This window comes from Okeania sp. SIO2B3 (assembly GCF_010672525.1).
In the GTDB taxonomy this organism is placed as follows: domain Bacteria; phylum Cyanobacteriota; class Cyanobacteriia; order Cyanobacteriales; family Microcoleaceae; genus Okeania.
Genome location: NZ_JAAHGH010000038.1, coordinates 12,599 through 64,187, shown reverse-complemented (window position 1 = coordinate 64,187; position 51,589 = coordinate 12,599). Strand labels below are relative to the sequence as shown.

29 protein-coding genes and 1 pseudogene are annotated in these 51,589 nt (G+C 36.1%); 13 read left to right on the top strand and 17 right to left on the bottom strand.

The features are described 5' to 3' along the window. Nucleotides 1-326: 326 nt before the first annotated feature. The 7 genes from F6K15_RS21890 to rpsT all read right to left on the bottom strand — a co-directional run bounded on the left by F6K15_RS21890 (nt 327) and on the right by rpsT (nt 13,927). Nucleotides 327-4,568, bottom strand: a complete 4,242-nt coding sequence (locus F6K15_RS21890) for a DNA-directed RNA polymerase subunit beta' (RefSeq protein WP_293064256.1) — start codon at nt 4,566-4,568, stop codon at nt 327-329. A 306-nt stretch (nt 4,569-4,874) separates the two neighbouring features. Then, nucleotides 4,875-5,087: a hypothetical protein gene (locus tag F6K15_RS21885; RefSeq protein WP_293064254.1), complete on the bottom strand. Its 213-nt coding sequence runs from the start codon at nt 5,085-5,087 to the stop codon at nt 4,875-4,877. Next, nucleotides 5,077-7,095, bottom strand: coding sequence for a DNA-directed RNA polymerase subunit gamma (locus F6K15_RS21880; RefSeq protein WP_293064252.1), 2,019 nt, complete (start codon nt 7,093-7,095; stop codon nt 5,077-5,079). The genes F6K15_RS21885 and F6K15_RS21880 overlap by 11 nt, the downstream gene beginning before the upstream one ends. 111 nt (nt 7,096-7,206) lie before the next feature. Continuing rightward, nucleotides 7,207-7,719 (bottom strand): hypothetical protein, encoded by a 513-nt coding sequence (locus F6K15_RS21875; protein ID WP_293064251.1) that lies wholly within the window; start codon nt 7,717-7,719, stop codon nt 7,207-7,209. Nucleotides 7,720-8,181: 462 nt separating this feature from the next. After that, a complete protein-coding gene (rpoB, locus tag F6K15_RS21870; RefSeq protein ID WP_293064250.1) occupies nt 8,182-11,490 on the bottom strand; it encodes a DNA-directed RNA polymerase subunit beta in 3,309 nt (1,102 codons plus the stop codon). Between the two features lie 652 nt (nt 11,491-12,142). Beyond that, complete coding sequence (locus F6K15_RS21865) at nt 12,143-12,937, bottom strand: TatD family hydrolase (RefSeq protein ID WP_293064249.1); 795 nt, start codon at nt 12,935-12,937, stop codon at nt 12,143-12,145. A gap of 651 nt (nt 12,938-13,588) precedes the next feature. Next, nucleotides 13,589-13,927, bottom strand: coding sequence for a 30S ribosomal protein S20 (gene rpsT, locus F6K15_RS21860; RefSeq protein WP_293064248.1), 339 nt, complete (start codon nt 13,925-13,927; stop codon nt 13,589-13,591). Between the two features lie 761 nt (nt 13,928-14,688). Between rpsT and hisD the strand changes: the two genes are divergently transcribed. The 3 genes from hisD (at nt 14,689) to F6K15_RS21845 (ending at nt 18,307) form a co-directional block, all read left to right on the top strand. Then, complete coding sequence (gene hisD / locus F6K15_RS21855) at nt 14,689-16,053, top strand: histidinol dehydrogenase (RefSeq protein ID WP_293064261.1); 1,365 nt, start codon at nt 14,689-14,691, stop codon at nt 16,051-16,053. 829 nt (nt 16,054-16,882) lie between these two features. Next, nucleotides 16,883-17,314, top strand: a complete 432-nt coding sequence (locus F6K15_RS21850) for a universal stress protein (RefSeq protein WP_293064247.1) — start codon at nt 16,883-16,885, stop codon at nt 17,312-17,314. A 411-nt stretch (nt 17,315-17,725) separates the two neighbouring features. Next, nucleotides 17,726-18,307 (top strand): DUF3747 domain-containing protein, encoded by a 582-nt coding sequence (locus F6K15_RS21845; RefSeq protein WP_293064246.1) that lies wholly within the window; start codon nt 17,726-17,728, stop codon nt 18,305-18,307. 450 nt (nt 18,308-18,757) lie between these two features. Here F6K15_RS21845 and F6K15_RS21840 read toward each other — a convergent pair whose 3' ends face one another. The 4 genes and pseudogenes from F6K15_RS21840 to F6K15_RS21825 form a co-directional block, all read right to left on the bottom strand. Next, the gene (locus F6K15_RS21840) at nt 18,758-19,705 is read right to left on the bottom strand and encodes an alpha/beta fold hydrolase (RefSeq protein WP_293064244.1); all 948 of its coding nucleotides are present in this window, start codon (nt 19,703-19,705) and stop codon (nt 18,758-18,760) included. Nucleotides 19,706-20,602: 897 nt separating this feature from the next. Next, nucleotides 20,603-21,294 (bottom strand): annotated as a pseudogene (locus tag F6K15_RS21835) (Uma2 family endonuclease). A gap of 579 nt (nt 21,295-21,873) precedes the next feature. Continuing rightward, nucleotides 21,874-22,833, bottom strand: a complete 960-nt coding sequence (locus tag F6K15_RS21830) for a GDP-mannose 4,6-dehydratase (RefSeq protein ID WP_293064242.1) — start codon at nt 22,831-22,833, stop codon at nt 21,874-21,876. A gap of 1,419 nt (nt 22,834-24,252) precedes the next feature. Continuing rightward, nucleotides 24,253-26,844 (bottom strand): FkbM family methyltransferase, encoded by a 2,592-nt coding sequence (locus F6K15_RS21825; RefSeq protein WP_293064241.1) that lies wholly within the window; start codon nt 26,842-26,844, stop codon nt 24,253-24,255. Between the two features lie 860 nt (nt 26,845-27,704). Here F6K15_RS21825 and F6K15_RS21820 point away from each other — a divergent pair. Then, nucleotides 27,705-28,724, top strand: coding sequence for a tetratricopeptide repeat protein (locus tag F6K15_RS21820; protein ID WP_293064239.1), 1,020 nt, complete (start codon nt 27,705-27,707; stop codon nt 28,722-28,724). A 689-nt stretch (nt 28,725-29,413) separates the two neighbouring features. On the opposite strand, the gene F6K15_RS21815 is transcribed toward F6K15_RS21820, so the two are convergent. Beyond that, nucleotides 29,414-30,550 (bottom strand): glycosyltransferase, encoded by a 1,137-nt coding sequence (locus F6K15_RS21815; protein ID WP_293064237.1) that lies wholly within the window; start codon nt 30,548-30,550, stop codon nt 29,414-29,416. A 1,341-nt stretch (nt 30,551-31,891) separates the two neighbouring features. On the opposite strand from F6K15_RS21815, the gene F6K15_RS21810 reads away from it, so the two are divergent. Both F6K15_RS21810 and F6K15_RS21805 read left to right on the top strand, forming a co-directional pair. Then, nucleotides 31,892-33,937 (top strand): tetratricopeptide repeat protein, encoded by a 2,046-nt coding sequence (locus F6K15_RS21810; protein ID WP_293064235.1) that lies wholly within the window; start codon nt 31,892-31,894, stop codon nt 33,935-33,937. Nucleotides 33,938-34,481: 544 nt separating this feature from the next. Continuing rightward, nucleotides 34,482-34,610, top strand: coding sequence for a hypothetical protein (locus F6K15_RS21805; RefSeq protein WP_293064233.1), 129 nt, complete (start codon nt 34,482-34,484; stop codon nt 34,608-34,610). Between the two features lie 832 nt (nt 34,611-35,442). On the opposite strand, the gene F6K15_RS21800 is transcribed toward F6K15_RS21805, so the two are convergent. Continuing rightward, nucleotides 35,443-36,411 carry an acetamidase/formamidase family protein gene (locus F6K15_RS21800; RefSeq protein ID WP_293064231.1) on the bottom strand — a complete coding sequence of 323 codons (969 nt, stop codon included), beginning with the start codon at nt 36,409-36,411 and terminating at the stop codon, nt 35,443-35,445. A 556-nt stretch (nt 36,412-36,967) separates the two neighbouring features. Between F6K15_RS21800 and F6K15_RS21795 the strand changes: the two genes are divergently transcribed. Together F6K15_RS21795 and lysS are read left to right on the top strand one after the other, a co-directional pair. Further along, nucleotides 36,968-37,543, top strand: coding sequence for a hypothetical protein (locus tag F6K15_RS21795; RefSeq protein ID WP_293064229.1), 576 nt, complete (start codon nt 36,968-36,970; stop codon nt 37,541-37,543). Between the two features lie 133 nt (nt 37,544-37,676). Then, nucleotides 37,677-38,819 carry a homocitrate synthase gene (gene lysS, locus F6K15_RS21790; RefSeq protein WP_293064228.1) on the top strand — a complete coding sequence of 381 codons (1,143 nt, stop codon included), beginning with the start codon at nt 37,677-37,679 and terminating at the stop codon, nt 38,817-38,819. 816 nt (nt 38,820-39,635) lie between these two features. Here lysS and F6K15_RS21785 read toward each other — a convergent pair. The 4 genes from F6K15_RS21785 to fmt all read right to left on the bottom strand — a co-directional run bounded on the left by F6K15_RS21785 (nt 39,636) and on the right by fmt (nt 44,998). Beyond that, nucleotides 39,636-40,376 carry a sulfite exporter TauE/SafE family protein gene (locus tag F6K15_RS21785; protein WP_293064227.1) on the bottom strand — a complete coding sequence of 247 codons (741 nt, stop codon included), beginning with the start codon at nt 40,374-40,376 and terminating at the stop codon, nt 39,636-39,638. Nucleotides 40,377-40,852: 476 nt separating this feature from the next. Next, the gene (locus F6K15_RS21780; protein WP_293064226.1) at nt 40,853-41,323 is read right to left on the bottom strand and encodes a cupin domain-containing protein; all 471 of its coding nucleotides are present in this window, start codon (nt 41,321-41,323) and stop codon (nt 40,853-40,855) included. A gap of 538 nt (nt 41,324-41,861) precedes the next feature. Beyond that, a complete protein-coding gene (locus F6K15_RS21775; RefSeq protein WP_293064225.1) occupies nt 41,862-43,517 on the bottom strand; it encodes a mechanosensitive ion channel family protein in 1,656 nt (551 codons plus the stop codon). Nucleotides 43,518-43,999: 482 nt separating this feature from the next. Then, entirely contained in the window at nt 44,000-44,998 is a 999-nt protein-coding gene (fmt, locus tag F6K15_RS21770; protein WP_293064223.1) for a methionyl-tRNA formyltransferase, read from the bottom strand. Nucleotides 44,999-45,578: 580 nt separating this feature from the next. On the opposite strand from fmt, the gene recF reads away from it, so the two are divergent. The 5 genes from recF to F6K15_RS21745 form a co-directional block, all read left to right on the top strand. Then, entirely contained in the window at nt 45,579-46,751 is a 1,173-nt protein-coding gene (recF, locus tag F6K15_RS21765; protein ID WP_293064222.1) for a DNA replication/repair protein RecF, read from the top strand. Between the two features lie 159 nt (nt 46,752-46,910). Continuing rightward, nucleotides 46,911-47,309, top strand: coding sequence for a photosystem II protein Psb27 (psb27, locus tag F6K15_RS21760; RefSeq protein ID WP_293064219.1), 399 nt, complete (start codon nt 46,911-46,913; stop codon nt 47,307-47,309). A 1,144-nt stretch (nt 47,310-48,453) separates the two neighbouring features. Next, nucleotides 48,454-49,989 carry a hypothetical protein gene (locus F6K15_RS21755; RefSeq protein ID WP_293064217.1) on the top strand — a complete coding sequence of 512 codons (1,536 nt, stop codon included), beginning with the start codon at nt 48,454-48,456 and terminating at the stop codon, nt 49,987-49,989. 443 nt (nt 49,990-50,432) lie between these two features. Then, complete coding sequence (locus F6K15_RS21750) at nt 50,433-50,909, top strand: hypothetical protein (protein WP_293064215.1); 477 nt, start codon at nt 50,433-50,435, stop codon at nt 50,907-50,909. A 295-nt stretch (nt 50,910-51,204) separates the two neighbouring features. After that, a partial coding sequence (locus tag F6K15_RS21745) for a hypothetical protein (RefSeq protein WP_293064212.1) occupies nt 51,205-51,589 on the top strand: 385 nt, incomplete at its 3' end.

Here is a 51,589-nt window from a genome sequence, read left to right as displayed (position 1 = left end):
TTATGTTTAAGCCCTCGCGCATCCCCCAATTCTGGGGGACTTTTAGAGCTTTATTCCACCCAATTTTGGGGAGCTAGGGGGGCAAAATTGAAGTATGAATGCGCGATTTTTTGGTGATGTTTAAGCCCCCGCGCATCCCCCAATTCTGGGGGACTTTTAGAGCTTTATTCCACCCAATTTTGGGGAGCTAGGGGGGCTTGCATCATACCCATAATCAGCTCAAGCCCCAGCGCATCCCCCAACTTTGGGAGACTTTTAGAGTCTTATTCCCCCCAAAATTGGGGGGCTAGGGGGGCAAAAGGAGATACTGATAACTGAAATGACTCTTAGATTAAATCTGGCGTGTTTTCATCAAAATCATCAAAACCATCATCACTATCATCATCATCATCATCTATTAAGTCATCTTCTAGGTCACTAGGAAAATCCGAATCAAAAGGATCTGGCACAAAATCAGAATCATCTAAAACTGATTCACTATTACTTAGAATGCCAGGAAAATCAGGCATACTATCATCTATCAATTGATTTGGCTCTTTAGATATACCTTGAGAATCTCCAAAATTATTATTCATAGGTGAATTCATAGGTGATAAATTCAGATTACTTTCCAATTCTAACGATCGTGCTGTTTGATCGTCCAAGACCACACTTTGTAAATTCTCCTCCTCAATAATATCCATATCCTCATCCCAATTTTGTTCCAAACGACTAATCTCTGCACTCAGGGCATCTTCATAAGCATTAAAACCAGTACCAGCAGGAATCAAACGCCCAATAATCACGTTTTCCTTCAATCCCCTTAACCAATCTGACTTACCTTCAATAGCCGCCTCCGTTAACACCCTTGTAGTCTCTTGGAAACTCGCTGCCGAAATAAAGCTATCTGTATTCAAAGATGCTTTTGTAATCCCTAACAACATTGGCGTATACTGAGCTGTTGCTCCACCAGTAATAGACATAGCCTCATTAACCTGTTCCACTTGTCGTAATTCTATCAACTCTCCAGGCAACATAGTAGTATCACCACCATCATCAATCCTGACTTTAGCAGTCATCTGACGCACAATTACTTCAATATGTTTATCAGAAATATCTATACCCTGAGATTGATAAACCGCCTGCACTTGATCTACCAAAAACTTCTGACAAGCCTCAAAACTCCTCAAACAAGCCTCATAAATGCTTTCATGGTCGCGGTAATAGTTAAAGAAAATCTCCAGAATTTCATGGGGGTTTCGGGGTCCATCTGTGAGTGATTCACCCACATTTACATTTTGTCCATCAGAAACAATCACATTCTGCCCAGGACCGATTGGATAATCTGTAATTGTTCCGTCAGGCGAAACCACGCTAGCCTCCACATGATCGTCATTAGCCTTAACCTGAGCTTGACCCGGATACTTCACTAAAATGCAAGACTCTTTTGGTTTACGAGCCTCCAACAATTCCTCAATTCGAGGTAAACCCTGAATAATATCCCCAGTCTTAGCCCGCTCAAATACTAACAGTACTAAATTATCCCCTCGTTGTACCAAATCCCCATCCATGGTCAGCAGTATAGCTCCTGCAGAAACACGATAAGGTCGGCCTTGACGCAAGATAACTTGATAGCTTTCTTCACCATGATCTGCAACTGTTTTCTGAATTTTAGAAACCAGACCCGAGTGTTCAAGAAATACTCCAGGGGCAATTTCCGTACCAGCAACTAATAAATCCCCTTGAGCTACAGATGGCAAAGTATTAACTGGTATTTTAATTAAGTCAGCATCTCTGACTATCAAAATACGACGAATAGCTTCCGAACCTTCTTTAATACCGCGTACCTCACCAGCTTCCTTAGATAAAATTTCCGTGCGAGCAACCACTGCTCCAGCTTCAATTACATCCCGATCTTTCACCAAAAGTTCGGTACTTGTACTACCATGAGTTGTATCTGCCGTTACATCACGACGAATTACCAAAGATTCTAGAATTACCAACTGCAAACGCATTACTCCCTCTTCCTTTGGATCTGGTGATAACTCGATATCAGCAGCTAATTGAGGAGCTTCTTCTCCAATCTCTAATACTAACTGGGTTCGTAGTAATTCTACACCTTCTACAGATTTAACTCGTTCTCCATCTTTAAAAGAAATGCGTTGTACTGCCCTTAACTCAATGGAAGAATTAATTGATTTCTGAGAAGGAACCCCAGGATCGTCAGGCACATGAAATTCTGTCACAGGCCGTAATAATAATCCAGGATTTTCTGGAGTTTCTACATATTCAATATACTTTAACTCAGAGACTGCTAATCCTGGCACCACTTCTTTTCCTGGCATTGCGATCTGACCATTTATTAGAGTCAAATCCCCTAAATCTGCTTCATAATCTCCACTATGTAGTTCACCTGGTTTAATTACCACTTCCCTGAGAATATCATTTTTTTGGTGTACTTCTACAACTCCATTAGACAGACAGAAAATATCCTTAACTATCTCTGTACCTGCTTCTACATATTGACCATCTTCTACCAATAGCAAAGATATATCTTTATTGACTTCGTGGCATTCTTCAGGAATCCATAGCAATGTACCACCTTTTGTCACTTCGTAGCCTTGTTTAGCTTTACCACGTTTGAGAACTTCTACTCCGGCATATTTAATGATGCCACCTGTATTCGTTTTATAATTGTCTTCTAAAAGTTCAGCAATAACTTCGTGGTTGCCAACTTTACTACCAGGAGTAACTTTCAAAGCAAATCGTTGATTATTTTGGGCTTCAATGATATACTGGTCTCGGTTAGCAATGGTTTCCATCCTAACTTTTGCCTGGTCTAGTCGCACACTGGCAGTAATGACTTCAATCTCACGAGGTAGATTATCTTGTGCTTTCGTATGCACTGGCAGTTGGGTAGGAATGTTAGTAGTAGTCACTGACTCTTCAGACTCATCAGTTGTTGGCTGTTGAGTTCCTGCACTCAAAATATTTTGAGTTTTTTCCGTAGAAGGAATTCGTACCACACCACCATGCTCTGTTACTAGCTTAGTCTCAGCAATTACACTATTAACACTAATTGTAGTAGCATTTTTGATTACTGCTTCTGCACCTGGTGGCAGATTATAAACTTCTCCTGATAAGATCCAGATCAGACCTCCTCTTTGAGCAATGCGCGTTGTCGTTCCTTGTCTGTCTACCTTTTCTTCCTGCACCAACTTAGCAAATAGAACTTCCCCTGCTAAATCTGAGGCTACTTCTTTTGTAACTTTCTCAGTTGTTTTTCTGACCTGACCTGCCTTTGGTACTTCTGCTAAAATGTCTCCTGCTAAAACTTGTTGGTTATTTTGCACCATCAAAATAGAACCTTGAGCAATGAATATATTTTCTTGACCGCCATTAGTTCCTACTATTGTTAGGTCAAAATTATTTTCTGCAATCATTGCTTCGTCCCCATGACGAGTCCGGAATGACCTGGTACGCACAGTTGATGGATACTTTACTACACCTGCAAAAGGAGATGTGAACTGACGTGCTACTTCCCCTGTAAATACACCACCAGTATGGAATGTCCGCATTGTTAATTGAGTACCTGGTTCGCCGATAGACTGAGCAGCAATAATCCCAATAGCTTCTCCCATATCTACTATCTGACCATGAGCTAAACTCCACCCATAGCACTGTTGACAGACAGAACGAGGTGATTCACAAGTCAATGGCGATCGCACAAATACTTTTTCTACACCTGCTTTACCTATTGCTTTAGCTAAGTCTTCTGTAAATACTTGATTTCTGACTGCTTGAACGCCACCACTACTAATAATTTCTCCTGTTTCTGGATGTTTAACATCTTCTCCTGATACTCTACCTAATAATCTGTCTTGTACGGGAATTAACACGCGATCGCCATCTTTCATGCTTGTCACGGTTACTCCCCGCTTTGTGCCACAGTCTGCTTCCCGAACTATTACATCCTGAGAAACATCAACTAAACGACGAGTCAAATAACCGGAGTCTGCAGTCCTCAATGCTGTATCAACCAAACCTTTGCGCGCACCATAGGAGGAGATAATATACTCCGTTACAGTTAAACCTTCCCGGAAATTCGTCTTAATTGGCAAGTCAATAATTTCCCCTTGTGGATCTGCCATCAGACCACGCATTCCCACTAACTGACGCACCTGAGAAATATTACCCCGCGCTCCAGAAAATGCCATCATATAAACTGAGTTCAGAGGGTCACTTGCCTTAAAGTTACGAACTACCTCATCTTTAAGATTTTCACTGGTAACATTCCAGGTATCAATTACTTTTTGAAAGCGTTCTACTTCAGTAATTTTTCCTTTTGTATAGCGGTCAGTTGTATCGCGAATTTCTTCTTCTGCTGCATCTAAAAGTTGTCGTTTAGAAGCAGGTATTCGTAAGTCATCAACACTAATAGAAACTCCTGCTTTTGTGGCATAACGAAATCCTAAATCTTTCAGTTTATCTGCCATGTGTGCAGTTCTAGCTGTACCATAATTATTAAAAGACCAAGAAATTAACTTTTTCAGTTGACCTTTATTAACAACTCTATTCCGAAAAATCATGTTATTCTCTACCTTTGTTTATTAGTTTACTATAGCGCTGTGCGCAGGCAACAGGCAACAGGCAACAGCTCATCTGGGGGAATAAAAAACCGTTTGCGCAGCATCTCCGAAGGAATAATATAAGACTTTTAGCTATTGGACAGTTCTTGTAATTTGTAAATATGCCAGCGCACATTGCTATAATTTAGATAAAAAGACTGTTATTCTAAGGAAAGACAAAATAGTTTTGTGGAATGGGCATCTTGCCCGTTCCTGATATTTTCCCGTTCCTGATATTTTCGGGACAGGCAGGATGCCTGCCGCCACTTACCACTTATATTCATCCCGCCCCTCAGCAATACCAGATGTATGTTGGGGCGTTAACGATAGTTCTGCGAAGCAAATGGCATTGGCTAATGCCAAGCTCCGAATTGCACCCTCGCTTGATTTATTGTCCTTGCGTAAGTCCTGCTTTTCTTCCCTTCTGCCTTCTGCCTCCTGCCTTCTGCCTTCCTGACTCCTGACTCCTTTACAAAACACTTTCAATTGTTTGATTGAGAATTATGCGACCAGGTGTTGTTACCACAAACTGTGTCGCTGCTTCTCCATTTATCTCCCGCACCTGGCGAGATTTAATATGAACCTGTTTAATTTTTCCCTGTTGAGTATAATGAACCCGATACAAGTGATAACGCTTCACTACCTCTCCATTTTCTAGAGTTTTCTCTGACTTCAACTCTCCCAAAGTATCAGGTAATATCTTACTATCCAATGGCATCCAATAAATTTTAATCGCAACTTCTTCTGATATCTGTTGGATATCAGGAGGCATTTCTTCTGACTTATCTGTTTCGACCGTCACATCAGCAGGCAACCTCAAATATACATAAGTATGTAACCCTACCTTAGACTGTTCATAAGCTAAAATTACATCGTTAAAGCTAGCAAAATATAGTTCTTTTCCACCTTGTTCTCTATGGTTTTCTGCTGTCAGATAATAACAACCTAATACCATATCTTGAGAAGGCGTAATAATCGGACGACCAGTTGCAGGAGACAAAATATTATTCGATGCCAACATCAATAACCTTGCCTCTGCTTGCGACTCTAGAGAAAGTGGCACATGAACCGCCATTTGGTCGCCATCAAAGTCAGCATTAAATGCCGGACAAACTAAAGGATGTAACTGAATTGCGCGACCATCTACTAAAATAGGTTCAAAAGCTTGAATACCTAATCTGTGTAAAGTTGGTGCCCGGTTCAACATCACTGGATGACCTTCTATTACTTCCTCTAACACATCCCAAACATTCGGGTCTCCCCTTTGTATCAGTTTTTTTGCAGCTTTAATATTATTAACTAACCCCTGACGTATTAACCGATGAATGACAAATGGTTGAAACAATTCAATTGCCATTTCTCGCGGTAAACCACACTGATTAATTGCCAATTTCGGTCCGACAACAATTACCGAACGTCCTGAATAATCAACCCGTTTACCTAACAAGTTTTGCCGGAAACGACCTTGTTTTCCTTCAATAATATCACTCAAAGATTTCAGAGGTCTGTTGTTTGCACCTACCACAGTACGACCGCGACGACCATTATCAATCAAAGCATCAACTGCTTCTTGCAACATTCGTTTTTCATTACGAATAATAATCTCTGGTGCTAAGATTTCTTGCAGTCTTGCCAAGCGATTATTTCGGTTAATCACTCGTCGATATAAGTCATTCAAATCGCTAGTTGCAAAGCGACCACCATCCAACTGTACCATCGGACGTAAATCGGGAGGAATGACTGGAATAGCATCTAAAACCATCCATTCTGGTCTTGAACCCGTAGCGACAAAATTATCAATTACTCGCAAACGTTTGATTAATTTGGCGCGTTTTTGACCTTTAGAATTAGCAATTTCTTCCCTTAGTTTTTCTGCTTCCTCCTCTAGAGCAAGATTTTGTAATAAGACTTGTAGAGCTTCAGCACCAATACCAACTTCCACCCCAACTATTGTTGAATCTTCGCTATAAATTTGATCTTCAATTTCTAGCCAAACATCCTCTGTTAAAAGTTGCTTATAACTTAAACTTTCGTGATTCCCTGGATCTAGTACCACATAAGCATTGAAGTAAACAATTTGTTCTACATCTCGCAATGGCATATCTAACAAAATTGCCATATAACTCGGAATACCCTTGAGGTACCAAACATGAGTAACTGGTGCTGCTAATTTTATATATCCCATACGGTGACGGCGCACCCGAGACTCAGTTACTTCTACTCCACATCTTTCACAAACAATACCTCTATGTCGGACTCGCTTATACTTCCCACAATGACATTCCCAATCTTTCGCCGGACCAAAGATGCGTTCGCAAAACAACCCATCCATCTCTGGTTTGAGAGTCCGGTAATTAATAGTTTCTGGCTTAGTAACTTCTCCTACAACTGTACCATTTGGTAGAGTTCTTTCTCCCCAGAGACGAATTCTTTCTGGAGAAGCTAGAGCAATTTTGACATAATCAAATCTTTGTTCAAGTTTTGGCATCTTTACAATCAAGAATAAAAAGAATTAAAGAGTTAAGACTACAAAATTAACACCTTCTTGAAAACTAGACACGCGCTAGACATTTGCCATCGGTGAGTGCAAATGATTTTATTACTTACCCGTTTCAATGTGTACTTGCTGTGAAAGTTGATGTTCCGCCCATAAATCATGGGTTAGGATACCCTCAACGGCTTTCCTCCACTGAAAAAGTTGAGTCCTCCGGATACGATATTGATGACAAAATTTATTTCGGGCTTGTATATGTGGAAAACATTTTTTTGTTGCTAATTTTAATGTTTTTTCTAGTTTAATGATGAGTTTTTTTGCAGCAGCTGTTTTGGCACTTAATTGGAACTCTAATTTAGTAATATAGTTGTTTTTAGCTGTTTTTAATTGGTTTAAACATGTTCGTGCTTCAGTGGCAATTGAATCAGCATAAGCCCACTGAATATTAAACTTTTTCATTAGACGCTTTTCTACCTCTGATTCTGATAGCTTTTCAGTTTGCATCCAGTTAACAGCAGAGCGTTTCCAGGATTCATACAATGCTCCTAGTTCCTCAAATACGGCATGATATTCAATTTTGGCTTCTATCCCTGTCAAGGCACCGTTAAATTTGGCCATTACTACATTATATTACTAACATTTAATCACTTTATTCTCTGTTTCATATCCTAGACATTTTGTACATATTTATCTAGGATAGTCTATATTTTTTTTGGGCTTTAGCATAAAACAGACATTGCATATTAAGCGAACGATTTTAAATTAGGGAATTGAGGAATTGTTGGTAATGATGAATATTCGGTTTTTTTGAGTAACACTCCAAACCCATTTTTGGCAGTATCATTTTCACAAGTTAGTAAATTGGGCGTTGCATAAATGCGCTTGGGATTTTAATAGTTTTGTGGAATGGGCATTTTGCCCGTTCCTAATATTTTCGGCCAGGCAGGACACTCACCCCACTTATATTAATCCTGCTCCTCAGCAATACCGTAAATTGCAGTAGGCATCAGGTTATGAGAAGAAATATGATCTATCTAATTCACCTACCACCTACCACCTAAAACCTACCATCTAATTTACCTACTGCTGGTTTTCCTCATGAGACAACGACTCATATACTGGACGAGAAGGCGCTCGCTTTCCTGGTATATCTGCCATCAAATCAACTTCCACATCCTGAGTAGTACCATCATCCATAGTTTCTACCTTGTGAGCTGCAATATCTAAACATAGAGACTGTAACTCTCGCATTAATACCTTGAAAGATTCAGGAGTACCAGGTCGTGGAATTGCTTTTCCTTTAACTATTGCATTCAAAGCCTCATTTCGACCTTGCATATCATCAGATTTCACAGTCAACAACTCTTGCAAAGTATAAGCAGCACCAAAAGCTTCTAAGGCCCATACTTCCATTTCTCCAAAACGCTGACCACCTTGTTGTGCTTTACCACCCAAAGGCTGCTGAGTCACCAGAGAATAAGGTCCTGTGGAACGAGCATGAATCTTATCATCAACTAAGTGAACCAGTTTCAACATATAAGCAATTCCCACAGTCACTGGACGGTCAAACTTTTCTCCAGTTCGTCCATCATAAACACAAATTTTCCCGGCATGATTTTCATTAAATACCCAATCTTTACCAGAACGTTCCCTGGCCAATTCCAACATTCGATGTACCGTTTCCCTTGATTTTTCACGACCGTGCATCTCATCAAAAGGTACACACTTAAATCGCACGTTCAAAACCTCACCTGCCCATCCTAGCAAGCACTCAAAAATCTGCCCCACATTCATCCTCGAAGGTACACCCAAAGGATTTAACACTACATCTAATGGAGTACCATCGGGCAAATAAGGCATATCTTCAATCGGTAAAATTCGTGAAACAATACCCTTATTTCCATGTCGCCCCGCTACTTTATCTCCTACCTGAATCTTCCGCTTTTGAGCCACATAAACCCTAACCACCATATTTGCTCCAGGTGGCAATTCATCTCCTTTTTCCCTGGTAAATACTCGCACATCAACAATACGACCTTTTTCACCATTCGGCACTCGTAGAGAATTATCTCGTACATCCCGTGCTTTTTCTCCAAAAATTGCCCGCAACAACTTTTCTTCAGGTGGTTGGTCAGACTCTCCCTTGGGTGTGACTTTACCTACAAGAATATCCCCAGATTCTACCCAGGCACCAACTCGAATTATTCCTTGTTCGTCTAAGTTCCGCAGACCGTCTTCCCCTACATTAGGAATTTCTCTGGTAATTTCTTCTGGTCCTAACTTTGTTTGTCGGGCCTCAATCTCAAACTTTTCAATATGAATAGATGTATAAACATCGTCATATACTAAACGTTGACTAATCAGAATTGCATCTTCGTAGTTATAACCTTCCCAAGGCATATAAGCTACCAAAATATTCTGCCCTAAAGCCAACTCAGCACCTTCAGTGGAGGAGCCATCAGCTAATACTTGACCAGCTACTACTTGGTCTCCCTCATACACCAAAGGTCTTTGATTTAAGCAAGTATCTTGGTTAGACCTTTGATATTTACACAATGGGTAATCTATTTCATTACCCTCTGGATCGACCACAGATATTTTAGTTGAGTCTATAAAGCTAACTTCTCCATCTGTGCGGGTAATCACTACCATACCAGAGTCCCTAGCAGCTTGAGCTTCTAAACCTGTTCCAACTAAAGGTCTTTCTGGACGCAACAATGGAACTGCTTGTCGTTGCATATTGGAACCCATCAATGCCCGGTTAGCATCATCATGTTCTAAAAATGGAATTAATGACGTAGCAACTGAAACTACTTGTACTGGGGAAATTGCTACATAGTCTACTTGTTGGGGACTGGTAGTGGTAAAGTCTTGTCGATAACGTACTGGTACAACTTCCCCCAAAATATTGCCTTCTGCATCGGTCATAATGTCCCCTGGTGCTACCCGGGAATCATCTTCTGCGTCTGCAGTCATGTATATTGGCTTGCCCTCGCGCAAAACTCGACCATTTTCTACAGGATAATATGGTGTTTCGATGAATCCGTAGCCATTGACTTTAGCATGGTTTGCAAGGGAACCAATTAAACCAGCATTTGGACCTTCTGGTGTTTCGATCGGACAAATTCGCCCGTAATGGGAAGGGTGGATATCTCGTACAGCAAATCCTGCTCTTTCTCTAGTTAGTCCTCCAGGTCCTAAAGCTGATATTCGTCTTTTGTGAGTCAGCTCTGCCAATGGGTTTGTTTGGTCCATGAATTGGGACAGCTGAGAGGAGCCGAAGAATTCTTTGATGGCTGCTACCAATGGTTTTGGGTTAACCAGTGATGCTGGTGTTAATGAGTCTGCCTCAGATACAGTCATCCGTTCTCGGATAATTCGCTCTAAACGGTTTAAACCTACTCTGACTTGGTTTTGCAGGAGTTCCCCTACACTTCTCACCCGTCGGTTTCCTAAATGGTCAATATCATCTGTTTGACCAATGTCATATTCTAGATTTATGAGATAATCAACTACGGCTAATATGTCTTCTTTGGTTAATACTCGTACTGTGTTTGGTAAGTTTAACCTGAGCTTTTTATTGAGCTTATATCTTCCTACCTTTCCTAAGTCATACCTTTTTTGGTCAAAGAATCGACTGTGGAGTAGTTGTTCCCCACCTGCAATAGTTGGTGGTTCTCCAGGGCGTAATTTCCGATACAGTTCTAATAGTGCCTCTTCTTCTCCAAATTGTCCTTCTTTTTCGATTGTTTTTTGGAAATAATCAGGATGTCTCAAAGAGTCAAAAATTTCACTGTCCCCTAATCCTAAAGCTTTTAGTAATACTTGAGCTGAAAGTTTGCGGGTTTTATCTATTCTGACCCAAACTAGGTCATTTTTATCTGTTTCAAATTTCAGCCATGCACCTCGGTTAGGAATTAAGCTGGCATTATATGTGCGTCGTCCACTTTTATCTGTTTCAGATTTATAATAAACTCCAGGAGAACGAACTATTTGATTAACGATTACCCTTTCAGCTCCATTGATAATAAATGTCCCTCTGTCTGTCATTAGGGGGAGATCGCCAATAAATACTTCTTGTTCTTTTATTTCTCCAGTTTCTTTGTTGATTAAGCGGGTGGGAACATACATTTGCACTGCGTAGGTGCTGTCTCTACGTTTTGCTTCTTCTACAACATATTTGGGTTGTTTTAGTTTGTAGTTTTTGGCAATAAAGTGAAGTTCTAGTTTTCCTGTATAATCTGTAATTGGAGAATAGCTTTCTAGTTCTTCTATTAGGCCATATTCTAGAAACCATCGAAAGCTTGCCCTCTGAATTTCAATCAGATCGGGCATATTGAAAATTGGCAGGTTGCTTTGAGTGTTGATATTTAATTTTTGATGAATCATTCTTGAGTATCCTGGTTGTTTATCTATAGTTTTTTATGGGTGATTTTATCTCCCACAAATTTTCTTGAAAACTTGAATATGTAATACGCTTGTAAATTAGTTTGTGTAAGACTTTTACAATTTATCTACATAAGCAAAGCAAAGCTTCTGTGCTAAGTTATTTCTTTCATAAGTAAATTTCATAATTTCATAAGTAAATTTCATAATTTTTATTGAGTTTGATTTTAATTTTCTGCTGTTAAGTTTACTCACTAACTACTATTTTTGAATAAAACAACAAAGCTGTAGCTAATATCATTTTTATAATTTGGTTAGGATGATGAAGTTTTGCCTAAGTATTATAGTTGTACATTTAGAGCAGAAAGCCTAATACAAAAAGTTAGTTTTTAGTAATTAGTAATAAAGTTTCAATGAAAGCAAGTTAAACGATAAGTTTCTTGAAGATATCATAATTATTTGGTGAAGTTGCCAGAGAATTATACTTTAATAACTTTTCTATTCTGATCGTCTCCCAACTCAATATGTGCTATTTATGTGGCACATATTCCAATTTACTCTCAAGCTTACTTTTAGCATGACCTTTGGCCATTAGAGATTGAGTTATTAATTTACTTGTTTGACTTTTAATGATAAAATCTAGATACTATAGCTTTTAGATATTTTTGGTGTCAATAGATAATCCAAATAGCCTGCAAGCATTTTCGCTAGTTTGTAATGCTAAACTTTCTAGCGTCACACCTCTAAGTTCAGCTACTTTTTCAGCAACGTACTTAACGTAAGCAGGTTCGTTTCGTTTGCCCCGCTTTGGAACTGGTGCTAGGAATGGACAATCCGTTTCTACTAATAGTCGGTCATCATCTACTACTTTAGCTGATTCTTGAATCTGGATAGCTTTTTTAAAGGTGACAGTTCCACTAAAGCTAATATAAAATCCTAAGTCTATAAAAATCTTAGTTTCTTCTGGATTACCTCCCCAACAATGCATTACTCCTCTGACAAGTCCTTGATTTTTTTGGAAATCATCAATAATCTCGGCCATTGAGTGAGCAGCGTCACGACAATGGATAATTAATGGTTTGTTGAGTTTTTTGGCGATGGTTAACTGTTGTCTAAAAACAAATTCTTGTTGTTCTTTGTTATCTGCTTTGTAAAAATCTAATCCTGTTTCTCCGATGGCCACTACTTGAGGGTCAGATGCAGCTAACTCTTCAATTTGAGTGCCAGTGGTAGATGTCCATTTATGAGCATCTAAAGGGTGTAGGCCAACTGCATAAGACAGTTCTGGAAAACGATCTGCTATTGCTTTAATAGCACTAAATTCCTGTGGTTCAACACAAGAGTGAACCAGATGGACAACTCCTGCTTGTTGCCAACGTTGGCGTATGTGTTCCAAGTCAGAATTGAATACATCAAAGTTAATATGAACGTGAGTATCAATTAGCTGCATTTGTGGCTCTCCGGGTCTTCCAGTTATCAGTTATCATTTATCAGTACCTCCTGCTATAAGGAGGCTTGACCTTGGCGAATATTCTCTTTTCTTTTAGTCGATTTGTAGTGCTATATTGTAAGTTAGTATAGGTATATTGGCCACAACAATATAAAAAGTCGTTAATAGATAACTTTGACTACTTTAAACTTTATTTTACTGAAGGCAGATATTTAAAAAAAATTGAAGTCGGGTGCTAATTCTTGCAAATATACCGACTTGTGACATACTCCCACACTAACCATTTGGTATAGTATGGGCTTCTCGCTTCGCAGTCCTGCTATTGCATCGGACTCCACGAGCGTTAAGGACGGGATACCCCGTCGCCCTTTTTAGATCTCGAAAAACTACGCACCTAGCTCCGCAATAAGATTTTACGCTCCCAACAGATTACTAGGATTTATGGGATACAACCCCATATCCTATTTGATTTTCATGGTTCATAACTGGTGGTTGTTAGCTCGAGCTTCCCAGCTTGGTGCCACCATAACATAAAATTTATAAATGAATGGGACATCGAGTACCACTAATTTACAGCCGATTTATCTCACACCAAATTGAAAATTATGGCGTGAGGCTTATCGACGGTTTAGCTAAGTAATCCAATCTTTTTTAAGAAGCTAGAGAATCATTAGTTTCTGAAGACTCTGGCTGTTTACTGTCAATCTGTAGGTGCCTTTTATAAAATCTCACTAACCTGGACTTTTTGCGAGAACCATTATTTTTGTGTAAAACACCACATTTTACAGCTTTATCAATTTTACTGTAAGCTTTTGACATTCGCAGATTAACTTCTTGCTTTAATTCTTCTGTGGGATTAGCAGCGTAGTTTTCAACAGCAGTGAAGTATTTTTTCATCAGGGTTCTCACTGCTGATTTGTAGCTTTTGTTGCGTAAACGATTGCGTTCAGCAATCTGGATTCGCTTAATAGCAGACTTAATATTGGCCATAATTAACTTTTCTTTCAGTTCCAGAATTGTAGAAATTTATCTCGTCCCGACGGCTCCCTTGAGAGACACTGCGGAATTCCTAAGACTCACGACTTAGGTTTCTGTTTTATAGCACCTGCCTCCGAGGCTTTTCCCTCTTTTCGGCCTTACGGTTACTCCACAGACTGACACTGCTAGCCCAGCAGCCAAAATATATAAAAATATAAAGTACCAGATATATAAATATAGCATTAATTATCAAAAAATACTAATACTTATTTAAAAATATTGCAATTGAAGGTTTGGTATAGGAGTCGAGGCAAAGGGCGGGGACAGCTCTAAAGCTTAAAACTCATACAACACCCGATTTTTCCTTCTTCCCTCTTCCCTCTTCCTTCTTCCCTCTTCCTTCTTCCCTCTTCCCTCTTCCCTCTTCCTTCTTCCTTCTTCCTTCTGCTATTTTGACTTTTGCTAAAGTTATGCTACATGGAGATATTGGCAGATAATGCAGAAAACTGAGTACAGTATTAAAGATGCCAGTGTTGGTACTTCACGCTATAACAAAGAGTAATGGGTGATTCGGAAACTTAGAGAATGATTTTACTTTGATCCCTGAAATTAAATCAGGGTAAAGTTAAGAGACAGTTGGCGACCAATAAGAATTTTTCTTTCTTGATTGTCAAGTGTTGAGCATTCTACATAGTTTTAATGTTGCTCCAACTCTCTGAGTTCTGAAAGTACCCTCTACTAGCGAACTTTATTAGTTGGCATTCCTAATCTCCATGCTGCGAATAATTACTAACTGGCTTGAGGCACAAGCTGAATTAAAACGTATCACAGAACGTACCCATGATGATACGGCTATTCATAAAGAAACCACGGTGCGAGAAATCTTGCGCTCCGTTAAAGAGAAAGGCGATGAGGCTCTATTACACTATACATCAGAGTTTGACCATATTACCTTAACTCCAGAAGAGTTAAAGGTAAGTGGTTCTGAGTTAGATGCGGCCTATCAGCAAGTAAATAAGGACTTATTAAATTCTATTCGTTTTGCTGCTAAACAGATAGAAGCTTTTCACCGACAGCGAGTTCCTAAATCTTGGGTTCAGTTCGGCGATGATGAGGTGGTTTTGGGCAAACGCTACACGCCAGTAGATCGAGCTGGTCTATATGTTCCTGGCGGTCAGGCTGCTTATCCAAGTACAGTTCTGATGAATGCTATACCTGCTCAAGTGGCCAAAGTACCGAAGATTGTCATGGTAACACCACCAGGTCAAGGTAACAAAATTAATCCCGCTGTACTTGTGGCTGCCCAAGAGGCAGGCATTCAGGAAATTTATCGGATCGGAGGAGCACAGGCAATAGCAGCTCTAGCTTATGGGACAAAGACGATACCAAAAGTGGATGTCATTTCTGGGCCGGGTAATATCTATGTAACTTTGGCAAAGAAAATTGTTTATGGTACGGTAGGTATTGATTCTCTGGCCGGACCTTCAGAGGTGATGATTATTGCAGATTCTGAAGCTAACCCAGTTCATTTAGCAGCAGATATGTTGGCTCAAGCAGAACATGATTCATTGGCTTCAGCTATCTTGTTAACTACAGATTCCGCAATAGCACGTCAGGTTGTAACAGAGGTAGAGCGACAACTTCAGGATCATCCACGTCGCACAATGACAGAAAAGTCGATCGCCCATTACGGTTTAGTTGTTGTTGTTGAGTCTCTCAAAGCTGCTGCTCAACTTTCTAATCTATTTGCTCCAGAACATTTAGAGTTGGAAGTTTCGGACCCCTGGGCTTTGCTGGAAAATATTCGTCACGCTGGTGCTATTTTCCTTGGTTATTCCACTCCAGAAGCTGTGGGAGATTATTTGGCAGGGCCAAATCATACTTTGCCTACTTCTGGTGCTGCTCGCTATGCTTCAGCATTGGGGGTAGAAACATTTATGAAGCATTCTAGTTTGGTTCAATATTCTTCTACTGCTTTGCATAAGGTGGCTACAAAGATTGATATATTGGCCACAACTGAAGGGTTGCCCTCTCATGCTAACTCGGTACGAGTGAGGACGAAAATTCAGGAGCAGGAGCAACAAGAATGGGTGAAAAAAGAAAAAATTAATCAGGAAAATGATGGTAAAAATTTATAAATAGTACAAGAGGACTCCCGTTAGAATCTTTAGATCGCGGGAGAATACACCACTAATATAGAAAACTTTCAGCTGTATAGCACAAGGAAGAAGGAAGAAGGAAAAATATTGCGTTGTCTGAGTTTTAAGCTTTTGGTCCGTGCCCTTTCCTTCGGCTGCTATAAAGTTTGTAATACTATCAAAGATGGGGATTTAAAAGTAAGTCTTAATTTCCCACAAGTTGGCTATTAGCTTCTACGGTAGAAAGTCTTTTAACCTAGATGGAGCTGACTATGGTAGCCTTCTAGGTAGTTATGTATGGGAGATATATGGTCAGTTAACATCAAATATGTATGATGTATGAGGTTTTGTTTAAATATCTTATAGATAAGATGAGTTGTGACTAAATTTATTCAAACTTTACTCGGTTTCTTTGTAGAAACCTTAATTCTCTATTTAGGGCTTGCTGATTAAATCTAAAAGCACTCTTTTGATAAAGGTAAGTGCCTTTTTAGGTTGAAAAAAGTTCCTGGTATCACCTTGAGTTCGCTCAAAAAGTTAGCATAATAAAGTAGAATAATCGCAGAAAAATCACTCTTACAAATATATCCGACTATCTCTTAATTAATTCCTCGTTTCTCCTAACTACTCTCTACTCCCCTTTTCCCCTCCTGGGAGAGGTTAGGGGTGGGTATCCATATCCTTAAAAAGACTTTTTCAGCAAACCCTATTTATTCATACTGGTGGGCATTATAATTATTTTGGTAACGGCAGACTAAACATTTGAGACTTCATTTACTATTACTATACAGGACTACCTAATTTCTTATCTCTACTAATACTCTTGTCTATGGCCTTCAAAACAATTATTGTCGCTCTCAGCAATTTACACTCAGATCTAGATTTAGTAATTCAAGCATTGACAGAATTTCACTTAACATCAAAAACGAGAGTGATTTTATCTCATGTGGTTGCTACGGAAAAATCAGATTTGGATTGGGAAGCGGATCAACCTCAACCTGAAGGGAAAAACATTTCTGTTGGGGAATTTGAAAAGCAACTCAAAGTTTACCGAGAAAAACTTCCTTGTACTACTGAAGTAGAGGTTGTGACTGGCGATCCAACTGAAGAAATTGTTCGTTTATCTAATATTTATAATGCAGATTTAATTGTAATTGGTAGTCGGGGATTAAAAGGTATCAATCGGATTTTGCAGGGTTCTATTAGTAGTCAGGTTGTTGCTGAAGCAAATTGCTCTGTGTTTGTGATCAAGCAGAGATAGCTAATACTATATTTTTTATAAGTAGAAGTATTCAGGTCATAAATTACTATAAAAATAGCCAAAACAAATAGGCAATCAAAAGCAATAATAATTTAATTGCAGTCTTTATTTTATGTATAGGAAATATGATTAACTTATTGGATAATGGTTAACCACAGAAAATCATAAATTCAATACATTAATCTTATTCTTTCTGTGTTAAATCAATCATAATTTGACATTGAGGCAAATTTTAACATCTGGCTCTAAAATACTCAGAAAGTAATAAAAATACAAAATTCAAAATTGTCTCTAACTCAGAGAATTGGGCTATATGGGATTTGACAAATTCCAACAGAAGTACGAAAATAAGTCCTAAAATTTCCCAAAATCTAATTCTCAAGCTATATAAAATCAGGTAAAACAAGAGGCATGAAAACTTTTTTGAAGCAGTCTATAGCTGCAATGACAACTTTAGGACTATTAACTTTCTTTTCTCTTCGTCCAGCACCAGTCAGGGCAAATTTCTTTGACCAAAAAGAAGTCGAGCAGTCTCGATACATTGCAATTGCAATTCCTCGTGCTTTTGGGCCACAATTGCTGATTTTAGAACAAAAAACCGATGCCAGACAATGTTGGGGTGAAAGTGGCGATCGCCCTGTTTTGGTCGATCCTCTATTACTAAATTTTGACTTTACAGGTATTTGTGGACGTGCTACTGACAGTAATGGTTATTCTATCCGAATAGCAAATACTGATCTGGCTCTTGAATATGCTCTGTCTTTGCAAATGAGCGGAGGGGATATACGACTAATGGGTATTTCTCGTTATGATTCTAATGCACCACGACTACTGATCGGTAGAACTTATGGTTTAGCTGACGGGTTTACTAAAATTATTCTTGAACCTGGTTGGCGGTTTGCTAAAAGAACTTATCAGGGTAAAGAGTTAGGTCATATATATGTTACTACTGACTGGATGCCAACAGAGTTAGAAAGTAATAATAACAACTAGATATAGCAGTTTCCTACTCGATAGAGTACATATTATTGATGGTTTTAGGGAGTAGAGAATGGGGAAGATGGGGAGGCAATATAGGGAACAAGCAAAAAATATTTACCCCGTCAGTTGTACCACATTGATCGCCGAATCTGCTGTATATAAAATTAATTTGAAAAGGCAGTCATTTTTAATGACCGCCTTTTAATACTCCTCAACACCACTTAAAAGAAATTGACACAAAAGTTGTGTCCTAATATAAACAGAGTTTTTGAGAAAGAGCATCGACGACTGGCCGTGTTTCGTCTCGATGCTCTTGCTGATTCGCTCCTCACACGGTAGATAGTCTAACTTACTAAGCTCATTTTGTCACTACATTTCAGTAATTTTTTTTTGACAAATCTTGAAAGCACTATCTATCAAGAGCTTCACCGAAAAAATTGGGTCTTCTGAACAAGCATTGGGTCAACCCGCTGAAGAGCTAGGCTCAGTAAGACTCTCCGCCCCTGACTGTCTGATAGGATATAAACTTTGGGATAACCAATCTAAAATCAAAGAATTAACTATTGTTGGCCTTTCATCGTGGGGGCAATGACCAGTGTTGGGTATGGGAACAAATTGGATAAATGCACCTTTCTCTGCTAAGTCTTGATAAATTTTTCCACCTGAAATTGGTGTCCAAGGGTCGTTTTCTCCCCAAATTACTAACAATGGTGCTTGAATTTTTGGTAACAATTCTGAGGGATGGGGTCCAGCAGGTGCAGTGAGAATTGAAGCAAAAACTTTCTGCGCTCCAGGGTCGCAGGAAGGACGATGAAGTAGTTCGATTAACTCATCTGTAATGGCTTCTTGATTACTATAAACTTGTTTGAGGGTGCCACGAATACGATATTTTTTACGGACTTGATTGAAAATAAATGGTCCTAGAGCTGGGGAGTTAACTAATTTGCTGAACATTCCCATTATGAATCTTAGAGGAGGATTTAGTTCTTGAGGTCGATGGTTTAAGCCTCCTGCACAGTTAATGAGAATTCCACCTGTACAGATTTCTGGGTAGTCTGCTAGTATCATTAGGCTAAGTAGTCCACCAATGGAGTTGCCTATAAAGACGGTGGGTTTTTGAATGTGTTGCTTCCAGAAGTCGTATAATAGTTCTTGCCAAAGTTCTAATGAGTAATCTATGGGAGGCTTAGAAGATGCGCCAAATCCTAATAAGTCGAGGGCAAATACTTGATGGCCTCCAGTGGCGAGGGTAGGGATATTGTTACGCCAATGACCTATGGATGCACCAAAACCATGAATTAATACTAGGGGTTGTCCAGTTCCCATGACTGTATATTGGATTTGGTGGTTTTTCCAAGTCCAGGTATGTAGGTCTAGTTGATTTGGTGGTGTCGCTATAACGGTGTTCATTTTATAAAGTTTTGTAAAGTTACATATTTATGATAATAGAAATTTTGGCAAAATTTAGGTCTATATTTTCATTGGTAGGGGAGTGGGAGAGTAGGGGAGCGAACCCACCCCTAAACCCTCCCAGGAGGGGAAGTAAACATCAGAATAATTAACATTAACTTGGCTAAAATTAGCAAAAAAATTTATTCTGCTCTTTTTCATTACTTAATAACTGAAGTGCTACCTAAGTCAAGTATTAATACATGGGAATTGGTATAAGATTCTTGCAGAAGCGATCGCTAAAGTATGTTGGGAATCAATATACTAATTAACTGTTAAGTTGATTAATAAATTCTTGGTGTTCGGTACTAGATAATCCTTGTTGAAGTATATTTAAAACTTCAGCCAAATTTCCCTCTATTAAGGATTTAACTGCTAATTATAATCCAGGGTTTTTTTTACTTTTGAATTATGGGTTTTTATTGATGGTAATAGAAATATATTCACTCTCACTATCAATGCTAATTAACAGTTAAGTTGACTGACAAATTATTGGTGTTCGGTACTAGATAATTCCTGCTGAAGTAGATTGAATACTTTAGGGAAATTTATTTCTATTCAGTATTTAACTGCTAACTATAATCCAGGAAAAATTATACTTTTTATTACTCCGTTTGATCTATGGCAATATAAAGATTCTCACTCTAACTAAAAATGCTAATTAACAGTTAAGTTGACTGACAAATTATTGGTGTTCGGTACTAGATAATTCCTGCTGAAGTAGATTGAATACTTTAGGGAAATTTATTTCTATTCAGGATTTAACTGCTAACTATAATCCAAGGATTTTTTTACTTTTCAACCCTGGTTTTTTATTGATGGCAATAGAAATCTATCCACTCTAATTAAAAATGCTAATTAACTATTAATTTTACTAATAAATTCTTGATGTTCGGAACTAGATAATCCCTGTTGAAGTACATTTAAAATTTCAGCTAAATTTCCTTCTATTAAGGATTTAACTGCTAATCATAATCCAGGAAAAACTTGACTTTTTAGAACTCCATTTTCATCTATTGTCGCAGAAATATATTCACCTTCAGATAACAAAAAATAACTTAATTATTGCTCATAAACTCGCCAAACTAAATATTCTTTGACTCCATTACGTTGATAAATTTTTAATTTATCATGTAAATCATAAGCAGCGCTACTAGCAGCAATTTAAACAATTAATTCTGGCGCACCTTCTATATAATCATCCTCACTAATTTTTGTTTGTCCTCCTAAATTTGGTTCAATAAATAACATGGCATCTGGTTGAGGTTCGTTATTTTTATCTAAACGAATAGTTGTATTATCAGCACCCTTAACTCCAGGAGTTGCAGCAGCATAAACTCCCAACCAGGTATTAATTGAAAATGAGGTTCTCCATGGGCAGAAAATCTTAATGGTGAAGCCATATAAACAATTCCTTCAATAAGTTCAGCTTTTTGATGTTTTGCCATAGAAAAGTAGCGCTTTTCAAACTCATCTCTAGTTAAGCGTTCGCGGAGCGTGGCGTCAGCCGTATCGCCACTTTCTAAAGGTATTATTGTAGTTTTATTCATAGTTTTAACGAAAAATAGAAATTACCAAAAAAAGATTATAAAATTTCTAAAATTTGGTAGATTACTTTTATTTATTATGTTATTTATAACGCAATACGGTTTTCTACGGAATGCTGCGCAAACAGAGAAGACTAAAACTCATAAGGTATGGGAGTATTAGAGTAACTCTTCAGATTACAGAACTGTCATTTCAGTTATCAGTTATCAGTTATCAGTTATCAGTACTTCTAGTTAAAGTCAGAGGCTTGAAATATTGAACTTTATTTTTTTTCATCCCCTTTAAAGGGGAGGCTATTGACCTTATTTGTTGGTCAAAAAAATCCTTAATTGAACTGTATTAATCTATAGAATTATTTACCGAATAATTAAGGTTAAAATCCTCTCACTCGCTGTGGAGAAACAAGCGGTCGTTAGCGCAGCTTTCCCGTAGGGTGGGATGACGAGGTCTCCTCGCCATATCCAATCGACCAAGAGAGAAAATATTTTCCTTTTATTCAATCCTCTTCCTTTTAGGGAGAGGTAATTATCAATTATTGAATTTCCTTCTTCCTTCTTCCCTCTTCCTTCTTCCTTTCTTCTTTAAATATTAGCCATTCTATCCTCAACCATCATTCGCACAACATCTGGCATTTTATACTGTGCTTTCCATTCTAATTTTTCTTTAGCTTTAATTGGATTTGCCCTACCTAAAGAAATATCAGTAGGGCGATATAAACTCTGGTCTACCTCTACATAATTTTGCCAATTTAATCCTACAGTAGCAAAAGCTTCTATTACAAAATCTTGCAAAGGATAACTTTCTCCAGTAGCAATTACATAATCATCTGGTTCATCCTGCTGCAACATCAAATACATTGCTTCTACATATTCGGGGGCCCAACCCCAATCTCTCTGCACTGAAATATTTCCTAAATGTAATTTTTCATTACTACCATTAGCAATTTTACAAACAACTGAAACAATTTTTTGAGTTACAAAACGTTGAGGTCTGAGAGGAGATTCGTGGTTAAATAATATGCCAGAACAAGCAAATAAATTGTAAGCTTCTCGATAATTTGCTACTTCCCAAAAGGCTGTAGATTTAGCAACAGCATAAGGACTTCTTGGGCGAAAAGGAGTAATTTCTGTAGCAGGTTGACCGCCTGTATCACCAAAACATTCGCTGGAGCTAGCATTATATAATTTAATTTTTGCTCCGGTAAATCTAATTGCTTCTAATAAATTTAATGTACCAGTAGCGATACTTTCTAATGTTTCTACAGGTTGTTGAAAAGATAGACCTACTGAACTTTGACCGGCTAGATTATAAACTTCATCTGGTTGATATTTTGTTAATATTTGTAAGACACTTCTAAAGTCAGTTAAAGACATAGAGTCTAATTTTACTTTGTCACGAATATCTAAACGATATAAGTTGTTAAAAGTAGACATTTGGGCATCTCGGGAAGTGCCACAAACATTGTAACCTTTTTCTAGTAATAGTTTGGCTAAGTAGGAGCCGTCTTGACCTGAAATTCCAGAAATTAATGCTGTTTTCATAATTTTTAAAGAAGGAGAAAAAAGAAATAAATCTTTGGGATTTGCTGAATAAGTCTGATATTTTAATTAATCAAAGTTTTAAGGGTTATTGAGATATTTATATAGTGCATTGAAGAAGGCAGCTATGCTGAAGGGAAAATTGCTTATGGATAGTCTTCGACACGCCACTCCGTGTCTACAAACCCCAAACAATTTTAAGCACCTTCGTTGACGGTGGGGTATTAAACCCGCCACAGAAAAGATAAAAACAAATAAGTCGAACCGTATGTCAAAATTCAGCCATTTTTTTGAACTGAAACAGTGAAAATTTTTCTATTGTTAAACTTCAATAAACTCTTGCCTTTCCTTACCTATTTTTTTTACCATACCCTATATTAGAAGGCTGACTTTATCGCCTTTTCCAGGTAATAAGTCAGGAGTAAGAATTAATAAGAATTTTTTTTGACTTTTCCTGAACCCCTCCTTACCTAATTGGGTTAAATACCTCATTATTCTATAATACCATTTTGATAATTAGCACGCCAGTTATTGTTAATTATTCTTATGTTTACTTTTCCCCTACTCTCCCGCAATGCCAAAATATAGCAAACATTTATCACCCTTGATATAACTTCTGAATCCTGTATTTTGAGATCATGTCCGTTTGAATACTTACACTTTGGAGGAAGGAAGGCAGCTATGCTGAAGGGAAGAAAAGGTTAGGAGGGATAAAGTTTTTTTATAACTGATTATTCGGACATGATATGATTTACTCTTCAAAGATATCTTTTGATTAAAAACAAAAGGTTATTGCCTAAATTTAATCTTCTCCCCTACTCTCCCACAATGCCAAAATATAGCAAACATTTATCACCCTTGATATAACTTCTGAATCCTGTATTTTGAGATCATGTCCGTTTGAATACTTACACTTTGGAGGAAGGAAGGCAGCTATGCTGAAGGGAAGAAAAGGTTAGGAGGGATAAAGTTTTTTTATAACTGATTATTCGGACATGATATGATTTATTCTTCAAAGATATCTTTTGATTAAAAACAAAAGGTTATTGCCTAAATTTAATCTTTATTCAGGTTATGTAAAAAATATTTTGGAGTTATATGAAAATGTTCAACAATTAATAATTAATAATTAATAATTAATTATTACCTCTCCTTGAAAAGAAGAGGATTGACTAATCATGAAAAATTTTCTTGTTTCTCCTTGTAGAGCGACAGCTCGCGGCGCAGCCAAGGAGAGGCTTTAAACCTTAATTATTCGGTAAATTTTTCATACTTTAATAATCGATTTTAGTTTTCTTACAAATTATTTAGAATTGCTATATATCTTATATTATCTTTCTGTGGTCGGTCGTTGACTATCCATCAGAAATTTTCCCTTCAGCATAGCTGCCTTCAGCATAGCTGCCTTCTGCCTTCTTCAAATCAATCTGGAATTGTTTCTGCTAGAATTTTCGCTAGATTTTTGAGATGTGCTGCATAGTTTTTTTGATTCTGATCGAGTTGTATTTTGTCCTTATTTTCTAGTTTTAGTTTGGTTTTTTCCAGTTCTGTTTGAGTTTCTTGAAGTTGAGATTGACTGCTATTCAATTCTTCTTGATACTTGAAATAGTTAGATTGAGATTGTTCTAATTCTGCTTGTACTTCATCGAGTTGGAATTGGGTAATTTCTAACTCTTCTCGCGCATCATGTAGTTCTGAAGAATATTTGTCTACTTCTGTTTGAATTTGCTGTAGTTTGGCTTCGGTTTTTTTGGCTTTTTCTTGGTTTTGCTGAAGTTGAGACTGAGCAGATACTAATTTTTGGGAAAATTCGTCTCGCTGAGATTTGGTATTTTCTAATTCTGTGTGAATTTTTTGTAGTTGTGCTTCGGTATTTTCGGCTTTTTCTTTATTTTGCTGAAGTTGAGACTGAGCAGATACTAATTTTGCGGAAAATTCGTCTCGTTGAGATTTGGTATTTTCTAATTCTGTGTGAATTTTTTGTAGTTGTGCTTCGGATTTTTCGGCTTTTTCTTGGTTTTGCTGAAGTTGAGACTGAGCAGATACTAATTTTGCGGAAAATTCGTCTCGCTGAGATTTAGTATTTTCTAATTCTGTGTGAATTTTTTGTAGTTGTGCTTCGGAATTTTCAGCTTTTTCTTGATTTTGCTGAAGTTGAGACTGAGATTTTTCTAATTCTTCTAATATTTGGTCTCTTTGAGATTGGATATTTTCTAATTCTGTGTGAATTTTTTGTAGCTGTTTTTCGGAATTTTGAGCTTTTTCTTGATTTTGCTGAAGTTGAGACTGAGCAGATACTAATTTTGCGGAAAATTCGTCTCGCTGAGATTTAGTATTTTCTAATTCTGTTTGAATTTGTTGTAGCTGTGCTTCGGAATTTTCAGCTTTTTCTTGATTTTGCTGAAGTTGAGAATGAGATTTTCCTAACTCTTCTAATATTTGGTCTCTTTGAGATTGGATATTTTCTAATTCTTCACGATTTTGCTGAAGTTGAGACTGGGTAGATACTAATTTCTGAGAAAGTTCATCTTTCTGAGACTGAATATTTTCTAACTCGGCTTGATTTTCCTGAAATTTTACCTCCAATGAAACACTATTCCCTATTTCTGAAATATCCACATCTCGAAAAACTGGCGTACTATTCCAAGGTTCAAAAGGTATAAGTTTTGAAGTGGAAAAATGAGGTCGAAAGAAATATTTTCCCACTTCATTTAATAGACAAGCAGCAAAAGCAAAGGGAGTATTAGAAATAGCAACAAAATCACACTTACTCAGTAAGAAAAAATTCAGATATTCTCTATTAACTTCAATCTCCAAGTCTTGAACAGTTAAAGGATGATATTCAGAAAAATAAACCAGAGGTAATTCCTCTATATTATCGCTGGCAATAAATAGAACTGGTTCCTCTAAAGTTTCCCATAAACCATCTAACCAAATTTTATACCACTCACTCGGAGCAACAGCAAAATTACTATTTTCCTCTGAATGTGATTGTAAATGTAAACCAATAATAGTTTTGCCATAAGAGTGTAATTTTTCCCAAGCAACTTTTACTTTTTCTTCTATCTCTAGTGCAGGTTGAAACAAAGAACAAAAGTATTCTTTAAAGGGCGCATAATAGCGAGTGTGATATAAAAAATTTCCATGAATATCTACATTTTTCAAAATTTTTGTATTACCGAGGATAAATTCATTATCATTCTCCGAAACTTCAGGTAAATCTTCAGAAATTTCTCGGTCTTTATGCCCAAATAATTCTTGTCCTATCCATTTTGGAGCCTCTACTGATAAGCCATTTTCTTGAGCATAAATTTTCAAGAAACCATACTGGAAAATTTGATTACCCAATCCACCATTTTTGCCAAGGGTAGACATACTAATTACTTGTTTTCTCACATAAAAAACATCTCCCCAAGAAGGGTGAAAAGGTGTTGCCTCCGCTATTTTGCCAAAACCATTCTGTGCTAAAAACTCATCAATTTTTTCTGCTAAAGCACAACCTTCATAGAGTTCTTCATAATTAACCTTAGTGTAAACTGCATCTATATATTTAAGTAGATTAGTTGCGCCTTGTAATGCCAAAAGTTCTGCCCCTTGAATATCTAGATTGAGAATATTAAAATCTCCTGGTGTTAGTCCTAATTCTGGTAGCAAAGTATCAAGAGTTTTTGACTCAACAGTTAGTTGATGTGTTTCTTTAATATTTGGATAAATATTTCGATAAAATTTCAAAGGCAAAATCGAACTACTCTTTCCCATAGAATTAACATATAATTTAACTTTTCCATTTTGATTACTAATAGCATAATTAACAGCTTGCACATCAATAGAAGCTTCGGTAATATTTGTTTTTAGCCTTTCAAATACTGTGGGGTTAGCTTCAATGAAAAGAATTTTTGAAATATTTAATGCTTGATAAGTTTTAATATCTTTACCCTCATAAGCACCCACATGAATAATGCCTCTAGGAAAAATTTGGTTTTGAGAACAAAGGTTCTTTAAATCTAATTTCATTACTACTAATACTTAAATAATTTCAGTTCAGGAAAAAATAAATAGGTCGCTCTTAATAATTAATAATTAATAATTAATAATTATTGATATGCTGATTAAATATCAAAGTACTGACATATATTGGTTTCAGCCTTTAAAGGAGCGAAAAAAGTGCAAGCTTTTCAGTCGAAAGAGCTGCATAAAGCTAGTATTTTGGGATGATTATGGCAGAAAAATCACTCATACAATTTTTACGACTACCTCCTCTATAATTTGCATTTCTCCAGTATAGCTGTCTTCCCCTCCTGAGAGGGGTTAGGGGTGGGTTTTCTCCTACCCCTACCACTCATACTTTCCATACGCAAACCCTAATTAATAATTACCTCTCTTTGAAAAGAAGAAGATTGACTAATAATGAAAAATTTTTCTTCTCTTGGTCGATTAGATCTGGCGAGGAAATTTCGCCATCTCTCGACCACTTTTTATCCCTTTAAAAAGGAAGGCTTTAGACCGAATTTTTCGGTAAAGTTAAGCATATTTTTTGAGTTTATATTCTCTGGATATCTCTCAATATTGAGAAAATTACGAGCAAAAGTCTTAACTAGATATACTCTCCAAAATATAGGGTGCATCTCTTATGTGTAAAAATATTTCCTATATATTCCCTGTTGCCTTCCGGAGCAGTTGCCTGTTGCCTAAAAGCGATAATTTTTTGGCTTTCTTCAAAATTTAGATGCACCCAAAATATATTGTTAACTAGATATATAACAAAAACCAACATAGTACAAAATATTGTCTGATATTTGTTTGATAAATAATCTTTGAATTTGCAACATACTTTAGCTTAATATAGTCAAGTATAAAAAAATCTATATTTAACCGTGAATGTAGTAGAAAAGCACCAAAAAGCCAGAGAATATTTGGCCCTAGGTAAAATTGATAGAGCGATCGCTCTGTGTCATCAAATTATAGAGGTAAAACCAGACTTTATTCCAGCTTATCAGACTGTGGGAAATGCTTTAGAAACTCAAGGTAATTTCAAAGCTGCAATTAATTGGTGTATTAAGGCATTACAAATTCAGCCAAATTTAGCTGAATTATACAAAATGATTGGTAATTTATACTCTCGACAAAAGCAATGGGATGAGGCGATCGCCAGTTACCAAAAAGCCATAAAATTACAACCAAATTTAACAGAAGTGTATGAAAATTTGGGTGATATTTTTAAGCAGCGTTATCAGGCTAATTTAAAAGCAGCATTGAGTCATTATCGTCAAGCAATAGATTACAATCCTCAGAATGAAACCAACTACCATAAAATCTTAGAAATTCAACCCTACCATCCAGAAATATGCCGTAGTTTAGCTAATATATTATTTAGAAAAAATCAATTAGGATCTGCAATTATTTTTTATCAAATTGCTCTAATAACTGAACCAGAAAATCCCGAAATACATTTTAATTTAGGCAAAATATTGACAGAGCAAGGCAATATTCAGCAAGCAATTTATGAATATCAACTAGCCTTAGAAATAGATAAAAATAATCCAGAAATTTATCTAAACTTAGGAATAGTTTTGGCAATAAAAAAAAGATGGTCAGAAGCGATCGCCTCTTACCGTCGTACTATTGAAATTAATCCCAACTCAGATTTAGCTTATAACTATTTAGGAGAAGCTTTAACAAAAGTGGGGGAATTAGAAGAAGCAATCGATATTTTTGAACAAGCGATAAATCTCAATCCCACCTCACCTTTATTTCATAAAAATTTAGGAGATGCTTTAGCAAAGCAAGGAAAAATAGATGAAGCAAGTGTCGCTTATAGTCGCTTTATTGAATTAGAAGGAAGAAGGAAGAAGGAAGAAGGAAGAGGGGAAAATATTGCTTTTTCTGAATTTTAAGCTGAAGAAGGAAGAAGAAAGAAGGAAGAGGGAAGAAGGAAAAGGGAAGAGGGAAAAATATTGCTTTTTCTGAATTTTAAGCTTTTAATTTGTCCTAATACCAATTTGAAAAAAGAATGTTACAAATAGTAAGAGTAATAAAAAGGTAAGCATTTCCTACGGAATGCTGCGCAAACAGCTATTAGCAGTCAGCTATTCCTACGGAATGCTACGCAAACAGCAATTAGTAATGAATAATTACTTCTAAGGTTTAGGAAGGGAGCTTTAACAGTAACTTTTATTCTGTCTCAATTTCTCAATTATTTTTACCTTCCCCAAAATTAATAGCTGAATTGCGCAGTTCCGACCATAGGAGGCTAGCTAATAGCTGACGGCTGAATGCTTACATAAAAAGACTTTACAGGATATATCCTTTGACAAAAAGAATTATTGTCGACCTGAAAAATGGTATTGAAGCTATTCATTCTGACTCCTGACTCCTGACTCCTAAGAAATAACCTTTCTTTCGACAATACTTAGTTTAGGTAGCACTTCAGTTATTAATTAATAAACACAAGTTAAATCACTTTTTTGATAATTAGCGCCCTAGTAGCGCATTAATTATTATGTTTACTACTCCCCTACTCCCCCACTCCCTGACCTATCCCTGTATTCGTGCCATAATCTGTGTTAGCCACTCCCCCACTCTGCTATTTCCTATTTTCTTGATAATATTTTTGTGCAGTTTGCATCCAAGCTTTAATCTGAGATTCTAGCCATTTTTTTTCATCATTTAACTGATTAATTTTCATTTCTAAAATCGAATTTTTTTTCTCAAGATTTTTAACCCAGTCCCTATATTCATCTACCTCAAACTTTAGGCGAGAATTTGCTTGTAAAATTTTTTGTATTCTAGTGCCTAACTCCTGCACGGAAATACTTAATTTTCCTGACTTGCTCCGCCAATTTTCCAGCAACTCGCATAACTTAAATGCCTCATCAAAATTTCCCTTTTCCAGATGATGATAAATTCGATAAAAACTCACCCATTTAACAGTTCGAGATAACACTTCACTTTCCCAATCATTTAATTCTGGGTCTGATAAATTTAAACTATCAATTAGATCACTACAAATTTGTAAATGTTCTTTCACCTGATAAAAATCATCAAAACTATGAGTTTTATTTCCTTCATGCCATCGATAATATCCCAATATTTCTTTGACAAAATATAAGTCAGCAACCAAACCAATTCTCAACCATAATTCTAAATCCCCAGCATAAGCATAATTCTCATTAAATTTCCCGCCAACTTTCTCTAAAACCTGTCTTCTCATTAATACAAACGGGCAACAAATAGGATTAGCTTCTCCCAAAATATTCCTCACCCATTCCTTGCCATTTACTAACTTATCCTCAGCATAATTTGCCCAATTCCAATTGAGATGATTATTATTAGCGTCAACCACCATAACAGATGAGGTAACTAAACCTATATTTTGATATTTATCCAAAATTTTTACCTTTTGCTCTAAATTTTTTGGCAACATCACATCATCCTGAGCAAAGATAGTAATATATTCACCATTAGCATTTTCTAAACACTTATTCCAATTAGTAAAAAGTCCTAAGTTTTTTGAATTTCTCAAGTATCTAATTCTATTATCTTTCTGGAGATAACTTCTAATAATTTCTGGAGTATTATCGTTGGAAAAATCATCATAAATAATTAACTCAAAATCTGTAAATGTCTGTTGAAGGACACTATCTATTGCTTGAGTAATAAATTCTCCAGAGTTATAAGTAGGTAAACAAACGGTAACTTGAGGACAATGATTGATGAGCATTTAATCTAATATTAATTTTGAAGTAATACCAATACCTTTTCACGGAAGTAAAAAGTAAAAAGTAAAAAGTAAGATTTTATCATCTCAAAACTTTGATGCTACAGTAATTTCAGGAAATTATTTAGCATTTAAAGTTTGAAACTATTTGTGACATTTTTAAAGTGAATTGGTATAAGTTCGGTTTATATAGTGCTACGCCCTAGGGAATAAGTAATAGGGAACAGGAAATAGTGAACTGTACAAGGTTTTTTCCTGCAAAAAGACTATTTCAAGCCTCTGGCTTTAATAGGAGGTACTGATAACTGATAACTGAAATGACGGTGGGGTATTAAACCCACTACAGAAAAGATAATAAAAGTGATTTAAAAACCTTATTTTGATGTCTGTTAAACTCAAAATCAAGCCTGATATTTGTCACTAATAAATTCAAATATTTACCAAGATATAAAAAATAGATAAGAAACATTTCAAGTTAATTTGATTAAAGCATGTATTCTAATTCCTAAATTAAGTACTTAAGCAAAATTAATTATGCACTAACTTCTCACTCTGTCAGACTTAGAGATGAAATTATATACAAAAATTTGGCATGAGTGCTTATTATTATTCCTGAATTATAAATTATCACAATTTAGAGCCAATTTTTTTCAATTGGCATGAGATATTTTGAGTTACGACAAATGGGACTGTGACTAAGTTATTTTAATTATTCTTGTTCCTGTGATAAGTGGGAACGTAAACTTAAAAATATAGCAACTGCTATTAAGAAGGCACACAAAATTAATTTCCTATTTTTGTCATCAAAATATCTCCTTATATCATGTCCAGATAAGGTAAGCATTTCCTGCGGAATGCTGCGCAAACAGCCGTCAGCTATCAACGCTTCAGTTATTAATTTATTGCCTTTATCTCAGAAATTAGTATTGATATATTTAAGTAAAATTAAAAGTATTGGAAAAAAACTGACCTTGACTTTAGAGCGTATATTTATTATTTGTTAAACAGTTAATAGCTGACCCCAAGCTAGCTGAATACTTACAGTCAAAGCTTTCAGTTAAACCTGCCCCGACAATTTTTTGACGTTTAACTAGACCGACCTACTTACCGATTGAAATTTGATTACTTCAACTAATTTTGATGAATAAACTTAACTGATTTTATGTACTGAATTCTGGGTAAATAAATTTCCGGGTTAGTACAATAAACTCTTGTAATAAACAAGTAGACTCTATGGTTAACTCAGGTAGTCAATTTTTCTCCTCCACAGAAATAAAAAACTGCACCTGTACTTAAATAGAATCTTTTCCAATAAAAACTAATATATAAATAAATAGGCAAAATATGAGAATTTCTAAAACAGCTGTCTTAACCCTTGCTGCTCTCAGTTCCCAAAATTTAACTGCTCAAGCAAAAGCTAATCCTAATATTAATTCCTACCCTCAGATAAACACACAAGAAACTAGCAATTTTACTGACTCTACTAATATTAGTAGTTTGCCATCTACTCAATTAATAAGTCGTCCAGAAATTTTACTTAGTCAAACTCCTCACACTCCTAAAACTATAACTGCTTTATCGACTCCAAATATAGCTCAAATTAGAGAAGTTTTAAATGAAAGTTGGCTGGGAAAAATAGTGGAATTTACCGCTAAAAATAGTTCTCAACTACCACAGATTACTTCTCAAATTGCTTTACAAACAGATGAAGAAGATCAAGCTAGTCTCAACCTCAATCTTACCATCACTATATTGAATACTTTATTATTAGTTGCAACTTTATTTCCCCCTGTAACTATTAGCTTTTTTTGGTTAGTCAGAAGGTTGATAATTAAAGAATTGATTGGTGAAGTTAATCAACGGTTAAAAAAGATCAGTGAATTAGAATTAAATTTGAATCAATCTCAAACATTAGTTACAGAATTAGAAAATCATATAGTCGCTGCAAAAAAGTCTATTGAGTTCATTACTCAAGAAGCGAAAAATTCAAAATCTTCCGTTGAACAAATAGAAACTTTGAAGTCTCAGTTTTTGATGCAGCTACAAATGATTATTTCTGAGACTCAAGAAGCAAAGCATCAGGCTATTCAAGAAATTAACTATTCTCTAAATTCAGAAACTAAATCTATTGAAAATACTCAGAAATCAAAATATCTTGACAAAGAAACTACTACCGTCGCTGATGATTATTTGAAACAAGGGGAAAAACTTTTCTCTGAGAGTAAGTATAATCAAGCTTTAGTAATTTTTGAAAAAGCTATTTCTCTGAATTCTGATTTAAGTGAAGCTTGGTTTAGTCGCGGTAATGTTTTTATAAAATTGCAGCGCTATGCTGAAGCATTGACTTCTTACGATAAAGCTCTTTCTCTTGATTCTGATAAATTTGAATATTGGTTTAATCGTGGCAATGTTTTGGTGAGAATGCAAAGTTATACTCAGGCATTAACTTCTTATGATAAAGCTCTTTCTTTTCAGCCAGATAATGTAACTATTTGGCTAAATAAAGGTATTTTACTCAGAAAGTTACAACAATATAATGAAGCACTTATTGCTTATGAACAAGCTCTTTTAGTTCAGCCTAAAAATGTTGATGTTTTACATAGCTTAGGCGCTCTACTTGGAAAACTACAGCGCTATGAAGAGGCACTCTCTGCTTTTGATAAGGTATTACAAATTCAGCCAAATAAATATGAAGCTTGGTATAATCGAGGTAATTTGTTAGGAAAATTAAAATCTTTTACTGAAGCAATTGATTCTTATAATCAAGCATTAGAAATTCAGCCAAAAAAATATGAAATTTGGTACAACAAGGGAGCTTTATTATGGCAATTAGAAAGATATGAAGAAGCAGTTAATTCCTATGATCGAGCTATTAAGTTGATGCCAGATGATGATGAAGTTTGGCATAATCGAGGCATGGCTTTAAATGCTTTAGAAAAATATGAAGAAGCAGTTACTTCATTTGAACAAGCAATTAAAATTAACTCCCAATGTTATCAAGCATTTATGGGTAAAGCAGAAGCATTATTGAAGTTGGAAAAGTATGAGGAAGTTCTTAGTTGTTGCAATTATGCTATTTCTATTAAAAATAATTGTTTTGAAGCTTGGGAAAAAAAAGGTATTGTTTTAGAAAAACTCAAACGTTATAAAGAAGCTTTGGTTTGTTACGAGGACGCTCTTGCTATTAATCCAGATAACTCAGAATTTCAGCGTAAATTCAATATATTAATGTCAGAATTACAAGGGGAAAAAGTTTTAATTGGAAAAAATCAACCATTATCACAAGGCAATTTAGATTTAAGTAGTCATCAAGATAAAAAACTTAGTCATAGCAAGAAAGTTCATCCTCTTGCTCTACTAAATGGCAAAAAAGTTAAAACAGATAACTAGATTATGATTTATGGCACAAGGAAGAAGAAAAAAGGAAAAAGGAAGAAGGAAAAATGGCATTGCTGAGTGGTAATGATTTTTAGATTAAGTATCAACGCAAAACATAAGTTTTTCAATTTTACCGAAAAATTGTGGGTATGCGCTTCCCTTTTTAAGGGGATAAAAAGCGGTTGAGGGATGGCGAGGTCTCCTCGCCATATCCAATCAATCAAGAGAAAAGAAAATATTCCAGATTTAAAGTCTCCTTATTGCAGAGGTACTGATAACTGAAATTACCTTCAGCTACTTACCATTACATTTGAGCAACTGCTAGATCAGGATTTGGCCACGGATACACGGATGATTAATTTGCATTGTATGAAGCTCCAAAAAAAACGATAAGGCTTTTCCCCTTGCATCTCCAAAAAATTATGATAGTATGTAATCATTGGGTGCAACTCGCCCCTACGCATGACTTTTTATTCAACGCAAAAACAGCATTTCGTTACTGAATACATATAGAAGGGATACTTAGACACCAAAGCACCAGAACAATTATCATCCGGTGAAGCACTCAGATCAAGAAGTGGCGATCGCTATATTCACAAATCCAGAAAACTATCATTTTGTGAAGCTCAAAAAAACGGCAAGGTATTTCCCCTTGCATCCTCAAAAAAATTATGATAGTATGTAATCGTAGGGTGTTGCTCGCCCCTATACATGACTTTTTATTCAACGCAAAAACAGCATATTCCCACTGAATATATATAAGGGATACTGAGACACCAAAGCACCAGAAAAGTCATCATCCTGTGAAGCATTCAGATAAAGAAGTAGCGATCGCTAAATTTTTCACCTCATCAACAGTATCGATATTATTCATGTAGAAGCGATGTAGCTACCGCACTTGCTCCGCCAACGCTATATTCACAACCAAAGAAAAATCATCATTCTGTGAAGCTCAAAAAAATGGCAAGGCATTTCCCATTGCATCCCCAAAAAAATCGTGATAGTATGTAATCATTGGGTGTCATTCGCCCCTATGTATGACTTTTTATTCAACGCAAAAACAGCATTTCGCCACTAAATACATATAGAAAAGATACTCACACACCAAAACAAAGAAAAATCATCATCCTGGGAAGCACTCTGAGAAATAAGTACCTATCGCCAAATTTGCCTGCCCCATCAACAGTATCAATATTATTCATGTAGAAGCGATGTAGCTACCGCACTTGCTCCGCCAACGCTATTATTCACAAACAAAGAAAAATTATCATTTTGTGAAGCTCAAAAAAAACTGCAAGGTATTTATCCTTGCATCCTCAAAAAAATCGTGATAGTATGTAATCATTGGGAGTTGCTCGCCCCTATACATGACTTTTTATTCAACAATTGAATAACATATATTTTGCGTTGATACTTAATCTAAAAATCATTACCACTCAGCAACACCGGAAAAATCTTGCTTCTTTTTTGTGCTATATAAACAGCTATTAGCATTCAGCTTTTTAAGATAATTTCTTCTACATGATAGAGTTTGTTGTAGGTAATATTGATTTTCGTAACATTCCATGAACTCCTTTATGAGGATGATTCACAACTTGAGTAATATGAAAATTCACAGCAATAGAACACAGAATATAAGCATCTTCAGCACTCAACCCAACAAAATTTTCTAACCAACTAATCATTTGCTTTAAAGCTAATTCAAAAGCAACATCCAAAGTATTACCAAAACCAAACGAAATAATATCAGTAGATGTTTCTGCCATGGGAAAAATTAATTGTAAATCTTGCCTAACCTTAATCTGAATAGTACCATTCATTGAAGTTTCAATAGCCGTTACATTTATTTCTCCATCCCCCTGTGCAGAATGACCATCACCAATAGAAAATAAACCACCAGGCACAAAAACAGGTAAAAAAATTCGCGAACCAACCTGTAATTCTCGGCAGTCAATATTTCCCCCATAAATACCAGGAGGAATAGATGAACGTTGAGTATTTTCTGTAGCAACTCCGAGAATTCCAAAAAATGGTTGAAGTGGAATTTTTATCCCACTATTAAGAGGAAATTCAGCTATCTTTTTTTCTAAATCTAGTGGAATAAAGTTTAGTCTTGGTTCCGTAAATTGTTCAGGTAATGCACCCCATCCCGGACGAATTGAATTAAATCCTATTGGTAAACTAGGGTAAATATTTTCCAGAATAATTTCCAATACATCTCCTGGTTTAGCATCATTAATATATATTGGTCCGGTTAATAAATGAGGACCAACACTAACTTTTCTTTCTGCTGGTAAATTGTGACAAATTTCTAGAAATTCTGGAGTGAGAAATTCTCTAGGTGCTTTGTCGTAAAGATAATAACCCGTGTAAGTTTCTACATCTATGCGATCGCCAGAATTAACGATTAATGCTGGTTCTAGTTTATGGGAAAAACCTCCTAAATGAACAGTGTTACATCGAGCTTTTAAAATGTGCTTACTCATCTTATTTATTTTTTTTTAATATTTATCGTATATAATACATATCTAAGTAAAATTATTTCAAAATTTTATAAATTCCAGTTAAAATGATTAAAATTATAACTAAAATTAATTAAACTTTTAAATAGTTACAGCCAGGAATTGGTCTTGGTGCAGGGTCATTTCATTCTAGATTTTGGCAATGAATTTATTGATTTTCAGACAGCGAAAGATAAATTTCCTAAAGCTTAAAATAAGGTGGTTTCGTCAATACATAAAATGGCACAGTTTAGAATAAAATAGCCCTGGTATTGGTGTAACCTTACCTCAAGATTGGGTATCTATCAAAAATGAAGCTCTAGTAATTATTGTAGGTTTAACTGGTGTAGGTAAAAGTACAGTCATTAATACATTAACTGAATCTGGATTAAATTTCACTTTACTTCCAAATCGACGCACCCTAACAAAAAAATTAATTATTCCTCATATTACAGCCACAAACGAGCAAAATTTTCAAACAATTTGTCCTATAGACCGCTTCAAATATACTCGCCAGTATCAAAAAAGTTTTCCTGGTGGTATGGGTCATATTTTAGCCCAGTTACAAGTTAATCCCTCTTTAATCAATCATCCATTAATTTTTGATGGTTTGCGAGGAAAAAATGAAGTTACTTATGCTGCTAATACTTTGAAAAAAGCTAAATTTATAATTTTGGATGCCCCATTATCAGTTCGCTTAAAACTTCTTTTAACTAGAAGTGATGCTTTCGATAGAATCACAAAATATCCAGATAATGAAGTAGTTAATACCAAAAAAATTATGAGTTTTTCTGATTTTGGTATACCCGAAGCATCCAATTTATTTACCTGTGATGAAGAACAGGAAATTTTAACTCAACTGGAAAAGAGAGTATATAACTCTGTAGATGTTTGCGAACGACTAAAAATTCTGGTTGAGGAGAGCAGAAATTATGATTCGGAAGCAACAAAAACAGCTTTACAGATAATTGCCCCTGAGCGAACTTTAGATTTTCCCTTCTTCCTTCTTCCCTCTTCCCTCTTCCTTCTTCCTTCTGCTTTAAACTCAGACAACGGAAGATTTTCCCTTCTTCCTTCTTCCCTCTTCCTTCTTTCTTCTGCTTTAACAATAACTTAAATGTTCTTAAGTATTCTTAAATATCTTTAACATATAGCATTTTTTTGTGACATTAATTGTAATTAATCATACTAACCATAATTCCTACAATATGTTTAGCTGAAGATTATAGAATTATGCCTAAACTAAAAAAATGCTATTAAGCAAATTAGCGATCGTTGATTCTACTCTGCGAGAAGGAGAACAATTTTTTAAATCTAACTTTTCTACGAGTGATAAAATTGAAATAGCTAGAGGATTAGATCAATTCGGAGTAGAATACATAGAAGTTACTTCTCCGAGAGCTTCTCCTCAATCCTATCAAGATTGTCAAAAATTAGTTAAATTAGGTTTACAAGCTAAAGTTGTCACCCACATTCGTTGCCATCTAGAAGATGCAAAAATAGCCCTAGATACAGGTGTAGATGGTATTAATCTGTTCATCAGTACTTCACAAATTTTACGTCAATTTGGTCACCGTAAAAGTATAGAAGAAATTATTGATATAGCTACAGAAGTTATCACTTTTATTCATCAAAAAAATCCTCAAGCAGAATTGCGTTTTTCTACTGAAGATTCATTCCGTAGCTCCCTTTCAGATTTACTACGAGTCTATTTAGCAATTAATAAATTAGGAATAGTCAATCGTTTTGGAATAGCTGATACAGTAGGTATCGCAACTCCCCACCAAGTTTATCAACTAATTCAAAAGATAAGACAATGCTTTTCTGAAAATATAGAATTTCACGCTCATAATGATACAGGTTGTGCTGTTGCTAATAGTTTTACTGCTTTTGAAGCGGGGGCAACTCATATTGATACAACTGTTTTAGGGATTGGTGAACGTAATGGTATTACTCCTTTAGCTGGATTAATTGCTCGTCTTTATACCCTCGATCCAGAAACTTTAAATAATAAATATTCTCTATCTTATCTCCATAAATTAAATCAATTAGTAGCGGAAAAAATTCAACTTTCTATTCCTTTTAATCATTGTATTGTAGGGGAAGCTGCTTTTAATCATAAAGCTGGAGTTCACACTAAAGCAGTTATCAATAATTCTAGAACTTATGAAGCAATAAATCCCACTGACTTTGATTTGAATCGGTCAATTTTAATTAATCATAAACTTACAGGTAAAAATAGTATTGCCCATCGTGCTATTCAACTAGGTCTGAATTTAGACAACTTCCAAATTCAAGCTATTACTCAAACAATTAAAAATTTAGCCGACCGACAAAAAATGACCTTAGAAAACGTGGATGAAATTTTGTTTTCATCCCAAAAAAATATGTAAGCAGTCAGCAGTCAGTTATCAGGTATCAGTTATTAACTTATTATCTTATACCAAATTCAAAAAAGGTCACTACAGTGTTAATCTCAACACTCCTAGTAACAGACTAAAGCACTGTAACAGTATTTTTTGAAAATAGTATTAGAAGGAGAGTTCAAAATTATGTTTATCAAAATAATAATGTTTTTGGAGGGTTGCTCAAATCTCCGTTACAAAAACAAGTTCTGACTTCTGACTTGGGGACTTCTGACTTCGTTAAGAAGCATTCCGTAGGAAATATTAATAGCTGAGTGCTTACACAAATATTGATTAAATTTTTCGTTGGTGAAAAGAGGTATGATATCTTGTCTGGATAAGAGCACGAACAAAAAACTTTCTCCTTCTACTACTGTTTCTTCTTCTTTCTTCCCTCCTGACTCGGTCCTCGGTCTTTTCCCTCCTGGGAGGGGCCCGCGGGTGGGTTGACTCCTAAGTAATTAGGGCTTGCTGATTAAATCTAAAAGCATTGACATATAAAGACTTTAGCCTTTTAGGGGTCGAATTGCAGTACCTGGTTTTTAGCTCTTCACGTTCAAAAAGGAGCGTATTTTAGGCTCATAGTTGGGCAGAAAAATCACTCTTACAATTCTTACTCCTACATCTTCGCTCATTCCTATTTATCCCCTCCTGGGAGGGGGAGGGACGAGGGGTGGGTTGTCTCCAGTATAGCTGTCTCCTACAAAGAGCAAAAATACTTTCCATACGCAAACCCTAATTAAGATTAATATCATACCCGCGCTTTACCAACGCCAATTTTTTTAGTTAGCATCAGTGCCAAATCTACCACAATATTAATATATTCCTTTGTTCCCAGAGAATAAAGACACCACTAAAGAGCACAAAAATAATTACTAGCTGACGGAACAATTGAGGACTAATTTTTTCTAATACTAAATTACCCAACCAATTACCTGGAAAAGCAGCTATTCCTATAAGTATCCCATATCCAAACAAAGGCAAAGTTAAAGTACCAAAAATGGTATAGGCGATCGCTTTAACAATATGAACTACCATCCGGTTAACTGCTTGAGTACCCAATAATTCCTCTTTTTCCAAGCCAAAATTAAGGTAAAAAGGTGCAAGTATTGGTCCCATACTGCCAATAATACCTGACAAAAAGGAATAAATAAAACCTGCTGGTAGAAAATACCAAGCACGAACAGTAAAAGATTGCTCTTGATTCTTAATAATTAAATTTATCCCAGAAATAACTAGAAATAATCCTACTAAAAAACTCAGCCATCCTACAGAAATTTGGGTCAACATAAAAGCACCCAAACAAGCACCAACAATAGCACCAGGTAGTTCCCAAAAAATCACTGTCCAGCTAATTTTTTGCCGATAAGTAAAAGCACGTTCAGCATTACCAATAATTGCTCCAGTTGTAATAATTGGTGGGATAGCTAAAGCTCCTAAAAAAAAACCAATGAATGGCATTAAGAGAAATGAACTACCGCCACCTGCTAGGGTACTGACAAACCACCCAACAATACTTGCTAATGTTAACCACAAATAGGTCATATTCTTTGAAAATTTATAATATTTTACTGTAAGCATTTCCTCCGGCAATACTGCGCAAACAGATGTCAGCCATCAGCTATTGCTTTTAGTTTAGGATAAAAGCTTTATTAATTGTCATATGACTATATTTATGTATAACTTTTATTATACCAGTTCTGAGAATAGGAATCTAAGTTTTAGAGTTTTCATATATCCTTAAATTTTTTACCGAATAATATCATGTCTGCACTTTATCGTTTGTATAAACCGAAGGGTGAATATCTACAAAAAATTTAAGTTTTTTCGGACTTTTAAGTCTTCTGTTCTAGATAACTAAAGCCTTATTCCTTTTTCCCTCTTCCTTCTTCCTTCTTCCTTCTCATCTCAATAATCTTCTCCAGAACCCACTAATAAAAATTTAGTAGTTTCTAGAGAAGGAACGACTAACAAAATTCATTGATTAAAAACTTAATTAACACTGCTACTTAAGGAAGTGGCTATTCATAATATAACCCTTCTATCGGCACACCATCCTCATGTTTATTTTCCTTTGATTTCCCTGGTAATGACTTACCATCAAGACCAATACGATTAACTGGAATTTTTTCTTTTTCTGCACCGACTCTCATCATAACTAGAGGTTCGTCTCCACAACTTTGAAACTTGTAAAAACCACCTCTAGGAATTAATATACCTTGGTTTCTGGTGAAAACTCCAACTTCACCATCTTTGCCAAAAAACCTAGCTTTTCCAGCTAAAATTACAAAAGTATGATCCTCTCCCGGATGAGAGTGTAGAACATTTTCTCCCCCTTGAGCGTAACATTTAATTCTCACGCTCATTAAATCAGTTTTGGCGAGGGTATAGTCACTCCTTCCTTTGCTCAAAAGTTGAGTTTTGAGTTGAAAAGTTTGAAGTTCTGGACTTTGGTTAGAATTTTTTTCTGTTAATTCTTGATTAGCAACCATCGTAGGTATTTTTTTTTTACAAAAAACACGAAACATAAACAAAAGTATATTACCCTAATTCTCTAATAATATTCATTATCGAAATATTAATTTTTATAATGAATTTGACAGTTGAAAGCTCCATCCTTTAGCAGAACGGAGGACTGCTTTTTATGGGCAGGATTTAGATATTAATTTAGTATCTAGCTATACTGACAAAAACGCAAATAAAACAGATAATTAAAAGTTTATTAGTAAAGTCTCAAAAGTGGTTAAAAAGACTGCAAAGAAGGCTCTCTAAAAGTAAGCATTCAGCTATTAGCTGTTAACTCTAAGATATTATAAGAGGGTTTTAATAAATATAGGCTTTAAAGTCAGCTTTGATAGTTAGGTATAAATTATGACTCAATTAGTAAAGCTTTTATCTAAAACTAAAAGCAATAGCTGACGACTGTTTGCGCAGCATGACAAACGGAAATGCTGACGCTAGTATAGAAGAGATGAAAAGGATTTTCTCAAGAAAGAGCAAACCCTCATAATTTCTTTGCCATTGTGTGCTTTATCTGTAAAAATAAGCCTGTCTTAGTCGCCTAACAATTTCTCCATGAACTTCACTGCGGATGCGGTTGCCACGCTGACATTGTTCCAATTTCACATTATCAATAAAAAACTTTACAGCCAAATCTATAGTCCCTTCTCCACTGCGTCCTATTGTCACATTATTCATCCAAATTTTGGGATGTTGCCAAGCAGCATAAATTTGAAATCTATCCTCCATCCATTTCCATAACTCTTCACCATAGTCATCCAACTTAGTTTCTAAGAAACTATTATTAGCATTAACAATTTGCTGTAAGAATTTATCCATTCTCATCTTTAAAAAAGCAATTTTTCTGTCAAACTCAACTTTTAAAACTTCATTATCTTCCTCAATTATATCTGGATCTTCCTGCCAATTTTCGTACCAACTTCTTAGCAAACTAATCAGAGTATCTTCATCCATATTTTCTGATTCTTTCAAATATAATAATTTTTTCCCTCTTGGTTTTTCTGAGATGACTTTGAAGCCTACTTTTATAAGTATATCTAAATAGTAACCCTGAATTTCTCTAATTTCTCCTCCATCAAGTCCTTCCTTTTCTAGAAACTGAATTTTGCTAATCAAATCTTTCATTGCTTGTTTGATTTCTGCGAGCTTAATTTTTAATTTTTGCTCTGCTATGAGACGCTTATGACCAAATTCTTTCTTTGATAAAAGATTATCTTGTGCATCTAACAATCGATCGCTCACCCTGTAAAAATTTTCTATAGCCACCAACTTTTTATCTAAGTCTCCTAAAGTATCTGGATGACTCAACACAACTTCTTCAATAATTTTAATAGCTTGATTTGGGTCGCAGTCACCTCTGATGGGGAGAGTAATTGTATAGTAATAATTTGGATTCGGACGACTAAAATTAATCAGTTTTTCACTTTCTAAAGCAGCGTTAGGAAGAAATAGATCGCAATGACTTTCAATCAAATATAAAGTTGTCAACCTAATTCCTACAGATTTAATTACAGCGGTCGAGCCATCCTTTAAAGCAACAACATCACCAAATTGAAATGGGGTATCTATCAATAATACCAAACCACTAAAAAAGTTAGATAAAATATCTTTCAATGCAAAACCTAGTACAAATGTCACACCGCCAAATCCTACCCATAATCCAGTTAAATCTATTCCTAATGTTTGTAGAAATAAAAAGCTTCCTATCAAGAATATAATGATTGGTAGAGTATTCTTAACGATAGGAACTAATACATCATCCCACTCTGCCTCTGTTTTTTCTGCGTATTGACTGAGGTAGTAAGAAACTACCTGAGTAAATAATGCACTTACTAAATAAGTACTGATGAGAATAATTGCGGCAGTTAATAATCGTTGAATAATAGCTAAATATTCTAAAGATTCTAAATTAGAAATTGCTATTTTAAGAAAAATCAGGATAAAAATTATCGGCAGAGGAGTTTGTAGAATGTTTAGAGTTAAAATTCCTATTTCATTATTTAACCTCCGAAATAAAGACCTAGTCCCATAGAAGACCACTATATATAAAATAAAGGCTAAAATAGTCCAAATTAGTAAATCTCCGAGAAAATTACTTAACTCATTTTTAATCAAGAGTAGGAAATTGATGCTTGGAGAGTCTAATACTTGTAAAACTTTCAACATAGTCTAAATTAATTCCTATTCGTTTTTTCAGTTGAAACTAAACTTTGAAGAAGGCAGAAGGCAGAAGGCAGAAGGGAAAATTGCTTATGGGGTCCAGACCCAAAAAAATTTTAAGCACCCCCATTGACGCTGGGGTATTAAACTCGCAAAAGAAAAGATAATTTAAATTGATAAGTTTAACGGCCAATTACCAGAACATCAGGTCTCATATAGAAACCGGGTAATTAGTTATCGTATTGCTAAGAAGTCAGTCCTCAGGAGTCAGGAGGCGCGAAGTCAAGAAAGGATTTGAACTATTAAATTTTTAAATTCGTATTCAAGCAGAACATCTGTAATTCTGAGGAAGTAATTTTACAATTACTTTATAACCGGATTATATATCAAGCCTCCCCTTTCAAGGGGATAAAAAAAGAAAATTAAGTATTTTTTTGCATCCTACTTTAGTAGGATGTACTGTTAACTGATAACTTAAATGGCCCATTCTAACTGCCAATAATCTCCCCTGTGGCCAAACGAGTACCATTAGCAAAATCCCAACCAGAAACCGCCTTCTTTCCTGACAACTGGACCTGCCACAATAACAACCAACCAGCGCCAGTTTGCAGCACTGGTCCCAAACCCTTAATAACTTTCACTACTTCCCCCACACTCCCAGAAACCTCAGACTCAGAAGACCACACCTTCTCTAACTTCTGTAACTCAGGTGGCAACTCCGACCAATATTCAGCACCTACTGGAACAGTTGCCATTACCTTCAAAGACTGACCCCGAAAACTGGTAACACAGTTAGGAAAAAACCCCCTTACTTGGTTGTGAATTTCCAAAGCACTCCTTGACCAGTCAATTTGATAATCAGAATTTTGAATCAGCGGAGCGTAAGTTGCCAAAGAATCATCTTGAGCAATAGGTTCAATATCCCCTTTCTCCAACTTCAACAAAGTTTCCCATAATAAATTAGCCCCATCTTTTGCCAAAACTTCCGCCACAGATGCAGCATTATCCAATAAACCAATAGGAATAATACTCTTCAACAACATTGGACCCGTATCCATCCCCACATCCATCAACATCGTGGTATTACCTGTTTCCTTCTCACCATGATAAATAGACCACTGAATAGGAGCAGCACCGCGATACTTGGGCAAAATCGAACCATGAACATTTACACAACCCAACTTCGGCATATCTAAAATTTCCGCAGACAAAATCTGTCCATAAGCAACTACCACAAATACATCTACTTGTGCTTGTCGTAATAAATTGAGAGTTTCAGTATGTTTTTTAACTCGACGGGGTTGCCAAACAGGGATATTGTGAGAAACTGCTAATGACTTAACTGGAGATGGGATGAGTTTATTACCACGTCCCCGTCGCTTATCAGGTTGAGTGACAACTGCCACAACTTCAATTTCTGGGCGAGTTAATAATTTTTCCAGAGTAGGAACAGCAAATTGGGGTGTGCCAAAGAATATTATTTTCATAGAATTATAAGAAGGAAGAAGGAAGAAGGAAGATAGGAAGAAGGAAGAAGTGGATGGAGATACTAAAAGAAACTGCTCCGCTCGACCAATACCCAATCAATGGTAGACACCGCTTTTGTGTAAGACTTATAGCTTTTTTTAGTAACAAAAAAGAATTCAAATGATTACTCAGTCTATTTCAGCAATAACTCTAGTATACTTAATAATAGGTGTTTTATTTTTTGAAACTAAGACGTTATAGTTATGCCTGTAAACATATTACTATAACGTCTTAGTTTATTTTGAATGGTTTAGGCAGAAATAGACATCTGGTAAAAATCAAAAATAAAATCAATTATTATCCATAAATTATTAATTGTTTCTCCTTCTATATCCGGTGTTCCCTGTTCTCTCTTTTGATGGAGATGTCTATTTCATCTCCCCTACTCCCCCGCTCCCCCACTTCCCTACTCTCAACTATATAATAAGTATTCAACCAAATTTGATATAAAAGCTTGGGATGATACCCCCATCTCAAAAGCTGAATGCTGAAGGCTGAATGCTGTTTGCGGAGCATTCCGGAACGGAAACGCTTTTTAATATGTACCTTAGACATTTACATTTACGACAGTTTCGGAACTATCTAGACCAGAAAGTTAATTTTGATGCTGCCAAAACAATTTTAGTGGGAGATAACGCCCAAGGTAAATCTAATCTACTGGAGTCAGTAGAGTTACTTTCCACTCTCAAATCTCATCGGGTTAGTCGCGATCGCGATTTAATCCTAGATGGCAAACCAGCGGGACAAATACAAGCTAACTTAGAAAGACAAGTTGGCAATATTGAGCTGACTTTAACTGTACGGAGTCAAGGTAGACGCACTGTGGCAGTTAATGGTGAAACTTTACGTCGCCATTTAGACTTTTTAAGCATTCTAAATGTGGTTCAGTTTTCCAGTCTAGATTTAGATTTAGTCAGGGGTGGACCTGAAGTACGCCGTCACTGGTTAGACCGACTATTGGTACAACTCGAACCTGTTTATGCTCACATTCTGCAACAGTACAATCAAGTTTTGCGCCAACGGAATGCTTTATTAAAGCAAATTCGCCAACAGAAAATGGCAGCAGAAACTACTGGTTCCATAAATTCTATTTCTACTCAGGAGTTAGCTTTGTGGGATGCTCAGTTGGCAACTACTGGAGCGCGGGTAATTCGCCGAAGACAGCGTGTTTTACAGAGGTTAGCACCGTTAGCGAGTGAGTGGCACCGGGCGATCGCTGGAAATATGGAAGTTTTGCGGATGGAATATTTGGCGAATGTGATGGTTGATAGTAAGGAATTGATTATTCAAGATAGTTTGGATGGGGTGCGTCAAGCTTTTTTAGAAAAAATCAAGGTACGGGCGATCGCCGAACAATATCAAGGTACTACAGTAGTAGGTCCTCATCGAGATGATGTAGCTTTTACTATTAATGATACTCCAGCACGACAATATGCTTCTCAAGGACAGCAGCGCACTTTGGTGTTAGCGTTAAAGTTGGCGGAGTTGCAACTTATTGAGCAGGTAGTAGAGGAACCACCGTTGTTGTTATTGGATGATGTGTTGGCAGAGTTAGACTTGCATCGACAAAATCAATTGTTAGAAGCAATTACTGACCGTTTTCAAACTTTGATTACAACTACTCATTTAGGGTGTTTTGATGGTCAGTGGTTACAAGATACTCAAATTCTTTCGGTGCGATCGGGACAAATTAGTTATTTCTTGGATTTTTGATTATTTGATCGTTGTCAAACAATTAACATTTGACAAAAATAAAAAATTGTAGTAATAGAATATTTTTTTGATATTTAACTATACTAAAATGTCAAATTGAGCTAGACTATACTATGAAATAATCAATAAAAAATTAGCTACCATAGCAAATAAAGTTCTATGAAACGTTTTATTTCTCGTGTACTAGCCTTAGTTTTAGTTTGTGTAATAGGTTTGATGGGTTGTTCTAATAATCCCGCAACTTTAAGTGGAAATTATCAAGAAGACACATTAGCTTTAATAAATACCTTAAAAACAGCTATTGAGTTACCAGAAAATACAGAAGGTAAAGCAGAAGCTCAAGCACTAGCACGTCAAACACTTAATGACTATGCTTCTCGCTACCGACGTGATAATTCTGTATCGACTTTACCTTCTTTTACCACTATGAGAACTGCTCTTAATTCTCTAGCAGGTCATTATAGTTCTTATCCAAATCGTCCTGTGCCTGAAAAATTGAAGAAACGTTTAAATCAAGAATTTAGACAAGTAGAACTTGCTTTAAAACGGGGAGTTTAATAATTAATAATTAATAATTAATAATTAATAATTAATAATACCTCTCTTTGAGAGGTTGTCTGAGAAGTCCCATTTGCTACATCAAAGCCCCCGCGCATCCCCCGTTCAACAAAAAGCGAAGCAACATCTGGCTTCCCCCGATCCTGCGGGGGACGGGAGGGAGATTAATAAAGGGGTACTTTTAGAAGCAAATTTACTCTTGTTCCCCCCAAAGTTGGCTTGCTCGGGGGGCAAAATTCAGTATCAAAAAACTTTTCAGAATTCCTATGAAAACGGATAGGATTGACTAAAAGAAAAAAATCTTTTTATCCAATCCTTTTATTTATAAGAAGAGGTAATTCAAAATTATTGAATATTCTTATGTGTACCTCATTTACCTTCAATATTCTGTAATTTTTCCTACAAAGCAAGGTGAAAAAATAAGCAATTCCTCAGTTTTTTTTGAGTAACTGTACAAATTCGGGTAACAATAATCCGAATTTTTTTTGTCAATTTGAAGATTTAAGAGCTATTGGACTACGTAAATATAGCGCTGTGCGCAGGCAACAGCTCATCTGGCAACAGCGGTGCGACCCCGCGACGACGCCAGCTCGCTTGCGGTCAGACCCCGCGACGACGCCAGTCCCAAGGGAACGCTGACCAAGAGAGGGAATGCGCACTCCTGTGAGGCAACAGCTCCGGAAGGGGGAATAAAAAACCGATATAGCATTTCCCAAGCTAGTGAGGTACAGTAATCTTTTTTATTCCTATTCCCTATTCCCTATTCCCTGTTGCCTGTTGCCAGATGAGCTGTTGCCTAAAAAAACGAATTTTGTATCTCACCAGTATGAGAATTGCTATAATATAAGGCTTTTAGCTATTGGACAGTTATTGTAATTTGTAAATATGCCAGCGCACATTGCTATAGGTGAAGACAATAAATTTGAGTCAAAATAGGCATTGGTTAAGACATTTTTCAATCCTGTTCATGGAGTGTTTCCGTAGGAAAAAACCTTGCTATTCCCAGAGCCACTATTCCCTACCACATAGTGCTATACAATTGATTTTTCAACTATACTGAAAGACTAGCTATTAACCGAATAACTAATCAACAATTAGGTGTTATTCTGTTTATTTATATGAGGAAATAAATTTAATTACTCTTATGAACACAACTTATACTTCACTGACAAAAATTAAAACAAAAAAAACCTTATATAATACTCTATTAGGTACTTTATTTTGCCTAATAGCAAATCCATTATTTTCGTATCAGCAACCAGCTCAAGCACAAACAGATAATTATTGTCGTTTGTCACCAGAAGCGATCGCTACAAAAGAAAACTTACGTCAAGCAGTCTTAGCAGGAAACAAAGAAGCAGAAAAACAATATCAAGATATCTTAATTCAACAGGGTAGAGAAGTAAACAACTGTCGCCTGAGAAACTGGCCAAGAACTCAAGGCATCTGGTTGCGACTATATCCTTGTGATGCTAGACCAGGAGAAATTGACAGAATACTCGACCATGTAGTTAATAAAGGCTACAATCAAGTTTATATAGAAGCTTTTTATGATGGACAAGTGCTTCTTCCCGCAGCAAATAACCCCACAGTTTGGCCGTCTGTACTGCGCGTCCCTGGTTATGAAAATGTCGATCTATTAGCTGAGAGTCTCAAAAAAGCAGGCGATCGTGGTTTGCGAGCTTATGCTTGGGTATTTACCATCAACTTTGGCTATACTTACTCTCAACTACCCAACCGTCAACAAGCTTTAGCTCGCAACGGTAAAGGTCAAACAACCCTTGATGTGATTCCAGATAATGCTAGTTTGCACAACCAGTTAGGTGCAAGTCATGCTTTTCATACATTCATTGATCCGTACAGTCCAGAAGCACGTCAAGATTATGCAGTTATGATTAATGAGGTACTCAAACGCCGACCTCAAGGTGTTTTATTCGACTACGTTCGTTATTTGCGTGGAGTAGGACCAGACTCTGTAGCGGATCAAGTAAAAGATTTATGGGTTTATGGTGAAGCTTCTAAGAAAGCTCTATTGCAACGTGCGAAAAATGAAGCAGGAAAGGAATTACTCACAAGATTTTTAGACAAAGGATATGTAACTTCTGGAGATATTTCTGCGGTTTCTTACAGGGAAACTCCTAAATGGCAAAATTTCTTTTCACCTGCGACTACTGCATCTGCTACTGGTAGACTACCGAAAGGAGGTTCGGGACGACAAGTTTGGGAATTGAGTGTTGCTCACGCAGCTCAAGGAATACTTGATTTTCTCAAGGTGGCGACTAAACCAGTGAAACAAAAAGGTCTTTCTGCTGGTGCTGTATTTTTTCCTGGTGGTAACAAAAGAGTACGGGATAATGGGTTCGACTCTCGACTCCAACCTTGGGACCAATTTCCCTCTTCAATGGAATGGCATCCCATGTCTTATGGAATTTGTGGCGATCGCAACCCCAGTTGTATTGTTTCAAAAGTGCAGAGAGTAGTAAGTATGGCACCAAATGGGGTAGCAGTTATTCCAGCGATCGCTGGAGTTTGGGGACAACCTTTTACTGGTCGCCCTTCCTTAGAGATCCAAATGCAAGCTATTAGAAGAGCAACTCCTCAGATTAATTCTATTAGTCATTTTTCTTATGGTTGGCAAAATGTGGAAGAAACCCGCGAACGTAAGTCTTGTCGGTTGTAAAGAAACGGTCAGCACTTTAGTCCAGTAGGGTGCGTTAGAGAAGCGTAACGCACCGTTTTTCAAGGAAGCTTCAGCAACAAAGCCATTAACAATTAATAATTACCTCTTCTTAAAATGGATAGTATTGACTAAAAGGATTTTTTTTGATTTTATACCCTTAAAAGGGAAGGCTTGAAGGCTTGAATTGTTGAATGAATAATTATCAACTTAATTATTAATTATTAATTATTAATTATTAATTATTCGCTAACCTACCCCACAGATTACCTGGTAATCAATTTCTGAAGATGATTTTTGAATTAATAGTGGTGCGTTAGGCGCTAGCCGTAACGCACCCTACTGGACTAAATAGGTTGTAATATTTTATTGTTGGGGTTTGGTCTCCAAACCTAAGCGCAAATTTTCACAAATCATTTAGGATTAGTATATCAGCGATCGAGATAATGATAAAGAATAGAAAACAAAAATCAAGGAACAAAAAATTAGAGGAAAGAATAGAAAAGCTGAGACAACAAGGTTTTTATTTTCCTCCAAACATTCAATATCCTAACAAAAAAACTCCTGAAAAAGAAACCAGATTAATCAGACGTATTGCAGATTGGTGGGAAACAACTCCTATTGAAAAGTTTTTAGAAGATATAGAATATCTGTTAAGAAATTCAGCAACTTTAGAAATTATTGGTTTGCTTGCTAATATTGCTCTTATTGTTAGTTTAGTAACCTGGTTAACGGAGTTTGAAGAACGAAAAGAAGAAAAACTTTTTTCTACCTGGAGTGTTATTAATGATGGTAAAGGCGATAAATCTGGGGTTGTGAAAACAGCAGTAGAACGATTACATAAAGATGGATTTTCTTTATCTGGTCTAGAACTTAATAAAACTAATCTCCATGACGCTAACCTCATTGTTCAATACAATTGAGTTAAGGATTTTTTTTTGCAGTTTTATAATCTCAAGAGCTACTAATAATTGTTCGATAGTTTATAGGTTTTGGTCTTATATCATGTCCGATTGAATACTTACACTTTGGAAGAGGTAAGGCAGAAGGAAAGAAAAAGTTAGAAGGGAAAAGGTTTTTTGCTCACTAATTATCCGGACACGGTATTATCTGAACCGTATTAGACCATTGTTGGGTTTCGATTCCTCAACCCAACCTACGCTTATTGCAATATTTTTAGATATATCGGTTTACTATTAAAGTGGAAAGATAAAGACAATGATAAAGAATATAAAACAAAAATCAAAGAACAAAAAATTAGAGGAAAGAATAGAAAATCTCAGACAAAAAGGTTTTTATTTTCCTCCAAACATTCAATATCCTAACAAAAAAACTCCTGAAAAACAAACCAGATTCCTCAGACGTATTGCAGATTGGTGGGAAACAACTCCTATTGAAAAGTTTTTAGAAGATATAGAATATCTGTTAAGAAATTCAGCAACTTTAGAAATTATTGGTTTGCTTGCTAATATTGCTCTTATTGTTAGTTTAGTAACCTGGTTAACGGAGTTTGAAGAACGAAAAGAAGAAAAACTTTTTTCTACCTGGAGTGTTATTAATGATGGTAAAGGCGATAAATCTGGGGTTGTGAAAACAGCAGTAG

What these genes read in the sequence shown, in the direction of transcription:
- F6K15_RS21890 (WP_293064256.1), bottom strand. Translation starts at nt 4,568, where the DNA reads ATGATTTTTCGGAATAGAGTTGTTAATAAAGGTCAACTGAAAAAGTTA.
- F6K15_RS21880 (WP_293064252.1), bottom strand. Translation starts at nt 7,095, where the DNA reads ATGCCAAAACTTGAACAAAGATTTGATTATGTCAAAATTGCTCTAGCT.
- F6K15_RS21875 (WP_293064251.1), bottom strand. Translation starts at nt 7,719, where the DNA reads ATGGCCAAATTTAACGGTGCCTTGACAGGGATAGAAGCCAAAATTGAA.
- rpoB (WP_293064250.1), bottom strand. Translation starts at nt 11,490, where the DNA reads ATGATTCATCAAAAATTAAATATCAACACTCAAAGCAACCTGCCAATT.
- F6K15_RS21865 (WP_293064249.1), bottom strand. Translation starts at nt 12,937, where the DNA reads ATGCAGCTAATTGATACTCACGTTCATATTAACTTTGATGTATTCAAT.
- rpsT (WP_293064248.1), bottom strand. Translation starts at nt 13,927, where the DNA reads ATGGCCAATATTAAGTCTGCTATTAAGCGAATCCAGATTGCTGAACGC.
- hisD (WP_293064261.1), top strand. Translation starts at nt 14,689, where the DNA reads ATGCTGCGAATAATTACTAACTGGCTTGAGGCACAAGCTGAATTAAAA.
- F6K15_RS21850 (WP_293064247.1), top strand. Translation starts at nt 16,883, where the DNA reads ATGGCCTTCAAAACAATTATTGTCGCTCTCAGCAATTTACACTCAGAT.
- F6K15_RS21845 (WP_293064246.1), top strand. Translation starts at nt 17,726, where the DNA reads ATGAAAACTTTTTTGAAGCAGTCTATAGCTGCAATGACAACTTTAGGA.
- F6K15_RS21840 (WP_293064244.1), bottom strand. Translation starts at nt 19,705, where the DNA reads ATGAACACCGTTATAGCGACACCACCAAATCAACTAGACCTACATACC.
- F6K15_RS21830 (WP_293064242.1), bottom strand. Translation starts at nt 22,833, where the DNA reads ATGAAAACAGCATTAATTTCTGGAATTTCAGGTCAAGACGGCTCCTAC.
- F6K15_RS21825 (WP_293064241.1), bottom strand. Translation starts at nt 26,844, where the DNA reads ATGAAATTAGATTTAAAGAACCTTTGTTCTCAAAACCAAATTTTTCCT.
- F6K15_RS21815 (WP_293064237.1), bottom strand. Translation starts at nt 30,550, where the DNA reads ATGCTCATCAATCATTGTCCTCAAGTTACCGTTTGTTTACCTACTTAT.
- F6K15_RS21810 (WP_293064235.1), top strand. Translation starts at nt 31,892, where the DNA reads ATGAGAATTTCTAAAACAGCTGTCTTAACCCTTGCTGCTCTCAGTTCC.
- F6K15_RS21800 (WP_293064231.1), bottom strand. Translation starts at nt 36,411, where the DNA reads ATGAGTAAGCACATTTTAAAAGCTCGATGTAACACTGTTCATTTAGGA.
- F6K15_RS21795 (WP_293064229.1), top strand. Translation starts at nt 36,968, where the DNA reads ATGGGTCATATTTTAGCCCAGTTACAAGTTAATCCCTCTTTAATCAAT.
- lysS (WP_293064228.1), top strand. Translation starts at nt 37,677, where the DNA reads ATGCTATTAAGCAAATTAGCGATCGTTGATTCTACTCTGCGAGAAGGA.
- F6K15_RS21785 (WP_293064227.1), bottom strand. Translation starts at nt 40,376, where the DNA reads ATGACCTATTTGTGGTTAACATTAGCAAGTATTGTTGGGTGGTTTGTC.
- F6K15_RS21780 (WP_293064226.1), bottom strand. Translation starts at nt 41,323, where the DNA reads ATGGTTGCTAATCAAGAATTAACAGAAAAAAATTCTAACCAAAGTCCA.
- F6K15_RS21775 (WP_293064225.1), bottom strand. Translation starts at nt 43,517, where the DNA reads ATGTTGAAAGTTTTACAAGTATTAGACTCTCCAAGCATCAATTTCCTA.
- fmt (WP_293064223.1), bottom strand. Translation starts at nt 44,998, where the DNA reads ATGAAAATAATATTCTTTGGCACACCCCAATTTGCTGTTCCTACTCTG.
- recF (WP_293064222.1), top strand. Translation starts at nt 45,579, where the DNA reads ATGTACCTTAGACATTTACATTTACGACAGTTTCGGAACTATCTAGAC.
- psb27 (WP_293064219.1), top strand. Translation starts at nt 46,911, where the DNA reads ATGAAACGTTTTATTTCTCGTGTACTAGCCTTAGTTTTAGTTTGTGTA.
- F6K15_RS21755 (WP_293064217.1), top strand. Translation starts at nt 48,454, where the DNA reads ATGAACACAACTTATACTTCACTGACAAAAATTAAAACAAAAAAAACC.
- F6K15_RS21750 (WP_293064215.1), top strand. Translation starts at nt 50,433, where the DNA reads ATGATAAAGAATAGAAAACAAAAATCAAGGAACAAAAAATTAGAGGAA.